Here is a 56,601-nt window from a genome sequence, read left to right as displayed (position 1 = left end):
CCGAGCACCTGCTTTGCCGAGGAAGACGGCGCCATCGTCAACAGCAGCCGCTGGCTGCAATGGCACTGGAAGGGCGCCGACGCGCCGGGCGAAGCCAAGGCCGATACCGAGATCGTCGCGGAGTTGTTCATCAAGCTGCGCGAGCTCTACCAGGCCGAGGGCGGCGCCTTCCCCGATCCGCTGCTCAACCTGGCCTGGCCCTATCGCGACGCGAAGAATCCGCTGCCCGAGGAGCTGGCCAAGGAACTCAACGGCCGCGCGCTCGCCGACATCGTCGACCCGAAGGACGCGACCAAATTCCTCGCGAAGAAGGGCGAACAGCTGCCCGGCTTTGCCGTGCTGCAGGACGACGGCAGCACCATGAGCGCCTGCTGGATCTTCGCCGGCTCATGGACGCAGGCCGGCAACCAGATGGCCCGCCGCGACAACACCGACGCCGGCCTTGGCAACACGCCGGGCTGGGCCTGGGCCTGGCCGGCCAACCGCCGCATCCTCTACAACCGCGCCTCGGCCGACCCGGCCGGCAAGCCCTGGGATCCCAAGCGCAAGCTCATCAGCTGGAACGGCGACAAGTGGGTCGGCGCCGACGTGCCCGACTTCAAGGTCGACAGCCCGCCGTCGGCCGGCATGAACCCGTTCATCATGAATCACGAGGGCGTGGGCCGACTGTTCGCCATCGACCGCTGCGCCGACGGTCCCTTCCCCGAGCATTACGAGCCGATGGAATCGCCGATCGGCACCAATCCGCTCCATCCCAAGGTGGTCAGCAGCCCGGCGGTGCGCATCTTCAAGGGCGACCGCGAGCGGCTCGGCAAGATGGACGAGTTCCCCTATGTGGGCACGACCTATCGCCTGACCGAGCACTTTTTGTTCTGGACCAAGAACGCCAAGCTCAACGCCATCGCCCAGCCCGAGCAGTTCGTGGAAATCGGCGAGGCGCTGGCGAAGGAGAAGGGCATCGTCCAGGGCGACACGGTAAAGCTGGATTCGAAACGCGGCTTCATCAAGGCCAAGGCCGTCGTCACCAAGCGCATCAAGCCGCTGACGGTGGACGGCCGCACGGTGCACCAGATCGGCATTCCGCTGCACTGGGGCTTCGAGGGCCAGACGCGCACCGGCTATCTCGCCAACACGCTCGCGCCCTTCGTGGGCGACTGCAACACGCAGACGCCCGAGTACAAGGCTTTCCTCGTCAACATCGCCAAGGTCTGAGGCTCGCGACATGGCTCTGCAATCGCTCGACATTCTCAAGCGCTCGGCCACGCCGACCGCCACACCGCAAGTGCGCCAGACCACCGAGGTGGCCAAGCTCATCGACGTGACGACCTGCATCGGCTGCAAGGCCTGCCAGGTCGCCTGCTCGGAGTGGAACGACATCCGCGAGGAGCCGGGCCACAACATCGGCGTGTACGACAACCCGACCGACCTGACGGCCAAGGCCTGGACCGTCATGCGCTTCAACGAGCACGAGGACGAGAGCGGCAAGCTCGAATGGCTGATCCGCAAGGACGGCTGCATGCATTGCAGCGACCCGGGCTGCCTCAAGGCCTGCCCGTCGCCGGGCGCGATCATCCAGTACGCCAACGGCATCGTCGACTTCCACGAAGAGAACTGCATCGGCTGCGGCTACTGCATCTCGGGCTGCCCGTTCAACGTGCCGCGCATCAACCAGAAGGACAACAAGGCCTACAAGTGCTCGCTGTGCTCGGACCGCGTGAGCGTCGGGCTGGAGCCGGCCTGCGTGAAGACCTGCCCGACCGGCGCGATCCAGTTCGGCTCCAAGGAAGACATGAAGGAAGTGGCCGCCGAACGCATCGTCGATCTGAAGACGCGCGGCTACGACCAGGCCGGCCTCTACGACCCGGCCGGCGTGGGCGGCACGCATGTGATGTACGTGCTGCATCACGCCGACCGGCCCGAGCTCTACAACAACCTGCCCAAGGATCCGCAGATCAGCACCACGGTCAGCTTCTGGAAGGGGCTGCTCAAGCCGCTGGCGTCGGTGGGCATCGCGGCGGCCGGATTGTTCGGCTTCTTCCACTACATCACCGTGGGGCCGAACCGCGCCGATGACGAAGACCCGATCGACAGCATCGACGAGCCCGACCTGAGCAAGGTCGTGCTGCGCGTGAGCGGCCAGAACAACCAGCAGCCGGGAGACCAGGCATGAGCAAGGAAAAGCTGATCCAGCGCTACAGCGCGCCGGAACGCATCAATCACTGGATCGTGGCGATCTGCTTCGTGCTGCTGGCGGTGTCGGGGCTGGCGTTCTTCTATCCGGCGTTCTTCTGGCTCACGGGCGTGTTCGGCACGCCGCAGCTCGCGCGCATCGTCCATCCCTTCGTGGGCGTGGTGATGTTTGCGGGCTTCGTGCGGCAGTTCTTCCGCTACTACCACCACAACTTCCTCACCCAGGCCGATGTGGAATGGATGAAGTCGGTCGGCACCGTGCTCAAGGGCCATGAGGTCGGCGACACCGGCAAGTACAACGGCGGCCAGAAGGGCATGTTCTGGCACATGAGCCTGTGCATGGGCCTGCTGCTGCTGACGGGCATCGTGATCTGGCGCGAGTACTTCTCGATCCACTTTCCCATTCCCGTCATCCGCGCGGCGCTGCTGCTGCATTCGATGAGCGCGCTGGCGCTGATCGCCGGGATCATCGTGCATGTGTATGCGGCGCTGTGGGTCAAGGGCACGATCCGCGCGATGGTGGAGGGCGTGGTCACGCATGGCTGGGCGCGCAAGCATCATCCGCGCTGGTATCGCGAGGTGACCGGCGCGCCTTCGGCCGGCAGCGAGCGCAGCGGGCATTGAGCCGCGCGAGCACAAAAGCCGCGCCGCAAATGCCGCTTATGGCGCACGAGCCGGGCTTTCGCGCCGCCCGCGTGCTGCGCATCGGCCGCGACGGCAGCGCGTCGGCCGACGACCGGCTGGCCGAGGAAGTGCCGGTGGCGCTGGTCTACAACGGCGTCTCGCATGCGGTGATGCTGGCCACGCCGACCGACCTGGAGGACTTCGCGCTCGGCTTCAGTCTGGTCGAGGGCATCCTGCGCTCGCCGGGCGAGCTTTACGGGCTCGACATCGCGCCCGGCTGCGACGGCATCGCGCTCCAGCTCGACATCGCCTCGGCGCGCTTCATGGCGCTGAAGGAGCGCCGCCGCAGTCTGGCCGGCAAGACCGGCTGCGGCCTGTGCGGCGTCGACAGCCTGGAAGCGGTCGATCTTGGCCTCGCGCCGGTCACGCGTGGCGCACCGGTGCGGCGCTCGGCGATCGAGGCGGCACTCGCAGCGCTGCCGGCGCAGCAGCCGCTGTTTGCCGCGACCGGCGCTGTACATGCCGCCGCCCGCGTGCGCGCCGACGGCAGTCTGGCCGCGGTGCGCGAGGACGTGGGCCGGCACAACGCGCTCGACAAGCTGGTCGGCCATTGCGCGCGCCGCAGCGACCTCGACCCGGCCAGCGGCTTTGTGCTGGTGTCGAGCCGCGCCAGCTACGAGATGGTGCAGAAGACCGCCGCCGCCGGCATCGGCTGCCTGGTCGCGCTGTCGGCGCCGACCGCGCGCGCCCAGGCGCTGGCCGAACGCCTGGGCGTGACGCTGGTCGGCTTTGCGCGCCCGGGCCGGCTGGTGGTGGCCAGCCATGCCGCCGGGCTGCTGGCAGACTGAGCGCTCCGTTTTTCACCGCCCACCGCATCCCGAAGGTTGTTCCGCATGAGCTTCAAGCCCCTCCGTTTCCTGCGCGATGCACTCGCCCCGGCCCAGCCCGAGCCGGCCGCCGATGCCATCACGCCGCCGGTGTTCGACCTGCCCGGCAGCGACTGGCGCCCCGAGCCGGCGGCGCGCGTGCGGGCGCCGTCGGCCACGCTGTTCGCGCGCCGCGCCGCGCGCCTGCGCGCGCTGGCCGAGGGCCATGCGCTGGCCGACTTTCTCGGCTTTGCGGCCGCCGTCGCCGACCAGCAGCAGCGCCTGCTCGACAGCGACGATCCGCAGTGCGCGCTGGGCGGGCTGCGCGCCAATTTCAACGCCATCGTCGCGGCGCTGCGGCCGCGCTTCACGCCGGCCATCGCGGCCGCCGTGGCTGCGCTTGAGGCGCGTGACGACGTGAGCCTGGGGCTGCTCGGCGCCAATCTGGCCGGCGGCCGCCTGCCCGAGGCCGGCGCCGGCTTTGCCGCGCTGCCGCTGCTGGGCGCGGCCTTGCAGGTGGGCGCGACGCGCGCGGCGCTGCTCAACGCGGCGCTGGTCGAGCTGCCCGAGCATGAGGTGCTGGCCTGCCCGGTCTGCGGCGGCGCGCCGGTGGCCTCGGTGCTGCGGCGCGGCGAATCGGGCCACGGCGAGCGCCATGCGGTGTGCGGCGTGTGCGCGAGCGAATGGCATGTCGGCCGCATCCGCTGCCTGGCCTGCGGCGACAACGCCGGCATCAGCTATCTGGCGGCGGTGCCGGCCGACGGCGCGACCGAAGGCGCCGGCTTCAAGCGCCCGGCGGTCGAGCTGGAATGCTGCGACGCCTGCCATGCGGCGACCAAGATCGTCTCGCTGGAGCGCGATCCGGCGGTGGAGCCGGTGGCCGATGACCTGGCCACGCTGCCGCTCGACTGGCTGGCGGCCGAGGATGGGTGGCTGCGCTATGGCTTCAATCTTTTCTTCCTCGCGCCGGAGGCGGAGGTGATCGAGGGGGATGACGATTTTGCGGAGGAGGATGGGCGGGCGTAGGCGAGTCGCACTCGGCGTTCGACCGGGTTGGCGATGCACCGCAGACAAATTCGTCCACTGACAGTCGCCATCGGCAGTGACTAGCCTCGCGAGGTCCATCGACCGAGCGAGTCTCCATGTCCGCGCCCAATGCAGGCAGTACCTACCGTTTTCTGGTTTCCGGCCGCAGTTCCGATGTCGCATCGGCCGCCGCACCGGAGGGCTACATCCTTGCCGAGGGCGTCGATGTCATCGACAAGGGCGGCCGCTCCGAGCCGCCGTCGCAACTGACGCTTGAAGCCCAGGACGGTGTGCATGTCGTCGAGGTCGTCATCGACGGTGGCCCGACCCTCTATCTCAGTCCCGGCAATGCCTGCGCGCTGTTCAAGGCCCAGGCGGGCACGACTACCCGCGCGGCACCCGTTGGCGCCGCGACCGATCCCGATGCGGTCGTGGTGCCGACTCAGCTGGCCTGGGCTGGTCAGCAGGCGGCCGCCGGGGCGTCGCGCGGCACGCCAGCCAGCGTCGGACTGCTCGCCGTGCGTCTGCTGGGGCGGCAGGACGACGACGACACCGATCCCGCTGTCGATCTTGGCGATCTGCTGCGCCGTCCGCTCGCACGCCTCGGCGCCCTGCTGATCGCCGAGCGGATCGACCGCATGGCCGGCAACGGCGTGTTCCGACTCGATCCGACCCGCATCGAGTCGCTGGCAGGGCGGCCGCCGACCCCGATTTCCACGGCCGACAAGCCGGTGCTCGTGTTCATTCACGGCACGTTCAGCACGACCGCGCGCGGCTTCGGCGATCTGTGGCGCGACTGGCCCGACCTGCTGGCGCGGCTGTTCAAGCAATACGAGCGGGAGGTCTATGCGCTCGACCATCCGACGCTGAGATGCAGCCCGATCGAGAACGCGCTCACCCTGGTGCAGGCCTTGCCGGAGCAGGGCGCGCGCCTGCATCTGCTGACGCATTCGCGTGGCGGGCTGGTGGCCGAGGTGCTGGTGCGCATCTGTGGCGTGGTGGGGCCGCGCGGCCTTGCCGGCGGTGACGATGCGAGCGCCCGCCAGCGCGCGCTCGACGATGCAGCAGACTTGCTGAAGGCGTTTTCCGCTGGCGACGCGTCCTGGCTTGCGTCGGTCACCGGTGTCGTCGAGGCCGCCTCCAGCTCCTTTGCCAAGCGCTTTGCCGAGCTGGTCGAGCTGATCGTCCGCAAGCGCCCCACGGTCGAGCGCGTGGTGCGCGTCGCCTGTCCCGCACGCGGGACGCTGCTCGCTTCGGGCCGGCTCGACGCCTATCTGTCGGTGTTTGCCTGGCTGCTCGGACGGCATGCCGGATCGGTACCGGCCGAGCTGGTGAGCTTTGCCGCCGCCATCGCGCGCGAACGCCAGCGCCCCGAGGTGCTGCCCGGGCTGTGGGCGCAGATTCCGGGCAGCGGTCTGGTCGAGTGGCTCGCTTCGGTGCCGCCGCAGGAACGTGGCCTGCCCGGCCAGCTGCGCGTGGTGGCCGGCTATGTCGAGGGCGATTCGGTGCTGTCGTGGGTCAAGACGCTGCTCGGCGACGTCTACTACCGGACTCCCAGCGATCTGGTGGTGAATACCGATGCCATGTACGGCGGAACCCGGCGCGCCGGTGACGCGAGCTTCTTCCTGGACCACGGCGGCAAGGTCGATCACGGCAGCTATTTCTCCAACGAGTCGACGGCGCAGGCCATCGCCAGCGCACTCATCGACGAAACGCCGGCGGGCTTTCGTCCGATCGGTCCGCTGTCGTGGAGCGGCTCAGCCTTCGACGGCGTGCGTGGCGAGCGACGCGGCGCGCCAGCCGAGGACGATCCCGCGCGGCCGGCCGTGTTCGTGCTGCCGGGCATCGTCGGCAGCAACCTGCGGCAGGGCGATCGCCGGCTGTGGCTCGGCACCGGTTTCCTCAACCAGCTCGATGCGCTCGCCTGGCGCAGGGACGGCGCCGACGGCATCGTCGAGGACGGGCCGCTCGGCACGCACTTCGACCGGCTGATCGCCTTCCTGCGCGCGAGTCACGCGGTCGTGCCCTTCGGCTTCGACTGGCGCGTGCCGATGCGCCAGGAAGCGGAGCGTCTCGCCCGGGCCGTCGATGCCGCGCTCGACCGCCGGCTCGCCTCCGGTCAGCCGGTGCGCATCGTGGCCCATTCGATGGGCGGACTGCTGGTGCGCACGATGCAGCTGGTGGCGCCGCGCACCTGGCGCCGGCTCATGGACCATCCGCAGGCCCGGCTGCTGATGCTGGGCACGCCCAACGGCGGCTCATGGGCGCCGATGCAGGTGCTCAGCGGCGACGACAGCTTCGGCAACACGCTGGTCGGGCTGGGCGCGCCGTTCCGGCAGCGCCAGGGCCGCGAAGTGATGGCAGGGCTGCCGGGCTTTCTCCAGCTCCAGGCCGGGCTGCTCGATCCCGTGCTCGACCTCGGGCGCGAAGCCGGCTGGCGCGCGCTGGCCGAGGAAGACCGGCGCCGGACCGACAGCTACAGCTACTGGCATGACGAAGCCAACAAGCGCGGCTATTACGCCTGGGGCATTCCGCGGCAGGAGGTGCTGGATCTGGCGGTGAGCCTGCGGCGCGATCTCGACAACCAGCTGCCCGAGCTCGCCCGCGATGCCCGCAAGATGCTGCTGGTCCTCGGGCGGGCCCAGTACACGCCGGTCGGCATCCTCAAGCGCGAGACCGGCATCGAGTACGACGACGTGCTCTACGGCGGAGACGGTCGCGTCTCCGACGGCAACGCCATGCTGCCCGGCGTGCGCACCTGGGAGACCGATGCCGCGCATTCCGACTTGTCGCGTCACGACGCGGCGTTCTCCGACTACGTGTCGCTGCTCACGACCCCGCTCGATGCGCTCGACGACTTCCGCCCGAAGCGCATCAAGCCATTCGTGCCGGCGGCCGCGCGCGGCGGCTCGGCCGTTCCGCCGCTGCGGCGGTCGCGCCCCATCCGCGATGCGGCCAGCGCGGCCGAACCGCCGGTTTCCTTCGAGGCGATGTTCGACGGCAATCCGCCGGTCGACGGCGGGCCGGCGAAGACGCCGCTGCGGGTTCGTGTGCTGAACGACGACCTCAAGTTCACCGGCGATCCCTTGCTGATCGGTCATTACCAGGCGTTTGCGCTGACCGGCACCGAGCAGGCGATGGACGAGCTGCTGGGCGGAAGCCTGTCGGCCGCGCTGCGTGCCGGCCTGTATCCGAACGAGGTCGGCGCGACCCAGGTGTTCCGCAACTGTCTCGGCGATCCGCACGATGCGGCGACCATGCCGCGCCCGCGTGCGCTGATCGTGGTCGGGCTCGGCGCGGAAGGGCAGCTGACCTTGTCCGATCTGACGCAAGCCGTGACCCAGGCGGCACTGGCCCAGGCCCAGCAGGAGCGCGAGACGCTGTTTCATGCGGTCTGGAAGGACGTCGCAGATCGTGACGAGGCTGGCCGTCAGGTGGCGGCGCACAGCTTCGAGCTGGCGGCCACGCTCATCGGCAGCGGCGGTCTGGGGGTTGCCGCCTACGGCTCGGCGCAGGCGGTGGCGCGCGGTGTGCAGGCGGCCAACCAGCGCCTGCGCGAGATCAAGTGGCCGCTGGTCGCCCGGCTCACGGTGGTGGAGCTGTACGCCGACCGCGCGACCGAGGCGCTGCTCGCGCTGCAAGACCTCGCGCGCGTCGAGGACGGCGACTTCGATGTCGACAAGCGCCTGACCTTCGGGCGCGCGCCGCTCGCGCGCATGCCGGGCGCCAGCTATCGCGGCAGCAACTACGACTTCATCGCCGCGCGCCCGGTCGAAGGCGCCCGCTCGCCGGGCGGCCGGCTGGCCCGCATCGAGTACATCGTGGACAGCCGGCGCGCCCGTACCGAGGTACGCGGTGTGTCGGCCCAGGTTCAGCTGGTCGAGCAGATCGTGCGCGAGGGTGTGACGCAACGCGGCGCGACCGCCAGCACCACCGATGTCGGCCGGACCCTGTTCCGGCTGCTGGTACCGCAGGAGTTGGAGTCGTTCTTCGTCAACTCGCAGGGCGTGGTGCTGGAGGTCGATCCCGAGCTGGCGCACTTCCCGTGGGAGCTGCTCGATGCCCGTCCCGACGGCGTGCTGGCGCCGGAGGTCGATGTGCCGTGGGCCGTGCGCACGCCCTTCATCCGCAAGCTCAGGCTCAAGGACTATCGCGAGCAGCCGCGCGAGGCGTTTGCCGATGCCCCTATGCTCGTCATCGGCGAACCGGCTACCGGCGGCGATCCGTTTGGCCGCAACTACGCCAGCCTGCCCTGGGCCCGCCGCGAAGCCGAGGAAGTGAGTGCGCTGTTCAAGGGCGCAAAGCTGCTCGTCGATGCCGACGCCCGGGCCGTCGTGATGAACCTGCTCGCACCGGGCATCGACTGGCGCATGGTCCATGTGAGCGGGCATGGCGATGCGGGCAGCGCGGTCACCGATTACGAAACCGCCGGCGTGGTGCTGACCGGTGGCGTGCGGCTTGGCGCCAGCGAGATCAAGGCGATGCGCCGGGTGCCCGAACTGGTGTTCATCAACTGCTGCCACACCGGCGCGATGAGCGGCGAGCCCGGTCGGTTCGCGGCCAGCGTGGCGGCGCAGCTCATCGCCATCGGCGTGCGCTGCGTGATCGCGGCCGCCTGGGAAGTGTCGGACGACGGTGCGCGGCGCTTTGCCGGCGAGTTCTATGGCGCCCTGCTGGCCGGTCAGGACTTCCAGCAGGCGGTTGCGGCCGCCCGGCGTGCCACCTGGGGTGCCGCGCCTCAGGACAACACCTGGGCCGCCTACCAGTGCTATGGCGACCCGGGCTGGCGCCTCAATCCGCCGGCATCGACCGAGCAGCGCTACCGCGGTTCGACGCGCATCGTCTCGCCGGCGGGCCTGGTGTTCGAGCTCGACCAGATCGCTCACTACGCCAGGTTCGGCGGCTTCACCCGGGCCTCGCTCAGGACGGCGCTCGATGAGCTGGAAGCCGAGCATGCACAGGCCTGGCCCGGCAGCGGCCAGGTCGCCCATGCCTTTGGCGCAGCCTGGGCCGCGCTTGGCAACAAGCCCGAGGCGCTGCGCTGGTACCGGCATGCGCTTCAGACCGAGGACGGCCTGGCGCCGCTGCGCGCGGTCGAGCAGCTCGGCAATCTGGAAGCGCGTGACGCCCATGCCGCGGCAGCTGGCCGGAACGGCGATGCGGCGGCGGCGCGCACCCGCATCAGGCAAGCGATCGAGATGCTCGACCGGCTGGTGAGCTTTGGTGTCACCAGCGAGCGCGCAAGCCTCCAGGGCTCGGCATGGAAGCGGCTCGCGCAGTTGAGCGAGGCCGAGGAACGCAGCGACGCAGCGGCCCGCTCGCTGACGCACTACGAGCAGGCCGCCGAACTGGCGGCCCGACGCGCGCCGGAGGAGCGCTTCTATCCGCTGATCGCGCTGGTGGGGGCGCGACTGGTCGGTGCTGCATCGGTACCGACGTCGCCGCCCGCGCCGTCGTCACCGCCCGGCGGGTCCGCGTCGGGTGCGCCGATCGACGTGGCGCAGGCGTTGGCGCAATTGCGCGAAGCGCTCGACGACAAGATGCGCATCGATCCGGATTTCTGGGGCGCGGTCGGGCAGATCGAGGTCGAGCTGCTTGCGGCGGTGTGGAACGGCGAGCTGGCGCAGGCGGAGCCGAAGCTCGTCGACAGCTTTGCGCGATTGAAGCAGCGCGTGACCGCGCCCGGTTCCTGGGGCTCGGTCGCGGAGCAGGCCGACTATGTGCTGGGCGAGTGCTATCGGAGCGACCGCATCGTCGACGAGGCAGACGCGCGGAATGCCGCCGCTGCATTGCGGTTGCGGGAGCGCTTGCGCGGGTTTGCCAGGGATTGAGCGGCGGGCGGGTGCTGCCGTCGACACGGGGCTGGCCGGTCGTCGGCGGTGCGGATTGGAATCGCGTGTTCCTGCCTGACGAGCGGCCACCGCCATGTTCGCGGCGCAGCTAGCATTGCGCCCCCGTCACTTCCGGCCCACTCATGCCCCGCCAACCCCGCCCCCACTGGTTCCGCATGCTCTTCATGCTGCGCGGCTCGGTGCTGCCGCGCATTGCCTTCCAGCTCGTGCTCACCTTCGCGATGGGCTGCTGGGCCTGGTATGCGTCGCGGCTGCCGTGGCCGTGGAACCTGAGCTACACGCCGGCGCCGTTCGGCTTTCTCGGCGTGTCGCTGGCGGTGTTCCTGGGCTTTCGCAACAGCGCCAGCTACGACCGCTGGTGGGAGGCGCGAAAGCTCTGGGGGCTGGTCGTCATCCATGCGCGCAGCGTGGCGCGGCAGTCGGTCACGCTGCTCGATTCACCGGCGCGCGCCCAGCAGATCGTGCGGCTGCTGGCGGCCTTCGTGCATGCGCTGCGCTACCAGCTGCACGACTGCGATCCGCGCGCCGGCATCGCGCCCTGGCTCACGTCGGACGAGCTGGCCACGGTGATGGCCGCGCCCTGCCGGCCGCAGGCCGTCGTCACGCTGATCGCGCAGCAGCTGGCCGAGGCGCGCCGCGCCGGCGAGATCGATCCGATCCTGCTGCCCGCCATCGACAGCCAGCTCGCCGGGCTTGAATTTGCGCTCGCCAGCTGCCAGCGCATCGCGGGCACGCCGCTGCCCTTCATCTACTCGCTCATCATTCATCGCACGGTGCATCTGTATTGCATCGCGCTGCCGTTCGGGCTGGCGCAGACGGTGGGCGTGCTGACGCCGCTGGTCACCACCTTCGTCGCCTATCCCTTCTTTGCGCTGGAGGCGCTGGCGCAGGAGATCGAGGAGCCGTTCGGCACCTCGGGCAATGCGCTCGACATCGCGGGCATGTCGCAGGCGCTGGCCGAGGAGTTGCTGGCGAGCGTGCCGCCAGCCGAGCTGGCTGGCGCCTGACGCTGGCGTCGGCCACGCGGCTCGCGGCGCCAATGCAGCGCCGCCGCAGACCGCAAGCGCCGCTCAGTCGTCGAGCAGCCGCCCCTTCACGCGCCGGCCCTTCACGCTGCCGGCGAGCAGCTTGCTCAGCACGCTCTGGCCGATTGCGCGCTCGACCGCGATGTAGGTATTCCAGTCGGTCACGTTGATCTTGCCGATCTGCTTGCCGGCAAAGCCCATGTCCTTGGTCAGCGCGCCCAGCACGTCGCCGGGGCGCATCTTTTCCTTCTTGCCGCCGAGCAGTTGCACGGTCGTCATCGGCGGGCGCAGCCGCTCGCCGTCGGCCGGCTTGAGCGTGTCGAGCGACGCCCATTCCAGCTCGCGGCCCGACTCGCGCTCGATGGCGGTCGCGCGGTGCATCTCCTTGTGGCTCACCAGGCTGAAGGCATGGCCCTCGGCATCGGCGCGGCCGGTGCGGCCGATGCGGTGCACATGCACCTCGGGATCGGGCGTCACGTCGACATTGATGACCGCTTCGAGCTGGGCGATGTCGAGCCCGCGCGCCGCCACGTCGGTCGCCACCAGTACCGAGCAGCTGCGGTTGGCAAAGCGGATCAGCACCTGATCGCGCTCGCGCTGGTCGAGGTCGCCATGCAGTTCCAGCGCCGAATAGCCCTGCGCGCGCAGCACGTCGGTCAGGTCGCGGCACTGCTGCTTGGTGTTGCAGAACGCGATGGTGCTCACCGGCCGCCAGTGGTCGAGCAGCATCGACACGGCATGCAGCCGGCGGTCGTCCTCCACTTCATAGAACACCTGACGGATCTTGGTCGTGGCGTGCTGGCCGGCGACCACGATCTGCTCGGGATTGCGCATGAACTGCTGCGCCAGCTTCTTGATGCCGTCGGGATAGGTGGCCGAGAACAGCAGCGTCAGGCGCGCCGGCGGGCACAGCTTGGCCACGGCGGTGATGTCGTCGACGAAGCCCATGTCGAGCATGCGGTCGGCCTCGTCGAGCACCAGGGTGTTGATGCCGTCGAGCTTGAGCGTGCCGCGATCCAGGTGATCCATGATCCGGCCCGGCGTGCCGATGATGACGTGGGCGCCGTGCTCCAGGCTGCCGATCTGCGGCCCGATGGTGGTGCCGCCGCACAGCGTGAGCACCTTGATGTTGTCCTCGGCGCGGGCGAGGCGGCGCACTTCCTGCGCGACCTGATCGGCCAGTTCGCGCGTGGGGCAGAGCACCAGCGCCTGCGGCGCGAACCAGCGCTGGTTGAGCCGCGTGAGCAGCGGAATGGCGAAGGCGGCGGTCTTGCCGCTGCCGGTGCGGGCCTGGGCGATGAGATCGCGCCCGGCGAGCGCGAGCGGCAGGCTGGCGGCCTGGATCGGCGTCATCGCGTCGTAGCCGAGCGTGGCGAGGTTGGCGAGCACGGCCGGGGCGAGCGGCAGCGTGGCGAAGGATTGGGCTTGGGCTTCAGTCATGCGGCCGATTGTGCTTGATGGGGGCAGCGGCGCCGCGCGCGAGGGGATGGGCGGGCGGCGCCTGAGTGAGGCGACTGAAAACCGAGGGCCGCGCAGCGGCCCTGTCTGCCCATGAACATGAAGCGGTGGCGGGCGGGTGGCGGGTTCCGGTGCATTCGGACGCACCGAGCGCACGAGGTAGATGCCGGTGAACGCCGCAGGCGTTCAGGCATGCCTGTTTGAGGCCGCAGGCCGAGTTGGCATGCCGGCCGGCGGGCTACCGAAGGGAGCGAAGGGAATCCGCCGCGTTCAGCGGCGGATGCGTCCGTATGCACCGGAAGCCGCCACCCGCCCGCCACCGCCGCCGCCTCACCCAGCCAGCACCGGATAGTCGGTGTAGCCCTTGGCGCCGCTGCCGTAGAACGTCCCGAAGTCCTGCGCATTCAGCGCCGCGCCACGTTCCAGCCGCGTCACCAGGTCGGGCGTCGCGATGTAGTCCTTGCCGAAGGCCACCGCATCCGCCGTGCCGGCGTCGAGCAGCGCCTGCGCGCTTTCCTTCGTCAGCTTTTCGTTCGCCACGTAGATGCCCCCGAAAGCCTGCTTCAGCTGCGGGCCGAGGCTGTCGTCGCCCACGGCTTCGCGCGCGCAGATGAAGGCGATGCCGCGCTTGCCCAGCTCGCGCGCCACGTAGCCGAAGGTCTCGGCCGGGGCGCTGTCGCTCATGCTGTGCGCATCGCGACGCGGCGCCAGATGCATGCCCACGCGGCCGGCGCCCCACACGCCGATGCAGGCGTCGGTCACTTCGAGTATCAGGCGGGCGCGGTTCTGGAGGCTGCCGCCGTAGGCGTCGGTGCGGTGATTGGTGCCGTCCTGCAGGAACTGGTCGAGCAGATAGCCGTTGGCGCCGTGGATTTCCACGCCGTCGAAGCCGGCCAGCTTCGCGTTCTCGGCGCCCTTGCGATAGGCCTCGACGACGCCGGGAATCTCGGCCAGCTCCAGCGCGCGCGGCGTGACGAAGGGCTTCTCGGGGCGCACCAGGCTCACATGGCCGCCGGCGGCGATGGCGCTCGGTGCGACCGGCAGCCGACCGTCGAGATAGATCGGATCGCTGATGCGGCCCACATGCCAGAGCTGCGCAAAGATGCGGCCGCCGGCGTCGTGCACGGCCTTGGTCACCAGCTTCCAGCCTTCGACCTGGGCCTCGCTCCACAACCCCGGCGTGTCGGGATAGCCGACGCCGTCGGGCGTGACGGCGGTGGCTTCGGACAGGATGAGTCCGGCGCTCGCGCGCTGGGCGTAGTACTCGGCCATGAGGGCGTTGGGCACGCGGCCAACGCTGGCGCGGCAGCGCGTCAGCGGCGCCATGAAGATGCGGTTCGGCAGGTCGAGGTCACCGACGCGGATGGGTTCGAACAACGAGTGCATGGCTTCTCCTTGGAATGCCGCCGGGCGGGTGCGCGGGCGGGTGAATCGGGGTTTGATGCTGCGTGCTGCGTGCTGCGTGCTGCGTGCTGCGTGCTGCGTGCTGCGTGCTGCGTGCTGCGTCGTGGCGGAGGCGGAGGCGGTCTTGCGCTTCGAGCGCGCCGGCTCAGGCGTTGGCGGTGGCCGGCGCATGTGCCGGCAACTGCGGCGCCAGCCGCGATGCGCCGAGCGCGATCAGCGCCGCCACGGCCGCGACCACCGGCACCGCGTTCAGCCCGAGGCCAAGCGCAATCGTCTGCCCGCCGATCCAGGCGCCGATGGCGTTGCCGAGGTTGAACGCGCCGATGTTCAGCGTCGCCACCAGGTTGGGCGCGCGATGGCCGTGGTTCACCACATTGAGTTGCAGCGCCGGGCCGCTGGCAAAGCTGGCCGTCGCCCACAGGAACACCGTGATCTCGGCCAGCACGAAGGAATGCGCGGTCCAGGCGAATGCGGCCGCCACCAGCGCGGTCGCGCCGAAGGCCTGGGCCATCGCGCGCCGGATGCCGCGATCGGCCAGCCGGCCGCCGAGCAGATTGCCGACCGTGGCGCCGGCGCCGGCCACCAGCAGCGAGCCGGTCACGCCTTCCGGCGACAGCTGCGTGATGTCGAGCAGCAGCGGCGCGATGTAGGTGAACAGCGCAAACATCGACGTGCTCGCCAGCACCGACAGCCCGAGCGCGCAGGCGAGGCCCCGGTCGAGCAGCGCGCGCAGTTCATGGCCGATGCCGGCACTGCGCGGCGCGGGCTGACTCGGCAGCAGCGCGAGCAGCGAAACAAAGGCGATCACGCCCAGCCCGCTCACCGCCCAGAAGGTCATGCGCCAGCCCTGGGCCTGGCCGAGCGCCGTGCCGAGCGGCACGCCGACGATGTTGGAAATGGTCAGCCCGGCGAACACCAGCGCCACCGCCGACGCACGCCGCTCGGGCGCGGCCAGCGTGGCCGCCACCACCGAGCCGATGCCGAAGAAGGCGCCGTGGCACAGCGAGGTGACCACGCGCGCCGCCATCAGCAGCCAGTAGCTGTCGGCCAGCGCGCACATCACGTTGCCGGCGATGAAGATGGCCATCAGCAGCAGCAGCGTGGCCTTGCGCTGCAGGTTGAGCGTGGCGATGGCCATGAGCGGCGCGCCGAAGGCCACGCCGAGCGCATAGCCGCCCACCAGCCAGCCGGCCGTGGGGATGGACACGGCAAGGTCGCGCGCCACTTCGGGCAGCAGACCCATCACCACGAACTCGGTCGTGCCGATGGCGAAGGTGCTGATTGCAAGCGCTAGCAGGGCGAGAGGCATGGGCGGGGAGGAGAGTGATTGGCGCGGCCTCGTGCGGGCCGCTTCGCGCCGGAGTGAGGGTCAGAGATCGGACTTCATGGCTTGCAGAAAGGCGGCGATGGCCGCCTCGTCGCGCTTGTAGAGCACCCATTGGCCGGCGCGCTGCGAGGTGACGAGACCGGCGCGTTCGAGCACCGCCATGTGCGTCGACACGGTCGATTGCGACAGCCCGGCGCGCTCGTAGATGCGGCCGACGCAGACGCCTTCTTCCCAGGCGTGGTTCTGCTCGGTGAAGTGGGTTTGCGGGTCTTTCAGCCAGCCGAGGATTTCGCGGCGGATGGGGTTGGCGAGGGCCTTGAGGATTTCGTCGATGTCCATGGTGGGTGGGGCTTATCGGTTGATCGGGATATTGGCATATCGGGAAAAGACGATGCAAGTGGATTGCATCGGGATGTGTCGTGATGAGTCTTGCGGTGTCGCCGGCCGACGCTCATCCGTGAAAGTAAAAATGACGATTGAATTTGCTCACTACATGCGAATATCAGAAAAATTTTCAACGGAGACCGCCATGCTGCTCGAATTCCGGGTGCGCAATTTCGGCTCGATCCGCGATGAACAGTGCCTGAGCTTCGTCGCCTCGGCCGACCGCGAACTGGCCGCCAGCCATACCGGCGCCACCGGCCTCAAGTCGCCCGCGCAGGCGGTGCGCAGCGCCGTCATCTACGGCCCCAATGCCAGTGGCAAGACCACGCTGCTCAAGGCGCTCGACTACATGCGCGCCGTGGTGGCCGAATCGGCGACCGTCATCCAGCCGGGCCAGACCTACAACGTGCAGCCGTTCCGGCTCGATCCGGCCCGGGCCGCCGAGCCCACTGCCTTCGAGCTGAGCTTCGTTCACGCCGGCTTGCGGCACCAGTACGCCTTCGAGATGACCGCGCAGCGCATCGTCAGCGAGTCGCTGGTGGTTTGGCACAGCGCCAAGCCCACGCAATGGTTCAGCCGTCGTTTCGATGGCGAGCGCGATGTTTACGAGTTCAGCGCCTATCTCAAGGGCGCACGCAAGCTCTGGCAGGACAGCACGCGGGCCAATGCGCTTTTTCTGTCGATGGCCGCGCAGCTCAATGCCGACCAGATGGTTCCGGTGTATCGGGCCATCGTCGATTGCCTCGTCTACCTGCCGGCGCATGCGTCGCTCAATCACGAACTCACCACGCACCTGCTCGCCAGCGCAGCGGGGCGCCTGGCCGTGCGCGATTTCCTGTCGACTGCCGACATCAGCATTGCCGAGGTGAAAACCACCGCCATGCGAGGCGTCACCGACAACTTCGCTTTCGGCGCCGATGGCGTGGTGCACATGGGCAAGGAAGAGAGCGAAATCCTCGTCCCGCTGTTCGAGCACAGCACTTCCGCCGGCAAGGCCAGCTTCGAACTGCACGAGGAATCCGAAGGCACGCAGCGCCTCTACTGCCTTGTCGCGCCGGTGCTCGACGTGCTGCGCGATGGCCGCGCTCTCGTGGTGGACGAACTCGACAGCAGCCTGCACACGTTGCTGGTGCGCCGGCTGGTCGCCATGTTTCACGACCCGGCGCTCAATCCGCGCGGCGCCCAGCTGGTGTTCACCACGCACGACACCTCGCTGCTCGATCAGGGCCTGTTCCGGCGCGACCAGATCTGGTTTACCGAGAAGGACGCCGACCAGGCCACGCGGCTTTATCCGCTCAGCGACTTCAGTCCGCGCAAGCACGAGGCACTGGAACGCGGCTATCTGGCCGGGCGCTACGGCGCGGTGCCGGTGCTGCGCAGCCTGCCCGCCATCGCCCTGCCGCCCGGCCCGCGTGGCGCCACGCGCGGTGGTGCGCAGCGTTCGTCCACCGGCGCCTGAGCGCATGGGCCGCGACAACCAGCCGCGCCACCGTCAGGCAGCCAGAGCGTTGGGCCGCCAGAAGGCAACGCGGCAACCCGTCGAGCGTTTGCTGATCGTCTGCGAAGGCAAGAAGACCGAACCCAACTACATCGAAGAAATCCGGCAGGACTTGCGGTTGCCCACTGCCAACGTGCAGGTGCTGCACAGCGATTGGGGGACGTCGCCAATCCAGATCGTCGACTACGCCGAGCACCTGCTGCTGAATGGCGACGCGCGGCTTGGCCTGCGCCCGCGCGAATTCGACCGCGTGTGCTGCGTGTTCGACCGCGACGACCACGCCACCTACCATGCCGCCCTCGCCAAGGCGGCGGCGCTGGACGGCAGGCACCGCAACGACGAGAAGCGGCCCGTGCCCTTCGAGGCGATCGCCTCGGTGCCCTGCTTTGAACTCTGGCTGCTGCTGCACTTCGAGGATGTGAACGCGCCGCTGCACCGCGACGACGCGCTGCGCCGCCTGCAAGCTCACTTGCCCGGCTATGCGAAGGGGCAGGGCGGGCACTGGGCCGCCAGCAAGGCATTGCTCGATACCGCCACGCGCCGGGCTCAGGCGCGCGCCGCCGTCACCACCGCCCACGACGGGCAAGCCCCCTATACCGGCATGCACACGCTGGTACACCGGCTTGTGCATTTGAAGACTGAGCGTGTAGACGATTGACGATTGACGACTGAAGCCCCTCTGTTGGCAAACGGTGGGAGCGTTGTCGCGTTCGACTTGGCGTGATTCGTCATTGCGCCAAACAGGCGGGGCGTCGAGCCTTTGGCGTCAGGTTCAATTCGCGCCCGTCTCATGTCTTCCAAGCTTTCGGATTTGCTTGTCCCCTTTGCCCGTCGGCGCGAGGACGGGCGGGTCGTCGGTCCTCTCGATGTTCCCTCCGGCCGGGACGCAGACTGCATTTGCCTTGAGTGCCAAGGCTCCGTTCTGGCCAAGCACTCTCGTGGTGGCGGACGGCGCCCACATTTCGCGCATGACCAAGCTGTCGCCTGTGGGCGCGCAGGGGTTGAGTCAGCGCTGCATGCGGCGACCAAGGCTGCGCTGCTTGCGCTGGGCGAATTGCATGTGCCAGAACTCGCCGCAGAAATCTGGGACGGTGCGCTGCGACGCTGTCAGTCCGTCGTCCCCGCAGGTTTGACCCCGCTTGGAAATCCACGTCTGGAGCACGCCGTACTCGGTTATCGGGCGGACGTTCTCGCCACGGTGCAAGGAACAGAAACTGCGATTGAAGTGGTTGTCACTGCCGATGTGTCCGACGACAAGGCAATGGCCTTGCTCCAAGCGGGGTTTGCGTGCCTGGAAATCCGGGTAGACCGTGCCCGGGTCTGGCTGACGATGGCGGAATTGCAAGATGCCTTGCGAACAGGGGCTCTGCCAATGCGCTGGCTGGTCCATCCCGACCTTGCCCGGACTCAGTCGGAACTGCGGGCGGAGTGGAAGGCACAAAAACTTGCACGGCAGCAGGCGACCGCGAGGCAGCTCATGAGCCGACCTCAGGGGCGTCACATACCGGCATCGCATGGCCCGAGATATTTGGAAGTCGAGGTTGATCGTCGGCTGTATCGGGAGTGGCTGGCCAGCCGTTCGCCGAACCGGCTGGAATCCCAGGAAGAGCAGGACGAATTCGTGTGGCCCGATTCGTTTTCCCTGTCCGGTCCTTTGCTGAGCGAAGACTTCTGCCGGAGGGATATTCGCGAGCATTTGCGTGACTCACGATGGCATTGGTGTCTGCCGCTACCCGATCATCCCGAGATTTATGGCCGACTTGCATCGATTCCGGTGGTGGCGGCGCTGCCGTCAGGAACGCTTGCCCGGCTTGAGCGCTATCTCACTTCGGATGTCATGACGCGCTGGCCATGCCGGTGGTTTGCCGAAGGTTTCGAGACGCTGACCGGCATGGCCGAAAACACATGGCTGCGCAGTTTTTTCGAAGCTGGATTGGCGTATGCCGAAAGTTCGCCTTTGCGGCACCCGGACTGAGGCGGCCTCGGATCTGAGCCAAGCTGTCGACTTGTCGGCTCAGCCCTGAGCCGCCGCCAGCGTCTTGCGGAACCGCATCAGCGCGCCGGCAAAGAACACCGCGCCAATCGCGATCACCGCCGCAAAGCTCTTCCACACCACATCGAGCCCGCCGCCGCGAAACAGGATCGCCGCCGCGAAGTCGACGTAATGCCGCGTCGGCGACACCAGCATCGCGTTCTGGAGCCACGTCGGCATGCTGTCGAGCGGCGTCATCGCGCCCGACAGCAGGTTGAGCACGATGAAGGTCGGGAAGGCGAGCAGCCCGAACTGCGGCATCGAGCGCGCGACCGTGGCCAGGAAGATGCCGAGCGACGTCATGCTGAACATGTAGAGCGCCGTGCCCAGCATGAACAGCGGCACCGAGCCGGCGATGGGCACATCGAGCGCCCATTGCACCGCCAGCTTGAGCGACAGCGTGGACACCGCCACGATGACCAGCGCGCTCGACCAGACCTTGGCCAGCATGATTTCGCTCGGCCGCAGCGGCATGACCAGCAAGTGCTCCAGCGTGCCGTGCTCGCGCTCGCGCACCACCGCCGCGCCCGACAGGATGATCGCCAGCATCGTGATGTTGGAAATGATCTGCGAGATGCCCATGAACCACGCTTCCTCCAGATTGGGGTTGAAGCGCGAGCGCGTGACCAGCGCCACCGGCGTGCTGCTGGCGTGGCCGGTGAAGCTGGTCACCTCCTGGCTTGCAATGGTTTGCACATAGGCGCTGCCGCGTCCGGCCTGCGACATGGCGGTGGCGTCGATATGCAGTTGTAGCGTGGGCGCGCGGCCGGCTTCCACGTCGGCCTGGAAGCGCGGCGGGATGTCGAGCACGAAGGTGGTGCTGCTGGCGTCGAGCGCGCTGTCGATGTCGCGCGCACTGAGCGTGGTGGCGGGCAGAAAGTAGGGCGGCAGCAGCGCATCGGCAATGCGCGCCGAGAGCGGCGAGCGGTCTTCGTCGACCACCGCGATGGACGCGTCGCGCAACTCCATGCGCGCGCCCTTGGCCGGGCCGATCACGGCGTAGCTGAAGGCGTAGACGATGAGCCCGACCATCGCGGCGTCGCGCGCGAGGCTGATGATTTCCTTCCAGCCGAGCCAGAGGATGGCGCGCATGGTCACTTGTCCTGGGTGCGCAGCGCGAGCCGCGCGGCGGTGATGTAGGCCACGGCGGTCAGCGCCAGCATGGCCAGATCGAACATCAGCGCACCGGGCGGCAGCGCCTTGGTGAAGCTGCCCACGCTGATGTGCTGGAACCAGGTGCTGGGGAAGGCGCGGCCGATGAGCTTGCCGTCGAGCGACAGCGAGGCCACCGGCATCATGAAGCCGGAGAACTGCACGGTGGGCATGACGGCCAGGATGGCGGTGGCAAAGATGGCGGCGATCTGGCTGCCGACGAAGCAGCTGACGAACAGCCCGAAGGCGGTGCTCGCCGCCACATAGAGCAGGCCGCCGGCGGCAAAGGTGAGCGCATCGCCCTTGAACGGCACCTGAAACAGAAACAGCGCCAGCCCGGTCAGGCTCGCGAAATTGAGCAGCGCGAGCCCGATGTAGGGCAGCTGCTTGCCGAGCAGGAATTCGATGCCGGTGGTGGGCGTGACATAGAAGTTGATGATCGAGCCCAGCTCCTTTTCGCGCACCACGCCGAGCGCCGTCATCATCGGCGGGATGAGCATGAGCAGCAGCATGAGCACGCCCGGCACCATCGCGTAGACGCTGCGGAAGTCCTGGTTGTAGCGGTAGCGCTCCTCCACGGTGAAGGGCTGGGCGATGGACACGCCGTTGTCGGCGGCGATGCGCGCGATGAAGGCGTGATGCACGCCCTCGATGTAGCCGCGGCTGGTCTCGGCGCGAAAGGGCATCGAGCCGTCGATGCCGACCATCACCTCGGGCACGCGGCCCTGGCGCAGGTCGCGGCCAAAGCCGGGCGGAATCTCCACCGTGAACTTGACGTCGCCGCGCTTGAGCGCGGTGTCGAGCGCGGCCGGATCGGTGACCGCGCCCAGGTTGCGGAAGTAGCGCGAGCTGGCGAAGCCTTCGAGATAGAGCCGGCTTTCCGGCGAGCCGTCGCGGTCGAGCGCGAGATAGCTCAGCCCTTCCACGTCGAAGGTGATGCCGTAGCCGAACACGGTCATGAGCAGCAGCGGGCCGAGCAGCGCGAACACCAGGCGGATGGTGTCGCGGCGCAGCTCGGTGGCTTCGCGCCGGGCATAGGCCCAGAGCCGGCGCGGGCTGAAGGCGGCCGGGCGGGCGTGGACGGCGGGTGCGGGCGCGGCGGCGGGCGCCAGGTCGGGCGGCGCGGCCGAGTCGGCGAGTGCCGCCGCCACGGTCCTGCCGTCGGCCGGCATCGGCGGCGCCACCTCGGCGGCTTCAGCTGGCGCGGCCGGCGCCGGCGGGCTGCCCGCCGCCGCTTCCAGCGCGGCGATGAACGCGTCCTCCAGCGTGGCCTTGCCGCTCGCCTGCACGATCTCGGCCGGGCTGCCCTGCGTGAGCACGCGACCCGCATGCATCAGCGAGATGCGGTCGCAGCGCTCGGCCTCGTTCATGAAGTGGGTCGAGATGAAGATGGTCGTGCCCTTGTTGCGCGACAGGTCCACGAGCAGCGCCCAGAACTGGTCGCGCGCCACCGGGTCCACGCCCGACGTGGGCTCGTCCAGGATGAGCAGCTCGGGCTCGTGGATGACCGCGACCGCCAGCGACAGCCGCTGGCGCACGCCGAGCGGCAGGCTGTCGGCGACCTGATCCATCCAGGCATCCAGGCCAAAGGTCTCGGCCAGCTCGGCCAGACGCGGCGCGATGCGCGCGCGCGGCAGCTGGAACAGCCGCGCATGCAGCGCCAGGTTCTGCCGCACGCTCAGCTCGCTGTAGAGCGAGAAGGCCTGCGACATGAAACCCACGCGCTTGCGGGTCGCAAGGTCGTTGGCATCGACCTCCTTGCCGAAGAGTTTTGCGCTGCCTTCGGTCGCGGGCAGCAGGCCGGTGAGCATCTTCATCGTGGTGGTCTTGCCGCAGCCGTTGGAGCCGAGGAAGCCGAAGATCTCGCCGCGCGGAATGCGGAAGCTCACGCCGTCCACCGCCGTGAAATCGCCGAAGCGGCGCGTGAGGCCGGTGGCCTCGATGGCGATCTGCTCGGCGCCGTCGGCCACGCTGCGCGGCGGCACGGTGAACACGCCGCCCGTGCCGCGTCGCTCGGGCGGCAGCAGCTGGACGAAGGCCTGTTCGAGCGTGGTCGCGCCGGTACTCGCCTTGAGCGCGGCCGGCGTCTGCTGCGCCAGCACGCGGCCGCTGTCCATCGCGACCAGTTCGTCGAAGCGCTCGGCCTCGTCGAAATAGGCGGTGGCGACCAGCACGCTCATGCCCGGCCGGCGCGCGCGCATGCGCTCGATCAGCTCCCAGAACTGGCGCCGCGACAGCGGATCGACGCCGGTCGTGGGCTCGTCGAGGATGAGCAGATCGGGGTCGTGGATGAGCGCGCAGCACAGCGCCAGCTTCTGCTTCATGCCGCCCGAAAGCTTGCCGGCCGGCCGGTCGGGGAAGGGCGTGAGGCCGGTGGCGTCGAGCAGCTCGGCGATCTTGGCGTCGCGGCTCGCGGCATCGAGGCCGAACAGCCGGGCGAAGAAGTCGAGGTTCTCGCGCACCGACAGCGTCGGGTAGAGATTCTTGCCGAGTCCCTGCGGCATGTAGGCGATGCGCGGGCAGACGCTGGCGCGATGCTCGGCATCGGCAATGCTGCCGCCCAGCACCTCGACGCTGCCTTGCTGCAACTTGCGCGCGCCGGCCACCAGCGCCAGCAGCGTCGACTTGCCCACGCCGTCCGGCCCGATGAAGCCGACCGTGCGCCGCGCCGGAATCGCCAGATCGACGCCGGCAAGCGCCACGGTCTTGCCGTAGCGGTGTTCGGCGCCCGCGAGCCGCGCGACGCTGTCCTGCGGCGGAAGATTCATTCTGCGGGCAGCTTCACGGCGAGCTTGTCGGGCCAGGGCGTGGCTTCATCGACGCGCACATAGGCCAGCCCCGGCACGCCGGCCTTCACGCGGGTCTGGTACTTGCGCAGCAGCTCGGGCGCGATGGCCAGCTTGACGCGGAACACCAGCTTCTGGCGCTCCTGGCTGGTCTCGACCGTCTTGGGCGTGAACTGGGCCTCGGCCGCCACAAAGCTCACGCGCGCCGGCACCACGTACTCGGGCGCGGCATCAAAGATCAGCCGTGCCTCGGCGCCGATGGCCGCGCGTCCGGCCGAGCCCTCGGGCACGAACACCGTCATGTACACATCGGCCAGATCGAGCAGGCTCACCACCTTGCCGCCGGCCGCCAGCACCTCGCCCGGCTCGGCCAGCCGGTATTGCACGCGGCCGGCGCGCGGCGCCTTCAGCACCGTGTCGGCCAGATCGCTGCGCACCCGGTCGACCGCCGCCTGCGCCGCCTTGACGGCCGAGCCGGCGCCCACCGCCTGCGCCTTCGATGCCGCCACCGCCGCGCGCGCGGTGAGCATCGACGAGCGATCCACATCGAGCTTTTGCGGGCTGATGAAGCCGCGCGCCACCAAGTCTTCGGAGCGCGAGAAATTGTTCTGCGCCAGCGTCAGCTCGCCGTTGCGCTGATCGACCACCGCCTGCGCCGCCGCGACCGAGTCGCGCGCCTGCGCCACCTGGGCCTGGGCCTGCGCCAGCTGGGCATCGAGCGCGGCGGTGTCCATCTTCGCGATCACCTGCCCGGCCTCGACCAGATCGCCTTCGCGCACCAGCACCTCGGCCACGCGGCCGGCCAGCTTGGTCGCCACGTCGATCTGCACCGCCTCGACCCGACCGTTGGTCTGCACGATGCCGGCCGGCAGCGGCACCGGCCGCGAGCGCCACCAATACCAGCCGCCGCCCGCCGCCAGCGCCAGAAGAACGAGCAGTACCAGCGCGCGGCGCAGTACGGGATGGGAGGTTGTCATGGTGGTCGTCAGCGCCTTGTAGTCGGTGGAGAAATCATTGCGCGGCGCCGCGACTGTGGCCTTGCATCAGGTCAACGGCACGGTCGTGCACAGCTTGTTGCAGACTTCGGCGCAGTGCAGCAATCAGGCTGCAAGGTTTTGCTTTTGCCGTTGGAGCTTCGCGTGCTGGCCGCTTTTTTCGAACGTCTTGTCGATCCCTATCCCGCGCCCGAGCCGGTCACGCCGCCGCGCGGCCTGTTCCGCTTCCTCTGGGCCGGCACCGAGGGCATGCGGCCCTTCATCCTCGGCATGTCGGCGCTGACCGCCTTTGTGGGCGTGTTCGAGGCGGTGCTGTTCGCCATCATGGGCAAGCTCGTGGACTGGACCACCGACACCACGCCGGCCGCCTTTGTGGCCGCGCACGGCGCCACGCTGGCCTGGCTGGGCGCGCTGCTGCTGTTCAGCATCGGCGCGGTGGCGCTGCAATCGGCGTTCAAGCATCAGACGCTGGCCGGCAACTTTCCGATGCGGCTGCGCTGGAACTTTCACCGGCTGATGCTCGGCCAGAGCATGGGCTTCTATCAGGATGAATTTGCCGGCCGGGTCTCGGCCAAGGTGATGCAGACCGCGCTCGCGGTGCGCGAGGTGGTGTTCATCCTCACCGACATCCTGGTGTTCGCGGTCATCTACTTCGCCACCATTTCGGCGGTGGCGGCCGGCTTCGACTGGTGGCTGCTGCTGCCCTTTGCGCTGTGGGCGGCGGGCTATGTGGGCTCGATGTTCTTCTTCATCCCGCGACTCGCGCGCACGTCCGAGGCGCAGGCCGATGCACGCTCGCTCATGACCGGCCGCATCACCGACGCCTACACCAACATCGCCACGGTCAAGCTGTTCTCGCACGGCCGGCGCGAGGCGTCATATGCGCGCGGCGCGATGCGCGAATTCATGGCCACGGTGCATGGCCAGATGCGGCTCGTGACCGGCGTGGAGGTGGTGAACCATGCGCTCAGCGTGCTGCTGGTCGGTGGCACGGCGGGTCTGGCGCTGTGGCTGTGGAGCCGGGGCCAGATCGGCCCGGGCGCGCTGGCGGCGGCCACGGCGATGGCGCTGCGGCTCAACGGCATCTCGCACTGGGTGATGTGGGAAATGACCTCGCTGTTCGAGCAGATCGGCACGGTGCAGGACGGCATCGCCACGCTGGCGCGGCCGCATGCGGTCGTCGACCAGCCCGACGCAAAGCCGCTCAAGGTCACGCGCGGCGAGGTGCGCTTCGAGCGGGTGCGCTTTGGCTATGGCGGCGCGCGCCAGGTGATCGACGGGCTCGATCTGGCGATACGGCCGGGCGAGAAGATCGGGCTGGTCGGCCGCTCGGGCGCGGGCAAAAGCACCATCGTGAATCTGCTGCTGCGCTTCTACGACGCCGAGGGCGGCCGGGTGCTGATCGACGGCCAGGACGTGAGCGCGGTCACGCAGGAAAGCCTGCGCGCGCAGATCGGCATGGTCACGCAGGACACCTCGCTGCTGCACCGCTCGGTGCGCGACAACATCCTGTACGGCCGGCCCGACGCCGGCGACGCCGACATGCTGGCCGCCGCGCGCCGCGCCGAGGCCGACGAGTTCATCGCGCAACTGGCCGATGCCAAGGGCCGCAGCGGCTACGACGCGCATGTGGGCGAACGCGGCGTGAAGCTGTCGGGCGGCCAGCGCCAGCGCATCGCCATCGCCCGCGTGATGCTGAAGGACGCGCCGATATTGCTGCTCGACGAAGCCACCAGCGCGCTCGACAGCGAGGTGGAGGCGGCGATCCAGGCCAGTCTTTATTCGCTGATGGAGGGGAAGACGGTGGTGGCGATCGCGCACCGGCTATCGACGATTGCGGCGATGGATAGGCTGGTGGTGCTGGAGCACGGAAGGATTGTGGAGGAGGGGAGTCACTCGGAGCTGCTGGCCAAGGGTGGGTTGTATGCGCGGTTGTGGGCGCATCAGAGTGGGGGGTTTCTGGGGGAGGAGGTGGAGGCGGCTTGATTTCGCTCTGCGAATCAGTCGTCAGTTCTCAGTTCACTAACAACCTCAAGAAATGCCTTCACGTCGCTGTCGCTCCATTCCCATTCCGTTGAGTCAGGTTCGACCAGCGCGGTCCGAATTTCGAGTAGCCGCGTGGTCAGCAATAAGTAGTAGCCGTTGACTGGTTCCAACGGCCTCTTCTCCGCAAGCCCAGCGAGATAAAAGGAGTCGGCATGCGGGGCCGATAGGAAGCGTGCAACGTCGTCTCGCACTCGCACCTCCTTCGGCTTAATCAGGTAGAGCGCCGATAACCCGACAACGGAGGTTTCAGAAACACTCGGTGTCGCGCTGAGGTCCTCTAGGAGGGCGGGCATCAGTCGGCTGACAACGCTCTCCGCCAGCGTCTGCCGCCGATACACCGGCAGATTCAGCCGCACGCTCACATAACGGCTCAGGTTGAGAAAGCGCTTGAGTTCGCGCGGCGCGCGCAGCCGGTCTTCAACCATGAAGAGCGACTGCCAGACCTTCACCGCTTCGGCATAGCGGCGATCCGCCGCCGCGCGCGGTGACTCGTTCCAGATGCGCCAGCCGCGCCAGCCCGCAAGCGTGATCAGCACCGCGACCGGAAGCCACACCAGCGACGGACCGCTGTCGTCATCGACCGGCGCAGGCTCGCCCGACGCCGCCGGCACATCCCGCAGCGGGGCCGGCTCGCGCGGCTGGGTCGACACATTGGGCGCGCTGACCGACTTCCGGCCCGCTTCCAGGTGCAGCGCATAAGCCTCGTCCTTGCCGATCCAGTCGAGCGTTTCGCGCAGGAAGACGGTGGTCTGGGCTTCCCTCTCCGCAAACAGGCCGTGCTGGGATTGGTCGGCCGCAGCCGAGAGTCGGTCGAGCTGCTCGTCCACCTTCTTCAGTCGGCGCTCGGCCTCGCTGATGCGTGCGGCGTTGTTCTCCTTGGCCAAGGCGGCGAGTTCGCCGGCCAGCTTTGCGTCGCCTGGCTTGGGCGTGACTGGCGCCGGGCTGCGCTTGAGCCATTCGACATAGGCGATGAGCTTCGGCCGCTCGGTGCTTTCGTGTGCCATCAGCGTGTTGCGTGTTTCGGTCTGGCGGCTGGCTTCCTGCTTTTTCAGCTGGCCGAGCCAAGGGTCGGCGTTGATCCAGATCCAGCCGACAAGCCAGCCGACCACGGCGGCGCGAGCGACCCAGCGAAATCCGGCGAAACCAAGGTCAAGCCGATGCACCCATCGCTCGGCCCTTGCGCAGCGCTGCGCCTGCTGCCGCGCTCGAAGCCGCACATGCGCGTCGTGCAGGCCGTGGCTGGCTTCCTCCGCACCATCGTCCTCGTCGGAGCGCAGCAGCGCGGCGCCAGCCTCGGCCGACAGCGCCGGCACCGGAATCTCGATCTGCACCAGCTTGCGCAGATAGGCCTGGGCATAGGCGAGCTGGCGCGCGGCTGGCGTGCTGTCCGGCGCGGGCGGTGAGTCGGCGGCGGGCACTTCGCCGCGCCGCGCGCTTTCCAGCTCGGGCAGCAGCGTCGCGAGGTCGGTGAAGTGCTTGCCGAGCTGGGCCTCGACGATCTCGCGCGCGACGCCCAACACGACAAAGCAGTTGCCCGAAGTGACGAGGAAGTTCACCGCCTCCAGCACCTCGGCGCAGGTGTCGGGCGAGCAGCGGTCCAGGTCGTCGATGAAGACGGTGAGCGTGCCCGGGCGCAGCGCCTCGCACACGTCGGCAAAGTGCTCGCGGAAGCGGGCGCGGAAGGTGGTCTGCTCGTCGGCCACGCGGGTGCTGAAGTCCTTGCCGAGCGTGGCGAGCAGCACGCCCGGCCGGTCCGGAAAACTGCGCAGCAGGTAGAGCAGCAGATAGGCGACCGACACCACCACGACGAGGCAGGCGGCAAGCGGCCCCAGCACGCGCGACGGCTCGCTGCCGAGCAGGCCCAGGCTGGCCTTGAAGAAGCCGGCCCAGTTGCCGGCAAACAGCTGCTCGACCGCCGGATGGCTGGGCAGGGCTTGCGCCAGCGCGGTGACCTGGCCGGCCAGCCATTTGAAGCTGCCGGTGCGGTCGAGCACCGACCCGCCGATGACGGCCAGCGGCCCGAACAGCAGCACCAGGGCCATCAATGCGGGCAGGGCAGTGAGGAAGGGCGCGCGGCGCCAGCGCCGCACCACCAGCCAGAACCGGAAGCGCAGCCCGGCGAGGCTGAACCACGGCGGCGGCGCCTCGCGCTGTAGCACGCCGAGCAGGGCGGCGAGCGCGACCGCGTCCTTCTGGTGATGCCAGGCGTTGAACCAGACGGTGCGCCCGCCGAGCCGGTCGAGCCGCTGCCTGAGCATGGCCATCATCGAACTCTTGCCGCGACCCCAGGGCGCGGTGATTGCGATGGCGAGCGGCGGGCGGGTGGCGTCATGACGCAGAAAGCTCGCGAGCGCCTCGACGATGGGGGTGAAGCGCAGGCGGTCGTGGCGGCTGTCGTCGATGGGGCCGTCGGCGACGGGGTGGGCGAGGATGAGACCGGCGAGGTCGCGGCGCCAGCCGGCGGGCAGGGTGGCGCGGGCGAAGACCAGTAGCAGCGCGACGCTGGCGAGGTAGAACCAGGGGGCGGGGCTGCGGGAGTAGGTGGCGGCCTGGTGCCAGGTTTTGCCGCCGTTGGTGGTGGCGAGAATGGTGCTGTCGTCGCCGACGATCCAGCCGCGCAGGTTGTCGCTGGCGAAGGTCACGCTGGTGAGCCTGGCCGTTGTATCGCTGGTCTGGACGGCCCAGGAGCGTCCGCCGTTGTCGGTGGCGAGGACGGTTCCCGCATCGCTGACCGCCCACCCGCGCAAGCCGTCGCTGGCGAAGGTCACGCTGGTGAGCCAAGACTTTGAATTGTTGGTCTGTAGGGCCCAGGAGCGCCCGCCGTTGTCGGTGGCGAGGATGGTGCCGCCATCTCCCACGGACCAACCGCGCAGGCCGTCGCGGGCAAAGGTCACCCCGGTAAGCATGGACTTTGAATTGCTGGCCTGGCCAGTCCAGGCGAGTCCGCCGTTGTCAGTGGCGAGGATGTTCCCGTCGGAGCCGACGGCCCACCCGCGCAGGCCGTCGCTGGCGAAGGTCACGCTGGCGAGGACAGACTTTGAATTGTTTGTCTGGACAGCCCATGAGCGCCCGCCGTTGTCGGTGGCAAGGATGGCGCCGCTCATTCCGACGGCCCATCCGCGCAGGCCGTCGCTGGCGAAGGTCACGCTGTTGAGCCAAGACTTTGAATTGTTGGTCTGTAGGGCCCAGGAGCGTCCGCCGTTGTCGGTGGCGAGGACGGTGCCGTCGTTTCCGACGACCCATCCGCGCAAGCCGTCGCTGGCGAAAGTCACGCAGTTGAGCCAAGACCTTGAATCCCTGGCCTGGACAGCCCATGAGCGCCCGCCGTTGTCGGTGGCGAGGATGGTGCCGCCGTCTCCGACGGCCCATCCGCGCAAGCCGTCACTGGCGAAATGCACGCTTTTGAGATTGGGTACCTCCGACACTCCAGCAACATCCCGCAAGCTCGGCACCGGCCGCAAAAACCGATTCGTCTCGCGCGGCGCAAGCAGCCATTCAAGCGGCTGCTCCATCAACTCCGGCGCCGGCTCATACCGACTTCCCAGCGCCGCCTGCTTCTGCTGCGCAAACCAGTACAGCCCCACGATCAGCGCCAGCAGCAGCGCCGTCGCCGCCGCCAGCCAGCCCAGCCGTCGCGTCCGCTCGCGCCCGACACTTGCCGCCAAGTCCTGCGTCGCCATCCGTCATCCCGCGTTTGTCGTTGTGACCGGACGGTCGCCAAGCGCGGGCGCAAAGGCAAGCAGACAAATCCGGCCCGGCGCCGGATGTTGCGCGGCATCGTCAGCAGCCTGCTGGAGGAAGCGCCGATGTCGCTGCTGGCCGGCGTGGTCGAGCAGCTGCATGCCGAGACCGGGCTTGAGCGCGCGGCAGGCTGGCGCCGGCTGCGCGCGCTGGCGCATGAGCTGAAGACGACGCGCGAGGTATGGCAATGAGCGCGCCCTCATCAAACCCTTTGCTCAGCCCTTGAGCGCCGCCGCCACCGCCGCCTTCACCGTCACCGTCGCCTTCCCCGTCAGCGCCCCGATCCCCTTCCCGCCATCGAACAGCGCCCCCTTGGCCGCGCCCGCATCCGAATCCGCCAGCAGCGCGGCAAAGCCTTCCGGCAGCCCCACGCTCACCAGCACATCCTTGTAGGCCGCCTCGGGCAGGTTGTTGTAGACCACCGGCTTGCCCGCCTGCGCGGCAATCTCCGCCGCCAGTTCGGCCAGCGAGTAGGACTCGTCGCCAGCCAGCTCATGCACGCGCCCGGCCTGATCCTCGGCGCTGGTGAGCACGGCCGCAGCGGCCGCCGCGTAGTCCGCGCGGCTCGCGGCCGAGATGCGGCCTTCGCCCGCCGCGCCCAGCAGCGCGCCGTGTTCCAGCGCGGTCGGCAGCGCCAGCAGATAGTTCTCCACATACCAGCCATTGCGCAGCAGCACATGCGGCAGGCCCGAGGCCTTGAGCGCCTGCTCGGTCGCCACATGCTCGGCGGCGAGCGCGAGCGGCGAGGTGTCGGCATGCAGCAGGCTGGTGTAGGCCAGCAGCTTCACGCCGGCGGCCTTGGCGGCGTCGATCACGGCGGTGTGCTGGGCCGTGCGCTGGCCCACTTCGCTCGACGAGATGAGCAGCAGTTTGTCCACCCCGGCAAATGCGCCGGCGAGCGTCTCGGGCTTGGAGTAGTCGGCTTCGCGCACCGCGATGCCCTTGGCGGCCAGGTCGGCGGCCTTGGCCGGGTTGCGCACGGCGGCGACGATCTGGCTGGCGGGCACGCTGGCGAGCAGCGCGTCGATGACGAGGCGGCCGAGCTGGCCGGTGGCGCCGGTGATGGCAATCATGGGTGACTCCAGTGCTGTCGTTGAGGTGCCGCGCAGCTTAGACTTGGCACTAACGAAACGTAAGTACGCACAAAAAGGTAAGTGTCATGGCAACGGTCAAGAGCAGGCGCGCCAGGCCGGCGGCGGCAGTGAATCCGGCAGTGATGGCCGAGCCGCGCGTCGGCTTGTCCGAGGCGCTGCGGCGCGGCGAGCTGATGGCGGCGGCCTGTCCGTCGCGCGCGGTGCTCCAGCATGTGACGAGCCGCTGGGGCGTGCTGGTGCTGGTCGCGCTTGCACAGGGCGTGCATCGCTTCAGCGAGCTGCGGCGCAAGGTCGGCGGCGTGAGCGAAAAGATGCTGGCGCAGACGCTGCAAGGGCTGGAGGGCGACGGCTTCGTCGAGCGCACCGCCTATCCCGAGGTGCCGCCGCGCGTCGAATACCGGCTCACGCCGCTGGGCGAGGAGGTGGCGGCGCGGGTCGGCGCGCTGGCCGACTGGATCGAGCTGAATCTGGGCCGGGTGATGGCGGCGCGCGCCGGCCAGTGAGGCGCCGCCGGCCGTGCCTTACCGATGGATATGCACCCCGTTGGGCTGGGTGCTGCACAGCGTCACCAGATGGATGTCGGCATAGCGGTAGCCGGCCACCGCCGCCGGCAGCAGCGCGGCGAACAGCAGGCTGCTGAGCGCCGCCGTCGCCAGCACGCCATGCCGGCCGCGCACCTGCATCCGCTCGGCGATCGGGTTGCGGTTCCAGGTCAGCGCGAACAGCGCCGCCAGAAACAGCGCATGGCCGACGAAGTCCATCCAGCCGAACAGCAGGATCGCCGCCGACATCAGGCAGAACAGCAGCGCCGAGCCGGCCTTGCCCGACAGCCGGCCGAACAGCACCAGATAGGCGAGCGCGAATTCGACCATGCCGGCGCCGGCCATGTAGAACTCCAGATCGGTCATGCCAAAGCGCAGCACCGGGTAGTCGTGCAGCAGCTCGAAGCTCCAGTTCGGATAGCCGAACTTCTCGGCCGCGCCGACCATCAGCGTGAGCGCGGTGGCGATGCGCAGGATGGCCAGCGCGCGCACATGCAGCTCGGGCCGCAGCGACATCAGCAGCAGATAGGCGGCCGCGCCCAGGAAGGCCGGGTAGTCGAGCATGTGGAACAGGCCGAGGCATTCGATGCCCATGCCGTAGAGCAGCACGATGCCGGTGGCCGCGATCCAGCCGGTGGCCGGCAGCAGCGCGGTGGCCGCGATCAGGTATTGCAGATTGGCCACCCACCAGGCCGAGGTGGTCGATTCGGGCGTGAGCAGCACGCTGTGCTCGCTGCCCAGGATGGCGAAGAACACCGCCACCAGCACGCGCAGGAACAGATAGGTGCGGCCCTCGAAGCTGCGGTCGACGCGGGCCAGCCGCTGCGCGATGCCGGTGTTGCGGCCGACCAGATACGAGTCGAGCAGCGACGCGGCGAACAGCACCGCGATCGCGGCGGCAAAGATCCAGGCGAAGGGCGTGAGCGCCACGACCTCGTCGAGGCCGCGCGGCGGAATCATCAGGTTGATCTTGCTGTTGAACCACTTGATGTGGGCCGAGGCCGGGGCGGCGTACATCAGCAGCAGGCAGGGGAGGAGGGCGGCGCGGCGGAGGATTGGGCTGGGCATGGAGGCGGCGGTCGGTGGGAGGTGCCGAGCCGGGTTGAGGCCCGGGGCGCGTCATGCGCTCTGGGCTCGGCCGAGCAAATCTGCCGAGCGTAGCGGGCGCTTGCAAGGGACTGCCGCCGCACGGCGCCGCCAACCCTGGCGAGCGGAGGGATTTGCGCACAGGCGGCGGCGTTCAGCCGCCGGGCGCGTCTGCCGCAGCCAGCGCCACCGCATCGGCCACGCTGAAGGTCATGCGCGCCTGCCGGCCCACGCCGTCGGGGTCGCAGCGCGCCAGCAGTTCGCGCACGCGGTCCTTGGCGCGCGCCAGCAGCAGGGTCTGGCCGTTGCGCTCCAGCCGGCGCGACAGCTCCATCAGGCACTCCACCGCGGTGCTGTCGAGGTCGGAGCTTTCTTCCAGGCTGAGCACCACGGCGCGCAGGCCGCGGCGTTGGCCGGCGCGCTCGATCACCTCATGCACCACGCGCTCGGCGCTGGCAAAGAACAGCGGCTCCTCGGGCCGCAGCACGATCAGGCCGGGCAGCGCCAGCGCATCGGGATGGGCATCGGTCACCACGAAATTGCGCGTGCTGCCGAGCCGCCCCAGCTCATGCACCACCGGCTGGCTGAAGCGCCGCAGCGCCGCCACCAGCGACAGCCCGACCGCCGCGAGCATGCCGTGCAGCACGCCAAAGCCCAGCACCGCCGCGACCGCGCCGAGCAGCAGCACCCGGTCGCGCCGCATGCGCCACACCGCCAGCAGCGGCGCCGGCGACAGCGAGTGCCAGAGCGCCGCGATCACCGCCACCGCCAGCACCGGGCGCGGCAGCAGCGCCAGCGCCGGCAGGCCAAACGCCAGCACCGCGCCGATGGCCGCAAACGCCATCAGTCCGGCGCGCCGGCTTTGCGCGCCGGCCGCCGCATTGGCCTGACTGGCCGAAAACCCCGCGCCCACCGGCAGCCCCTGCAACAGCGCCGACGCCAGATTGCACAGGCCCAGCGCGCGCAGCTCGCGGTCGGCGTCGATGCTGTCGCCATGCGCCAGCGCCAGCCCGCGGATGCTGCCCCACGATTCGGCGAACACCAGCACCACCACGCCGAAGGCCAGCTCGGCCGCGCGCAGCCACTGGTCGAGCGGCAGCAGCGGCAAGGCGGGCGCAAACGCCGGCGCGGCGATGCGGCCGACCGTGGCCACGCCGCGCGCCTCCAGCCCGAGCGCCTGCGACGCCGCGACCGCCGCCAGCATCGCGATGAGAAAGCCCGGCAGCGCCGGCCAGCGCCGCAGCAGCGCAATCAGCGCGCCGGTGGCCAGCGCCACCAGCAGGCTGGCGCGATGCCAGTCGGCGGCATGGCGCGCGGTGTAGATCAGCACATGCAGCGGATCGGCGCCGGCGTCGTGCGGCAGTGGCAGGCCGAGCGCATCGGGCAGCTGGCGCAGCACGATCGACAGCGCCAGCGCAAAGCCGAAGCCGCGCAGCACCGGCCGCGACACCAGCCCCGACAGCTGGCCTTGCCGCGCCACGCCCAGCAGCGCCAGCGCCGCACCGGCCAGCAGCACCAGCGCTGCAAGGGCTTGCAGAAACGCGCCCGGATCGGCACCGGTGGCCGGCAGCGCCAGCACCGCCGCCGCCGCCAGCGTGGCGGTGGACGAGGTCGGCGACACCACGGCAAACCGGCTGCCGCCGAGCAGGCCGTAGACCAGCAGCCCGGCCAGCGCGGCCGCGAGCGCATGGCCGGCCGGCACGCGCGCCAGCCCGGCATAGGCGACGGCTTCCGGAATCAGCAGGCCGGCCACGCAGAGGCCGGCGGCGGCATCGCGCCAGCCGGGCACGGCGGTTTGCGCTGCGTCAGGCATGCAGGCTGCCGTCGGCACAGGCGGCGTCGAAGGCGGCCGAATCGGCGCGCGTCCGGGCCGCCAGCGCTTCGGTGGCGGCCAGCAGCTCGGGCGGCCAGTGCGGGTCGCCGGCCCAGGCGATCAGCGCATCGGCATTGGCCGAGCCCTGCCGGCCGCTGCTGCGCAATTGCGCCCAGGCCAGCAGCCGGCCCAGCGTCTCGATGGTGGCGCGCAGCTCGGCCAGCGACTGCGCCTTGCGCTCCAGCGTCACGCGGTCTTCCGACGGTTGCAGGCCGCGCAGCACGAAGGGCTGGCCGCCAAAGTCCACCGCGTGCAGGAAGGCCATCGACGCCGCCTGCATGCGCCGTTGCAGCAGCACGATGCGGTCGGCGTCGCTCACCCACGCGGGCTGCGCGAGCGCCACCTTGGGCGCCAGCGTGGACGGCAGCGCGCGCTTGAGGTCGAGCAGGTAATGGCCTTCGAGGCCGTCGCCCTTGCCGCGCACCAGCAGCACATAGCGCTCCACGCCCAGGCTGCCGGTGCCGGCGATGCGGCGCGCCACGTCGATGAGCTTGTAGAAGCGCGGCTCGGGCTGGCTGGCGGCGAAGCGGTCGAGGAAGGCGGCCACGGCGCCGCGCTGCTCCGGACTGGCCGGCAGCGCCTTGCCGTTGTCGGTGCGCAGGCGCAGATGCCCGTCGCGCGTCTCGGTGCGCTTGCCGATGTAGTCGGCGCGCTTGCGGTTGCGCAGGTCGGCGAGCAGGTCGCCGATCTGGCCGTCGGCGGTGTCGCGGTCGATCCAGCCGGCCTTGCCGTCGGCCAGCGCGGCGCGGTAGGCGGCGAGCTGGGCGCGGCAGAGCACATCGGTCTCGGCGGCGGAAATGCCGAGGCCAGAGGCACCGACGCGCAGGCTGGTCAGTAGCCGCGCCAGATCCCAGCTGGCGGGCGCGAGCGCGGCTTCGTCGAAGTCGTTGATGTCGAACTGCACCTGGCGGCTGTCGGCCTTGTAGCTGCCGAAGTTCTCCAGATGCAGGTCGCCGCAGGCCCAGGCGGCGGGGGCGCTGGCAAACACGCCGCCCTGCGGCATGCGGTCGTGGAACAGGTGGCAGCTGCCGCGCAGGAACACGAAGGGGTCGCCGCGCATCTTTGCGTACTTGAGCGCGAGGCGTTCGGGATCGCGGCCGGCGTTGTAGTCGGCGATGGCGCGGACGATGTCCATGGAGGCTTTCGGAGGCGTGGGCAGAAGTCCCCCGATTGTGCTGCGCCCGGCCCGCGCCGGCGCCGGTTACGGCAGCGCGAACACCACGATCGCCGACGTGCCCGTGCCGCCGAAGAAGCCCGACACCACGCCACTCGTGGTGGCCACGTACTGCTTGCCGCCGAGCGCATAGCTGATGACGCCGCCGCCCACCGAGCCGCCGGTGTTGAACGAGTAGAGCGTCTTGCCGCTGGCCGCGTCGAGCGCGAGGAAGTTGTTGTCGAGGTCGCCGGTGAACAGCACGCCGCCGCTGGTGGCGGTGATCGCGGCCACGAGCGGCGTGGACCATTGCCGTTTCCACTTCACCTTGCCGGTGGTCGCGTCGAGCGCCTGGATCCAGCCCTTCTTCCTGTCCTCGGGGTCGGGCGACACGGCGCCGCCGTAGTAGTGCGAGTTGTCCACGAAGGCCGGCGGCGTGGCGCTGCGCGTGAAGGTGCCGCACCAGTCGATGCTGGACACGTAGAGCGCGCGCGCCTGCGGGCTGTAGGCCGGACCGTTCCATTCCAGCCCGCCGAGCAGGCCGGGGCAGGAATGCACGCCCTCGGGCGTGGGCGAGGCGTCGAAGTCGGTGCGGCTGGTGATCTCGGCCTGCCAGAGCTGCTCGTGGCTGTTGCGGTCGAGCACGCGCAGCAGCCCGTCCTTGCCGCCGATGGCGATCAGGTCGCGCGGCTTGCCGCCGCCGCTGGCCACGCTGAACAGCGGGCTGGTCTGGCTCAGGTCGCGGTCGTGCTCGTCGGCCGGGCCGAACTGGCGATACCAGAGCAGCTTGCCGGTGTCGATGTCGAGCGCGACGGCCGAGTTGGTGTACAGGTTCGCGCCCACGCGGGCGTCGCGGTAGAAGTCGGGCGCCGGGTTGCCGACCGGCACCCAGAGCACGCCCTTGGCGGCGTCGAGCGTGAACGGCGTCCACAGGCTGCCGCCGCCGTGCTGGCGCGCCTGGGCGCTGGGCCAGCTGTCGGCGCCGGGCTCGTTGTCGTCGGGGATCACGTTGAAGCGCCAGCGCGGTTCGCCGGTTTTCAGGTCGAAGGCGCCGACCCAGTTCTTGGCGCCCCAGTCTGCGCCGGCGGGCCCGTAGACGATGCTGTCGCCGTAGATGAGCGGCGGCATGCTCAGGTACTGGCTGTTCTTCGCGTCGGCGATCTTGCGGCTCCAGATTTCGGAGCCGTCGGCCATGTTGAGTTCGAGCAGATAGCCGTCGGGCGTGCCGCGCACCAGCCGGCCGTCCTTGATGGCGACGCCGCGGTTGCTCTTCGACAGCGCGGCGTCCTTCATGGCCCAGCGATGGGTCCAGCGCGGCCGGCAGGTCGCGGCGTCGATGGCGACCGTGCTCTCGTCGATGGTGAAGTACATGACGCCGTCGAACACGAGCGGATTGGTCTGCGTGGAGCCGGCCGTGTTGGAGCGGTAGATGCAGGTCGCGCGCAGCTGGCCCGCGTTGGCCGGCGTGATCTGCCTGAGGTCGACGTAATGCTGGCCCGACCAGTCCTTGCTGGCGTAGAGCCAGTTGGCGCGGTCGGCGGCGGCGTTCATCAGCTGGGCCTGCGTGGGGCCGCCGGCGATGGGCGTGGGCGCCCTGGGCGGCGCGGCGCTGGCGGCATCGGGCGCGCCGAGCGTCTTGAGATAGGCGACCACGTCGGCGCGCGCCTTGGGATCGGCGACGGCCACGGCCATCGCGGTGCCGGGCAGCTTGGCGGTCGACGAGGCGATGAAGGATTCGATCTCCGCCTCGTTCCACGTCAGGCCCGAGTGCGCCATCGCGTCGGTGTACTTGTAGTCGCGCAGGCTGCCGGCGTGCCGGCCGACCACGCCCGCGAGCGACGGGCCAAAGCCGTTCTTGCCCGGCATGACGGTGTGGCAGGACGCGCACTGGTTCTGGAACACGGTCTTGCCGGCGTCGGCATTGCCGCCGGCCTTGTCGGCCGCGACGGCGTTGGGCGTGCCCGCTTCGGGCGTGCCGTCGGCATGGGCCGGGGCGAGGGCAAGCAGCAGCGGCGCCGCCAGTGCAACGAGGAGCAGCGGGCGCGTGCCGGGAGGAAGGCGGGTCATGGATCGGGCTCCGATGCCCGGCGCCATGCCGGAGAAGGAGCGGGCGCCGGAAACAAGGCTCGCCGGCGCGGCGCCGGACGGGGCGCGCGCAACCGGTGCGGCCCCTGTGGCCGCTGGCCAATGGAGCCGCAGTCTTCGCCGTGAAGGTCGCGGCCGCCGTCGGCGAATCGAAGCGTTACGCGGCGGGCAAGGGTGTTGCGACCGGCGGTCGCCGCAAACCGTCACGCGCCTGTCAGCCCCGCTTCACGCACACGTCACCCCGCGCGCCGACGATCCGGGCGATTCGGGCCATGGCGCCTGCGGAGGGGCGATGTCCAACGACAGCAACGCAATCGAAGTGACGGGCTTGAGCAAGCGCTTCGGCGGCCAGCCGGCGCTGCGCGGTGTGTCGCTGAGCGTGCGGCGCGGCGAGATGGTCGCGCTGCTCGGCGCCTCGGGCTCGGGCAAGAGCACGCTGCTGCGTCATCTCAACGGGCTGCATCGCGCCGATGCGGGCAGCCAGTCGGTGGTGCGGCTGTTTGGCCGCGAAGTGCAGTCCGGCGGCCGGCTCGCGCGCGATGTGCGGGCCCAGCGCGCCGACGTGGCCTGCGTGTTCCAGCAGTTCAATCTGGTCGAGCGGCTGCCGGTGCTGACCAATGTGCTGGTCGGCGCGCTGCACCGGCTGCCGTTGTGGCGCGGCCTACTCGGGCGGTTTCCGTTGGCGGAGCGCGAACGCGCGCTCGATGCGCTGCGCCGGGTCGGCATCGAAGGCTGCGCCTGGCAGCGCGCCTCGACGCTGTCGGGCGGCCAGCAGCAGCGCGCCGCCATCTCGCGCGCGCTGGTGCAGGGCGCGCGCCTGATCCTGGCCGATGAGCCGATCGCCTCGCTCGACCCCGAATCCTCGCGCCGCGTGATGGCGCTGCTGGCCGAACTCAACCGCGAGCTGGGCGTGACCGTGCTGGTGTCGCTGCATCAGGTCGATTACGCATTTGCCTTCTGCCCGCGCACGGTCGCGCTGCGCGCCGGCGCGGTGGTGTTCGACGGCCCGACGCAAGACCTCACGCCGGCGCGGCTGCGCGACCTGTACGGCACCCAGACCGACGAGCTGCTGGCCGCGCCGGCCGCCGCCCGGCCCGAGTCCGCTCCCGATTTCTTCGCGCTGCCGCAACCGGCCTGACGCGCCTCTCCTCCCGCCTCAAGGAAATCCGCCATGAACCGTCGCCAGGCCATCGCGCGTCTTGCGCTTGCCGCCGCCGCCACGCTGCCGCTCGCCAACGCCGCCCAAGCGCAGAGCAACGAGATCGCCTTCGGCTTCATCTCGACCGAGTCGTCGTCCAACCTCAAGAGCGCCTGGCAGCCGGTGCTCGACGATCTGGCCCGCGCCACCGGTCTGACGGTCAAGCCCTTCTTCGCGACCGACTACGCCGGCGTGATCGAGGCCATGCGCTTCAACAAGGTGCAGGTCGGCTGGTTTGGCAACAAGTCGGCCATCGAGGCGGTGGACCGGGCCCAGGGCGAGGTGTTTGCCAAGGTGGTCGGCAAGGACGGCAACGAGGGCTATTACTCGCTGCTCATCGTGCAGAAGGACAGCCCGCTCAAGTCGCTCGACGATGTGGTCAAGCAGCGCGCCGGCCTCACGCTCGGCTATGGCGATCCCAACTCCACGAGCGGCACGGTGATCCCGGGCTATTTCGCGTTCGGCATGGCCGGCGTCGATCCGCTCAAGGACTTCAAGCGCACGGTGCGCGCCAATCACGAGACCAATCTGCTGGCGGTGGTCAACAGGCAAGTGGACGTGGCCACCAACAACACCGAGAACTGGGACCGCTTCGCGCTCACGCATCCGGAGCAGATGAAGTCGGTGCGCGAGATCTGGCGCTCGCCGATGATCCCGAGCGATCCGCTGGTCTGGCGCCGCGACCTGGACGACGCCACCAAGAAGAAGCTGCGCGACTTCTTCCTGGCCTACGGCAAGCAGCCGCGCGAGGCCGAGAACCTGGCCGCCGTGGGCTATAGCGGCTTCCGCGCGTCGAGCGATCTGCAACTGGTCGCGATCCGCCAGATTGAGCTGGCGAAGAAGCGCAGCACGGTCGAGCAGGACGCGGCGCTTTCCGCCGACGAGCGCGCCAGGCAGCTGCGCGACATCGACGCCAAGCTGGCCGAGCTGAACAAGCAGATCGCGTCGAAGTAAGGCGGCGGCATGCATCCCTTGCCCGAAAGCGGCGCGGGCGTGGCGGCGCTGGCGGCGCGCCCGCCCGGCCCGCCGCGCGCCAGCGGCCTCGCGCTGTTCGGCTGGGGCCTGCTGCTGGCGCTGCTCGCGCTGTCGTGGAAGGGCGCCGACATGCGCCCGGCCGACCTGTTCCGCGACGCCGGCAACATGGCCGAGTACGCGCGCGGCTTCTTCCCGCCCGATTTCGGCGACTGGCGCGGCGACCTCGCCGAGCTGCTGGTCACCTTCCAGATCGCGCTCTGGGGCACGGCGCTGGCCATCGTCGGCGCAGTGCCGCTCGGGCTGCTGGCGGCCGAGAACATCGCGCCGTGGTGGCTGCATCAGCCGGTGCGCCGCGTGCTCGACGCCTGCCGCTCGATCAACGAGATGGTGTTCGCGCTGCTGTTCGTGGTGGCCGTGGGGCTGGGGCCGTTTGCCGGCGTGCTGGCGCTGTGGGTCCACACCACCGGCGTGCTGGCCAAGCTGTTCAGCGAGGCGGTCGAGGCCATCGATCCGCAGCCGGTCGAGGGCATTCGCGCCACCGGCGCGCATCCGCTGGCCGAGATCGTCTACGGCGTGATTCCGCAGGTGCTGCCGCTGTGGCTGTCGTATGCGCTCTACCGCTTCGAGTCGAATGTGCGTTCGGCGTCGGTGGTGGGCATGGTCGGCGCGGGCGGCATCGGCATGGTGCTGTGGGAGCTGATCCGCGGCTTTGAATACGCGCGCACGGCCGCCGTGCTGCTGCTGCTGGTGCTGAGCGTGTCGGTCATCGACCTGGGCTCGGCCTGGCTGCGCAAGCGCCTGGTCTGACGCACCTCCCCAACCAAAAAGAAGCCCGCCATGACCATCGACCTGAATCCCGCCCTGCTCGACGCGCGCCAGATGCAGACCGTCGGCCGCATCGCCGTGCTGTTTGCCGGCCACGGCCATCGCCCCTACGAAGGCGCGCGGCGCGAGAGCGTGACCGCGCTCGAACATGCGCTGCAATGCGCCGATCTGGCCGAGCGCGCCCGGGCCACGCCGGCGCTGATCGTGGCGGCGCTGCTGCACGACATCGGCCATTTTCATGCGACCGAGGACGACGCCACCGACGACGCGCACGAGCTGCGCGCGATGGCGCTGCTCGGCGATGCCTTCGGCTCCGACGTGCTGGCGCCGATCCGGCTGCATGTGGATGCCAAGCGCTATCTGGTGGCGGCGCATGCCGACTACGCGGCCATGCTGTCGCCGGCGTCGCTGCATTCGCTGGAGTTGCAGGGCGGGCCGATGACGCGCGCCGAGGTCGCCGCCTTCGATGCGCTGCCGTTCTCGGCCGATGCGCTGCGGCTGCGCTGCTGGGACGATCTGGCCAAGCTTCCGGGCCAGCCGACGCCGCCGCTCGATCACTTTCTGGCGATGATTCCGGGCGTGATGATGGGCTGAGGCTCAGGCCACGCGCCGCCCCGCGACCCAGGTCTCGACCGCGACCGGCAGCCCGCCCACCTCGCGCACGCGGACCAGATCGGCGCGCAGCCCCGGCGCCAGCGCGCCGCGATCCGGCAGCCGGCAGGCCAGCGCCGGCGCCCGCGTCACGCAGCGCACCGCCGCCGGCAGCGCCAGGCCGGCATCGCCGACCAGCCGCCACGCCGCCTGCAACAGGCTGCCCGGCACATAGTCCGACGACAGCGCATCGAGCACGCCGGCGCGCGCAAGCTCGGCCGCCGCGACATTGCCCGAGTGCGAGCCGCCGCGCACGACATTGGGCGCGCCGGCCACCGTCGCCATGCCCAGGCCGTGGGCGCGCTGCGCCGCCGCCAGCGTGGTCGGGAATTCGCTCATGCCGGCGCCGAGGGCATGCGCCTCGTCGACATGCGCCACGGTCGTGTCGTCGTGCGTGGCGAGCGCCACGTCGTGCTCGCGCGCGAAGTCGGCAAACCAGGTGCGGTTGGGCGCGGCATGCAGCCGCTGGCGCTCGGGCGCGATGGCCACTTCCTCGGCAAACCGGGCGTCGGTCCAGCCCTTCTTGCCGGTGTAGTAGACGCGGGCATGCTCGATCTCGGTCCACTGGCGCTGGCCCGGCGTGTGGTCCATCAGCGAGATGAGGCGCAGCCGGCGGTGATGCGCAAACGGCGCGAACAGCTCGCGCGCATTGCTGGCCGGCAGCTCGCAGCGCACATGGATGTGATGGTCGGCGCGCAGGGCGCCGGCGGCGTCGAGCGCATCGAGCACCGCGAGCAGCGCGCTCTGGTCATGGGCGCGAAAGCCGTCGCCATACGGATCGCCGACGCCGATCGCGTCGAGCACGGTGGTGATGCCGGCGGCGGCAATCTCGGCGTCGTGCGATTGCATCGCGCTCTGCATCGGGAACAGCACCTTGGGCCGCGGCATCACATGGCGTTCGAGATTGTCGGTATGCACCTCGACCAGGCCGGGCAGCAGCAGGTCGCCGCCCAGGTCGAGCGCGCCGGGCAGGCCGCTGCGGCCTTCGCAGACGGCGGCGATGCGGCCGTCGCGCAGCAGCAGATGGCCGTCGACGATTTCGTCGGCGAGAACGAGGCGGGCGTGGTCGAGGAGCAGCTCGGTCATGGCGGGTCCGGGGCGGGTCAGGGCAGGGCGTCGAAGTCGAGTTCGCGGCTGGCGACGGCGCGCCGCACTTCCTCGTCGTGAAAGATACCGAGCACGGCGGCGCCGGCGGCACAGGCTTCGCGGATCAGCTCGATGACGACGCGGCGGTTGGCGGCGTCGAGCGAGGCGGTCGGCTCGTCGAGCAGCAGCAGCCGCGCCGGCTGGACAAAGCCGCGCGCGATGTTCACCCGCTGCTGCTCGCCGCCCGAGAAGGTGGCCGGCGGCAGCTGCCACAGGCTGGCCGGCAGATTGAGCCGGGCGAGCAGGCTGGCAGCGCGCTCGCGGGCCTGGGCGAGGCGGGCGGCGTGCAGATCGGCGGCGCGGGCGCTGCCAGCGTCGGCTGCCGTGTCGGCATCGAGCGCTTCGAGCGCGCGCTCGGCCACCACGTCGAGCGCGGGCAGGCGCGGCAGCGCGCGCAGGAACTGGCTCACATAGCCGATCTCGCGCCGGCGCAGCGCAATCGTTTCGCGCGGCGTGGCACTCAGCAGCTCGGTGCTGCTGCCGTCGGCGTGATGCAGCACCGCGCTGCCGGCGTCGGCGCCATAGCTGCCGTGCAGGCATTTCATGAGCGTGGACTTGCCGCGCCCCGAGGCGCCGACCAGCGCCAGGCATTCGCCGGCATGCAGGTCGAAGGAGATGGCGTCGAGCACCGGCAGCGTGATGCCGCCGCGCAGATGCAGGGTGAAGGTCTTGGCCAGGCCGCGCACGCTCAGCACCGGCGCGGCCGGCTCGTTGGCGGCGGGCAGCGGCGCGCCCAGGTGGCGCGGCTGGCCGTCGGCGGGATGCAGCAGCGCATTCATGGCGTCACCACCGAGGCGACCAGCAATTGCGTGTAGGGATGGCGCGGATCGTCGAGCACGCGGTCGGTCAGCCCCTGCTCGACGATGCGGCCGGCCTGCATCACCACCGTGCGATGCGCGAGCAGCCGCGCCACGCCCAGATCGTGGGTCACGATCAGCGCCGACAGCCGCAGCCGCGCCACCAGCACGCGGATGAGATCGAGCAGCCGCGCCTGCACCGACACGTCGAGGCCGGAGGTCGGCTCGTCCATCAGCACCAGCCGCGGATGCGTGACCAGATTGCGCGCGATCTGCAAGCGCTGGCGCATGCCGCCCGAGAAGGCGCGCGGGCTGTCGTCGATGCGCGCCGGATCGAGTTCGACCCGCTGCATCCAGTCGGCGCCGGCGGCGCGCAGCGTGTCGTAGCGGCGCTCGCCAAGCGCCATCAGCCGCTCGCCGATGTTGGCGCCGGCGCTGGTGTTCATGCGCAGGCCGTCGGCCGGGTTCTGCTCGACAAAGCCCCATTCGGTGCGCGCCAGCCGGCGCCGTTCGGCCTCGGGCAGCGCATGCAGATCGGCGCCGCGATAGTCCACGCGCCCGGTGCGCGGCGCGAGCCGGCCGGCCAGCAGATTGAGCAGCGTGCTCTTGCCCGAGCCCGATTCGCCGACGATGGCGACCACCTCGCCGGCATGCAGGTCGAGGTCGATGTCGCGCAGCGCCCAGGCACCGGCAGCGCCCGGATGCGCAAAGCCGAGCGCGCGGGCGCTGAGCAGCGGCGTGTCGTGAAGATTCATTCGCCGTGCTCCTCTCGCCGTTCGCGGCAGAAGTCGGTATCGGAGCAGCTCCACAGGCTGCCGCCGTCGTCGAGCGGCACTTCATCGAGCCAGGTGTCGGTGCTGCCGCAGAACTCGCAGGCATGGCCCTGCGGCTCGACGCGGAACGGGTGATCGTCGAAGTCGAGACTGCGCACGTCGGTATAGGGCGGCACCGCGTAGAGCCGCTTCTCGCGCCCGGCGCCGAACAGTTGCAGCGCCGGCATGCGATGCAGCTTGGGATTGTCGAAGCTCGGGATCGGCGACGGCGCCATCACATGCCGGCCATTCACCAGCACCGGATGGTCGTAGCTCGCATCGATGCGGCCCCACTGCGCGATGTCCTCGTAGAGCTTGACGTTCATCAGCCCGTACTCGGCAAACGCATGCAGCCGCGTGGCCTCGGCGCGGCGCGGCTCCAGCTTGTAGAGCGGCTCGGGCTGCGGCACCTGATAGACCAGCACCTGGGCCTCGGTCAGCGGCGCCTCGGGGATGCGATGGCGGGTCTGGATCAGCGTGGCCTCGCGCGTGCGCTCGGTCGTCGCCACGCCGGTCACGCGCGCGAAAAAGCGGCGGATGTTGACCGCGTTGGTCGTGTCGTCCGAGCCCTGGTCGATGACCTTGAGCACATCGTCGCGGCCGATGACGGCGGCCGTGAGCTGGATGCCGCCGGTGCCCCAGCCGTAGGCCAGCGGCATTTCGCGCGAGCCGAACGGCACCTGATGGCCGGGCACGGCCACCGCCTTGAGCAGGGCGCGGCGGATCATCCGCTTGGTGTTTTCGTCGAGGTAGCCGAAGTTGTAGCCGGCCGCCGGCAGGGTGAAGTCGAGCTGCGGTGCGTTCATGCGGCGGCTCCCTGCGCGGCGCCGCGCAGCTCGCGCAGCAGCTTCAGCTCCGACTCGAAGGTGACGTAGTGCGGCAGCTTGAGGTGCTGGACGAAGCCGGACGCCTCGACGTTGTCGCTGTGGGCCAGCGCGAATTCCTGCTGCTGGGCCGGGCTGGTCAGTTCGTCGCCGAACTCGTCGGCGCGCAGCACGCGGTCGGCCAGCGCCATCGCCATCGCCTTGCGTTCGCCGGCGCCAAACACCAGCCCGTAGCCGCGCGTGAATTGCGGCGGCGTGGCGGCGCTGCCGACGAATTGCGTGAGCATCTGGCACTCGGTCACGTCGACCTCGCCGAGCTCGATGGCAAAGCCCAACTCGTCGGGCTGGAACTCGACCGTCACCGCGCCGGCGCGCAGCTCGCCGGCAAACGGATGGGTGAAGGCATAGCCGCGCTGCGATGAATAGCCGAGGCCGAGCACCCAGCCCTCGTCGGCGCGCGCGAGCATTTGCAGGCGCGCGGCGCGGTTCATGGGATAGGCCGGCGGGTCGCGCGTGATGTCGGGCGGCTCGGGATCGCCGGGCGAGGGCAGGCAGGGCTCGATCAGCTGCTCGGCGACCAGGCGGGCCAGCGCCGGCGGCGCGGTGTCGGCATCGACCTGGGCATCGTTGCAGGCGCCGGTAGCGGCCGGGCCAGCGACCGGCGTGCCGGCGGGCGGCGGCGCCAGCGGCGTGGCGAGCAATTCGCCTTCGGCCGCCTCGGCGCCGGCCAGCGCAAAGTCGAGCAGGCGCTGGGTGTAGTCGAAGCTGGCGCCGAGCAGCTGGCCGCCCGGCAAGTCCTTGAACACCGAGGACACGCGGCGCCGCAGCCGCATGCGCGCGGTGTCGAGCGGCTCGGCATGGCCAAAGCGCGGCAGCGTGGTGCGGAAGGCGCGCAGCAGGAACACCGCCTCGATCGCATCGCCGCGCGCCTGCTTGAGCGCGAGCGCAGCCAGCTCGGGATCGTGCAGCGCGGCTTCGGCCATGACGCGATCGACCAGCAGCCCGAGCTGCTCGCGGATCTGCGCCACCTCGATGGCGCGCAGCGCCGGATCGCCGCGCCGGGCCTCGGCCAGCAGCCGCTCGGCGGCAGCGATGGCGGCCGCGCCGCCCTTGACCGCGATGTACATGCTCAGTCCTCCAGCGCAATGCGGGTCGAGCGCGGAACGGCGGCGAGCCGCGTGCCGCACATCAGCAGCAGATCGGCGCCGCGCGGATAGCCGGCCTGGTCGGCGATGCGCGCCAGCCAGAACTCGCGCGGCAGGCCGGCGACGGCAAGCCGCTGCTCATCGGCAATGCCCGGGCCGGTCAGGCGCAGGCCGAGGGCGCCCGGCGCGGCGTCGAGCGCCGGCACTTCGACCACCAGCGTGGCGCTGTCCTGCGGCGCGGCGTCGCTGCCGGCGGAGAGCGTTTGCCAGAGCGCGGCATCGACCGCGTCGGCCGGCGCGAATGCGAAATCGGCGCCGCCGGCATCGGCCGCGATCCGCGCGCCGGTGTGAAAGCGGCACCAGTCGGCGGCGTCGGCCAGCGCGGGCGCAAGCCAGAGCCGGGTCTGGCCATCGAGCAGGGTGAGCGCGGTGGCGGCCAGCGCCGGGCCCGCGCCCGCCGGCCGGCCGAGCCGGCGCTCGACCGTTGCCGGCAGCGTCTGCACCCGGCCCGGCCGCGCCGTCGCATCGAGCAGGCGGCGGAACACGGCCTGCGCGTCATGCACCGGATCGGCAAAGCCGGGCGCGAGCCGGGCCAGATCGAGCGTGGCGGCGTTCATCGCGCGACCTCGGCCTGCAGTTCGTGGAAGCGCACCCGGCTTGGCGCCAGCCGGGCCTGCTCGGCGGCGCGCGCGGCGGCCAGATCGGCGCGCAGCGGCTCGACCGTGCTGGCCATCAGAGCACCGTGCAGCGCCGGCTGCTGGAGCAGGGCGTCGAGCGCGGCAATCCATTCGGCGCGCTGCTCGTCGCGGCCCAGCACATGGCCCAGGCCCACGGTGACGGCGCCGCCATGCTCGCAGCGCAGCGCGCAGCGGGTGACGCTGGCTTCGCCCAGGTTGAAGCGGTCGCCGCTGTTGCCGATGCGTCCGCGCAGCATCACCAGCCCGATCTCGGGCCGGCGCAGCCATGCAAACGCATGACCGGCGACGGCGGCCGGCGCCAGCCGCGCGAGGCTGGCGCGCGGCGCCTGCGCCAGCACGGCGAGCCAGTCGCGGCGGGCCTGCTGGGTGGCATTGGCGGGCGGCGGGCGGGTGGCGGCAGCGTCGCTGCGGGCTTGGTCGGGCGGTGGCATGGCGGCGCGGGCTCCGGGCAGGGCGGCGTCGGCGCGGGCCGCAGCGGGTCGCGCATCACGCCGATGTCATCTAGATGACTATACTTTGCACCAAGTATCGGCCGTCGGCCGTGACAACTTGTTGACCATGCCCAGAACCACGCTCGCGCCCGCTTCGTCCACCGTGCCGCCGGCCGCGCCGGTCGAGACGCCGGCCGCGCCGCGCCGCTGGGAGGCCATTGCCGCCGCGCTGCGCGACGACATCGCCGCCGGCCGCTTTGCCCCCGGCGCGCGCCTGCCCAACGAAAGCGCGCTGGCCGAGCGCTTCGGCGTCAACCGCCACACGCTGCGCCAGGCCATGCAGGCGCTCGCGCGCGAGGGCTTCGTCAAGGTGCTGCACGGCAGCGGCACCTATGTGCGCGAGCTGGTGCTCGACTACGCGCTGCGCCGCCGCACCCGGCTGACCGACAGCCTCGCCGGCATCGGCGAACGGGCCCGGCGCGAGCTGCTCGACTGCGCCATCGAGCCGGCCGGCGACTGGGCCCGGGCGCTCGGCGTGGGCGCGCGCACCACGGTGGAGATATTGCGCACCCGTGCCTCGGTGCGCGGCCGGCCGATCGGCATCAGTACCGCCGCGTTTCCCTGCCCGCGTCTGGCCGGCATGGCCGAGGCATTCGCCGCCGCCGGCAGCATCACCGGCGCGCTGGCCCGGCTTGGCGTGGCCGACTACACGCGCCAGCGCAGCAGCATCGCCTGCCGCCTGCCCACGCAGGCCGAGGCCGATGCGCTCGCGCGCCCGGCGGCCCAGCCGGTACTGGTGGTCAGCTACACCAATGTCGATGCGGCCGGCGTGGCGGTGGAGGCCGGCATCACGCTGTTCGCCGCCGATGCGGTCCAGCTCACCGTCGAGGCCGACGCGCCCGACGCCGACGCCGCATGAGCGCGCCGCCGCTGCGCCATGCGCTGTATTTCGCGCCGGCCGAGGCGCATCCGCTCTGGCGCGCCGGCTGCGACTGGCTCGGGCGCGACTGCGCCGCCGAGGCTGCCGCCGGCGCGCTTGCGGATGCCGCCACCGCGCCCGCCGCCCCGCCGCCGCATGCGCGCGATCCCTGGCGCTACGGCTTCCACGCCACGCTCAAGCCGCCGTTCGCGCTGCGCGCCGACCACAGCCCGGCCGAGCTGCTGCAAGCCGTGCGCGCACTCGCCGCGCGCCATGCGCCGTTCGCGCTGCCGCCGCTCGCGGTCGCCGAGCTGGATGGCTTTCTCGCGCTGCGCCCCCAGCCCGGCACCCGCTGCGCCGAGCTGCATGCGCTGGCCGACGACTGCGTGCGCGCGCTCGACGGATTTCGCGCCGCGCCCGGCGCCGGCGAGCTGGCACGCCGCCTGCGTCAGCCGCTCGATGATGAACAGCGCCAACTGCTCGACCGCTGGGGCTATCCGCATGTGCTCGGGCGCTGGCGTTTCCACCTCACGCTCACCGACCGCCTGCCGGCCGACGATCCCCACACGCGCCAGCGCCTGCTGGCCGCCGCGCAGGCGCATTTCGCGGCCGCGCTCGCCGTCCCGCTCGCCTGCGATGCGGTCTGCGTCTTTGTCGAGCCGGCGCCGGGCGCGCCGTTCCGGCTCGCGCAGCGCATCGCGCTCGGCTGAAGTCGCAGCCAATTCGCGCCACCGGGCACACATCCGGTCGCAACTTCGGGTAACACGTCGCGGCAAGCCTGTTACCCTGCACCATCGCATTGCGACATCGACCGCTTCACTCCCCCACTGTGGAGCCCGGCTTCCGCGTCGAAGCCGCGAGTCGAACCCGGCATTCGCAAGCCAGCCGCCCGCCGCAATGGCAGGCCCGGCCGGCAAGCAAACCCTCTTCCCTTCATGTCTCCCTCGCACCCAAACGGCGCGAACCGGCCCGCGCGCGGCATCACCGCGCCGGCCGCAGGGCATGGATGGCACCGGTGGCCAGCGGGTAGCCACCTTTTCGCTTGAGTCGCCAAAGCGGCGACAGAATTGTTCTCAGTGACTTCGCAACATCATCAGTTTTCCATCGGCCCGTTCTCGCTGCGCTCGCTGTCCCAGCGCATGGAAGACGGCCGCTATCGCGCCAGCGTCGCCATCCGCAGCGGCCAGGGCAGCGCCACCACCGGCCGTCTCATCCGCTTCGACGAACGCTTCGACTCCGACCATGCCGCGCACGACTATGCGCGCGACCAGGGCCTCGACTGGGCCCGCGCCGGCTGCCGTCCCGACGCCTTCAGCTGCTAAGGAAGCCGATGGTCAATCTGCGCTACACGGTCGATCTCGACTACGACGTGCTCGCCCCGGGCGCCGACTTCATCCTCGGCATCCATGCCGCGCGCACGCCGCGTCAGCGCCTGAGCGACGAATCGCTCGTCATCAGCCAGCCGGTCTCGCCGCGCGTGCATGAGCATCCGCTGACCCGCACCCGGGTGATGCAGCTGCATGCCGATGCCGGCCAGCTGTCGATCCGCTATGCCGCCACGGTGGCGATCGCGCATCACGTCGAGTCGCCCGAGCGGCTGTCCGAGGTGCCGATCGATGCGCTGCCGGCCAATGTGCTCACCTATCTGTACCCGAGCCGCTATTGCGAATCGGATGTGCTGCATCAGCTCGGCGTGCAGGAATTCGGCACGCTGCCGCGTGGCTATGGCCGTGTGGCCGCGATCCGCGACTGGGTCACCAAGCGCGTGACCTTCCGCTCGGCCAGCTCGCTCAGCACCACCACCGCCTGCGACACGGCACGCACCCGCGTGGGCGTGTGCCGCGATTTCGCGCATCTGATGATTGCGCTGTGCCGCGCGGTCAACATCCCGGCGCGGTTTGCGACCGGGCTCGACTACGGCGCCGATCCGGTGCTCGGCCCGCCCGACTTCCACGCCTATGTGGAGGTCTATCTGAGCCATCGCTGGTATCTGTTCGATCCGTCGGGCACGGCGATGCCGATGGGCTTTGTGCGCATCGCCACCGGCCGCGATGCCGCCGATGCGGCATTCGCCACCATCTTCGGCGCGATCCGCTCGGGCCCGCCGGTGGTGCGCATCCGCGCGGTGGCCGGCGACGACGGCGATGCCATCGTGCCGCTGCCGAGCGATCGGGCGCTGTCGACCGACGACGGCGGCGGTCTGGCGTTCGCGCAGGCCTGAGGCGGCGCCGGGTTCGGCCCGGCGAATCCCTGAATCCATTCGGTTGTCGCTGCATCTGAAGGGCCGGCTAGACTCGCCGCCCATGACAGATCACGTTCCGCCCGTTGTGCGCAGCGCCATCATGGCCGCTGTACATCCGCAGAATTCCGGGCCGGAACTTGCTGTGCGAAAACGCCTTCATGCACTTGGCTACCGTTATCGCCTGCACGCTGCCAAATTGCCCGGTCGACCCGACATCGTTTTTCCCGGTCGCAAGAAAGTCGTTTTTGTTCATGGGTGTTTCTGGCATCGACATGAAAATTGCCGATTCGCGACGATGCCCAAGACACGAACGCAATTCTGGCGCGACAAGTTCGCTCGCAATTTGGCGCGTGACGAGCGCGACATTGCAGACCTTGAAGCTGCCGGATGGAAGTGCCACATCGTGTGGCAATGTGAATTGAAAGATATCGAACGAGCGATCGGCGATGTCGTGAGGTTTTTGGAGGAGCAATGACGGCGACAGCAGTTCAACGACCGATCGCGATCGATCTTTTTGCCGGTGCAGGTGGACTCAGTCTCGGAATGGAGCAGGCGGGTTTCGATATCGCCGCAGCGGTCGAGATCGACCCGATTCATTGCGGGGTTCATCATTACAATTTCCCGCATGCAGCCACGATTTGCCAAAGCGTGGTCGAATTGACCGGCGAAAGTATTCGAGCGCTGGCGCAACTGGGCGAACGAGATATCGATCTTGTGTGCGGCGGTGCACCCTGTCAGGGGTTTTCGACGATCGGCAAGCGGGCATTGGACGATGAGCGCAACAAGCTCGTCTATCACTACTGCCGCATCGTTGGCGAGCTTCGTCCGAAATACGCAGTGTTCGAGAATGTGCGCGGGCTGACATTCGGTGCGCACAAGAAATTTCTTTCTGAAATCATCGAGGCGCTGGAAAGTCACGGTTATCGGGTCATTCAACCGTATCGGGTCTTGAACGCTGCGGACTACGGCACTCCGCAAGATCGCAAGCGGCTTTTTCTTGTGGCCGCTCGCGCAGATCAGGCATTGCCTGAGTATCCGGAGCCCTCCGGGCGGACGACGGTCGGCGAGGCGATTCTCGACTTGCCCAATGCCGACGATTTCGCTGAATTGAGCTATCGCGACTGGGTAAAGATAAAAAAGAAGTCAGGCTCGACCTATGCCGGAAAATTGCAGGGCACCGAAACGGACGACAGCGATTTTTCCTATCCGCGCCAATGGGATCGGACGCTCCTCACATCCAGCATGCGCACCGAGCACACCGAACTGTCGCGCCAGAGATTTTCGGCGACTCAGCCCGGCAAAGTCGAAGCGATCAGCCGGTTTCTGAAACTCGATCCGAATGGGCTGTGCAACACGCTGCGTGCGGGCACCGACTCCGCGAGAGGCGCATTCACGTCGCCGCGTCCGATTCATCCGATTTACGACCGAGTCATCACCGTGCGGGAAGCCGCTCGGCTGCATTCATATCCCGACTGGTTTCGTTTTCATTCCACAAAATGGCATGGCTTCAGGCAAATCGGTAATTCCGTCCCGCCACTTTTGGCGCGAGCGGTGGGGCGTGAAGTGATGAAAACCTTGGGAATTGTACCGATCAAGCCCGAGCGGATGCTTCCTTTGGGGGAAGAAACGCTGCTGAATCTCAGCATGGTCGAAGCCGTTGCAAAGTTCGGGCTTGAAAAAAGTCCGATCGCCAATCGCATTCGACGCGATGCGGTGCAGGACGAACGGAACTCCACGCAAATATCTATGGATTATGGTTACTAAAAGCAAACCCATCGGTGTTTACGGGAAAATCATCGAAATGATTTTCCATCGGCATTATCGAGATGGGCTTCAATCGTTCGAGTTCGATCGGTCGGAGTTTACAAGCGCAGCGATTGAGCTTGGATATCCACCGCCAGCCAATCTTGGCGATGTGCTTTATACATTCCGTTTCCGGAGGGCGTTTCCAAAATCCATTTTGGCGACGGCGACCGAAGGCAAGGAGTGGATCATCGAGCTGCACGGACAATCTACCTATCGGTTCAGGCTCGACAAAATCAGCAGGATCGTCCCGCAAATGGGGCTTGTGGCGATCGATATTCCCGACGCCACTCCTGAAATCGTATTGCGATATACGCAGTCGGATGAACAGGCGCTATTGGCCAAGCTCCGGTACAACCGCTTGATCGATATCTTTCTTTCGGTCGCGACCTACAGTTTGCAGAATCATCTCAGAACGACGATTCTTGCCGACGGCGGTCGGGCGCAAATCGAAATCGATGAGTTGTATGTGGGTGTGGATACGGAAGGGAGTCACTATGTGATTCCGGTGCAGGCCAAGGGCGGCAAGGATCAGATCGGTGTGGTGCAGACAATGCAGGATTTGGTCTTTTGCCAGCAGAAATTCCCCGATCTCAAGTGCCGCCTGATTTCAGCGCAGTTTCTCCCGAAAGAAGTGATCGCACTTTTTGAATTGGTCGTTCAAGAAGGCGAGCTTCGGATCAAAAGCGAAAAGCACTATCGCCTGGTGGCCTGTACCTCATACGAACCCGGCAGTGGGCGATTGCCGGCAAATTGACCCGCTGGCTCGCGGTGCCGACCGTTATCGGTCGCCTGCCAGCCGATGCTCCAGAAAAAACCGCAGCATCTCCTTCGACGCATCGGGTCCGGCGGCGCTGGCATAGCTGCCGCGCGCATCGCCGCCCAGCCACGCATGGCCTTCGCCATGCACCAGCCAGTGCTCGGTCACCACGCGGCCGGCGCCATCGCGCCACAGGCGCCGCGTGATGTCGCGATGGCCGGCGCTGCCCAGCACCCGCTCGGGCGCGAGGCCACCGGCGCTGGCCGCCGCCACCCGCTCACCGTTGATCGGGCTCACCGTCGAGTCCTGATCGCCGTGGAAGACGATGGTCGGCGGCGCGTGCTGCGGCCGTGCATGCACCGGCGCGCCGCCGCTCATCGCGGCAAAGGCCGAGCCGGCATCGCTGGCCGCGCCCACCGGCAGACCCGAATGCACGCCGACCGCCGCAAACAGCTCGGGATAGGCCGCGCCGCAGATCGCCGCCATCGCGCCGCCGGCCGACAGCCCGGCCACGTACACGCGCGCCGGATCGATGCCGTGCTCCTTCATCACCGCGCGCGTCATGCCGGCGATGACCGCCGGCTCGCCCGCGCCGCGCTGCTGATGCGCCGGCACAAACCAGTTCCAGCAGCGCGTGCCGTTGGCCTTGCGCGACTGGCGCGGATACAGCACGAACACATCGCCGGCCAGCGCCAGCTGATTCATGCGGGTGCCGGTCGCGAAGTCGTCGGCGTCCTGGGTGCAGCCGTGCAGCATCACTACCAGCGGCAGCGCGCGACCCTGGCCGGCGCCGGGCGGAATGAACAGCTTGTATTCGCGCGAGCCGTTGGCATCGCCATAGCCGCCGTCGATGAAGCGGCCGGCGGCGGCGGCCGGCTGGGCGTCGGCTGCGCCGGTCGCGCCGGCCGTGCCCACGCGGGCCGCGGCGCCGCCCACCTCGCGCGCCTGCACGTCGACGGTGCGGTCGTCATGGCCGGACATGCCGGGCAGATGCGCCGCGAGCGCCGACTTGATCGCTTCGGTGGCGGCCTGGAGATTGCCGGCCTGGGTCAGCCGCGTGGCTTCGGACATCAGCTTGTTGAGCAGCGAGTTCATGGAATGCCTTGGAGAGAGGTTCAGCGGATGCGCGCGGCGAGGGCGGCCTTGACCGCCGGACTCGCATGCAGCGCACCCAGGACCACCACCGAATCGATGGTGGCGAGCGCCAGTTCGGGCGTGACATCGGGCGCGATGGTCGCCAGCCCGAGCACGCGGATTTGCAGCGTCTGCCCGGCCGCCTGCACCGCCGCCAGATCGGCCGCGGAGAAGTGATGGATGCCGAGCACCAGCGTGCGCCGCGCCACCGACTGCCGGACCGCCTCGGCATGCGTGGCGAGCTGGTTGCGGATGGCGGTGCGGATGAGATCGGTGCGGTTGGCATAAAAGCCGTCCTGCACCAGCAGATCGATCTGGCCCAGATCGACGTAGCCGAGGTTGATGGTGATTTTTTCGTCCAGCGGCTTGCTGGCCGGGACGAGGGCGGATTTGGTCTTGGGTGGCATGGACGGACCTTAAACCATCCAAGTGGATGGTGCTTGGCTGGATTTGTAAGCGATGCTGTGGCGCAGCAAAAACCTGACCGATCGGTGGCTTGCGCCCTGGCGGGTACGCGACGGCAGTGCTGTCATGCCGGTCCGGCGCACTGCGCCCGACAACCATCAGATCCGGAGACCGCATGAAATTTCATCCCGCACACGCCCTGCGCGCACTCGGCCTGGCCGCCGCACTCGCACTGCCGGCGCTCGGCGCCGCACAGGCCGCCGAGCCGCCCGCCGCCGTCTACGCCTACTCGACCATCGACGCGCTGCTGGCCGGCGCCTACGACGGCGACCTGACCATCGCCGAGCTGCTGCGCCACGGCGATTTCGGCATCGGCACCTTCAACCGGCTCGACGGCGAACTGGTGCTGCTCGACGGCCGCGCCTATCACGTCCATGCCGACGACAGCGTGGAACTGGCGCCCGCCAGCGACCGCACGCCGCTGGCCTATGTGCTGCCGTTCCGGCCCGCGGCCAGCTTGGCGCTCGACAACATCGCCAGCCTGCGCGACCTGGAAGCGCTGCTCGACGCGCGGCTCGGCAATCTCAACCTGTTCCACGCGGTGCGCATCGACGGCGCCTTTGTCGACGTGAGCACCCGCGCCATCGCGCCGCAGACCCGGCCCTACAAGCCGCTCGCCGAGATCGTGCCGACGCAGTCGGTGTTCCGGTTTGCCGCCACCGACGGCGTGATGGTCGGCATCCGCAGCCCGGGCTTTACCAAGGGCGTGAGCGTGCCGGGCTGGCACTGGCATTACCTGACCGCCGACCGCAAGCGCGGCGGCCATGTGCTCACGCTCGGCGTGGCCAAGGCGGTGGCCCAGCTGGCGCCGGTCGACCGGCTGGAAGTGCAGCTGCCCGCGACCGAGGACTTTGCCCGCGCCGACCAGACGCGCGACCGCAAGGACGAGCTGAAGAAGGTCGAAGGCGCGCGCTGACCCCATGGACGCCATCGACCTGTACTGCGAGCGCACCGACGCCGGGCTTTGGGCCGAGCCGCTCAACGCGGCGTCGAACCTGGCGTTCTTCATCGCCGCGTTTGCCGTGTGGCGGCTGCTGCGGCGCGAGCGCGCGACCGGCCTGGGGCCGTGGCTGCTGCTGGCGCTGCTGGTGGCGATCGGCGCCGGCAGCACGGCTTTCCACCTGTTTGCCAACCGCATGACGCTGCTGGCCGACGTGATTCCGATCTCGCTGTTCCAGCTGGTGTTTGTGCTGGCCTATGCGCGCGAGGCGATGCGGCTGACGGCGGTGCGCACGGCGGGGTTGGTGGCGGTGTTTCTGGCGGCGTCGGTGGGCTGCGAGGCGCTGCCGGCGGGCTGGCTGAATGGCTCGCTTGGGTATGCGCCGACGCTGGCGTTTGTGCTGGGGCTGGGGGCGTGGCACTGGCGTGCGCAGCGGCGCGAGCGCGGTGTGCTGCTGGCGGCGGGGGCGGTGTTTGCGCTGTCGCTGGTGCTGCGCTCGGTGGATCTGGCGGTGTGCGCGGCGTTTCCGTGGGGCAGCCACTTTGCGTGGCATGGGTTGAATGGGGTGGTGCTGGGGTTGGCGATGCGGGGGTATGT

48 protein-coding genes (1 of these 48 only partly in view) are annotated in these 56,601 nt (G+C 69.5%); 26 read left to right on the top strand and 22 right to left on the bottom strand.

The features are described 5' to 3' along the window. The 7 genes from fdnG to B9P64_RS15090 all read left to right on the top strand — a co-directional run. A protein-coding gene (gene fdnG / locus B9P64_RS15120; protein ID WP_085316920.1) for a formate dehydrogenase-N subunit alpha crosses the window boundary here: on the top strand, positions 1-1,212 show its 3' portion. It extends 1,842 nt beyond the left edge of the window; 1,212 of the gene's 3,054 nt are visible here — the last part of the coding sequence; the start codon falls outside the window, past its left edge; the stop codon is at positions 1,210-1,212. A 10-nt stretch (positions 1,213-1,222) separates the two neighbouring features. Further along, positions 1,223-2,170 carry a formate dehydrogenase subunit beta gene (gene fdxH / locus B9P64_RS15115; protein ID WP_085316916.1) on the top strand — a complete coding sequence of 316 codons (948 nt, stop codon included), beginning with the start codon at positions 1,223-1,225 and terminating at the stop codon, positions 2,168-2,170. Continuing rightward, positions 2,167-2,814 carry a formate dehydrogenase subunit gamma gene (locus tag B9P64_RS15110; RefSeq protein ID WP_085316915.1) on the top strand — a complete coding sequence of 216 codons (648 nt, stop codon included), beginning with the start codon at positions 2,167-2,169 and terminating at the stop codon, positions 2,812-2,814. The genes fdxH and B9P64_RS15110 overlap by 4 nt, the downstream gene beginning before the upstream one ends. A gap of 38 nt (positions 2,815-2,852) precedes the next feature. Next, positions 2,853-3,662 carry a formate dehydrogenase accessory sulfurtransferase FdhD gene (gene fdhD / locus B9P64_RS15105; protein ID WP_235840015.1) on the top strand — a complete coding sequence of 270 codons (810 nt, stop codon included), beginning with the start codon at positions 2,853-2,855 and terminating at the stop codon, positions 3,660-3,662. A 45-nt stretch (positions 3,663-3,707) separates the two neighbouring features. Continuing rightward, positions 3,708-4,706: a formate dehydrogenase accessory protein FdhE domain-containing protein gene (fdhE, locus tag B9P64_RS15100; RefSeq protein WP_085316913.1), complete on the top strand. Its 999-nt coding sequence runs from the start codon at positions 3,708-3,710 to the stop codon at positions 4,704-4,706. Positions 4,707-4,822: 116 nt separating this feature from the next. Further along, a complete protein-coding gene (locus tag B9P64_RS15095) occupies positions 4,823-10,537 on the top strand; it encodes a CHAT domain-containing protein (protein WP_085316912.1) in 5,715 nt (1,904 codons plus the stop codon). A gap of 143 nt (positions 10,538-10,680) precedes the next feature. Beyond that, a complete protein-coding gene (locus tag B9P64_RS15090; RefSeq protein WP_085316911.1) occupies positions 10,681-11,565 on the top strand; it encodes a bestrophin family protein in 885 nt (294 codons plus the stop codon). Positions 11,566-11,628: 63 nt separating this feature from the next. On the opposite strand, the gene dbpA is transcribed toward B9P64_RS15090, so the two are convergent. The 4 genes from dbpA to B9P64_RS15070 form a co-directional block, all read right to left on the bottom strand. Then, positions 11,629-13,023 carry an ATP-dependent RNA helicase DbpA gene (gene dbpA, locus B9P64_RS15085; protein ID WP_085316910.1) on the bottom strand — a complete coding sequence of 465 codons (1,395 nt, stop codon included), beginning with the start codon at positions 13,021-13,023 and terminating at the stop codon, positions 11,629-11,631. 348 nt (positions 13,024-13,371) lie between these two features. Then, entirely contained in the window at positions 13,372-14,427 is a 1,056-nt protein-coding gene (locus B9P64_RS15080; protein WP_085316909.1) for an alkene reductase, read from the bottom strand. Between the two features lie 163 nt (positions 14,428-14,590). Continuing rightward, positions 14,591-15,754, bottom strand: a complete 1,164-nt coding sequence (locus B9P64_RS15075) for an MFS transporter (RefSeq protein WP_085316689.1) — start codon at positions 15,752-15,754, stop codon at positions 14,591-14,593. Between the two features lie 60 nt (positions 15,755-15,814). Continuing rightward, the gene (locus tag B9P64_RS15070; protein WP_085316688.1) at positions 15,815-16,111 is read right to left on the bottom strand and encodes an ArsR/SmtB family transcription factor; all 297 of its coding nucleotides are present in this window, start codon (positions 16,109-16,111) and stop codon (positions 15,815-15,817) included. Between the two features lie 190 nt (positions 16,112-16,301). Here B9P64_RS15070 and B9P64_RS15065 point away from each other — a divergent pair, with 190 nt between their 5' ends. The 3 genes from B9P64_RS15065 to B9P64_RS24490 all read left to right on the top strand — a co-directional run bounded on the left by B9P64_RS15065 (position 16,302) and on the right by B9P64_RS24490 (position 19,629). Then, entirely contained in the window at positions 16,302-17,615 is a 1,314-nt protein-coding gene (locus tag B9P64_RS15065) for an AAA family ATPase (RefSeq protein ID WP_085316687.1), read from the top strand. Positions 17,616-17,619: 4 nt separating this feature from the next. Next, positions 17,620-18,312 carry an RloB family protein gene (locus B9P64_RS15060; RefSeq protein ID WP_085316686.1) on the top strand — a complete coding sequence of 231 codons (693 nt, stop codon included), beginning with the start codon at positions 17,620-17,622 and terminating at the stop codon, positions 18,310-18,312. 132 nt (positions 18,313-18,444) lie between these two features. After that, entirely contained in the window at positions 18,445-19,629 is a 1,185-nt protein-coding gene (locus tag B9P64_RS24490) for a competence protein CoiA family protein (RefSeq protein ID WP_139826311.1), read from the top strand. A gap of 39 nt (positions 19,630-19,668) precedes the next feature. Here the strand turns inward: B9P64_RS24490 and B9P64_RS15050 are convergent, their stop codons facing one another. From B9P64_RS15050 to B9P64_RS15040, 3 genes are read right to left on the bottom strand one after another with little or no spacing between them, the layout of a single operon-like run. Further along, positions 19,669-20,778: an ABC transporter permease gene (locus B9P64_RS15050; RefSeq protein ID WP_085316694.1), complete on the bottom strand. Its 1,110-nt coding sequence runs from the start codon at positions 20,776-20,778 to the stop codon at positions 19,669-19,671. A gap of 2 nt (positions 20,779-20,780) precedes the next feature. After that, entirely contained in the window at positions 20,781-23,606 is a 2,826-nt protein-coding gene (rbbA, locus tag B9P64_RS15045; RefSeq protein ID WP_085316684.1) for a ribosome-associated ATPase/putative transporter RbbA, read from the bottom strand. Beyond that, positions 23,603-24,601: an HlyD family secretion protein gene (locus tag B9P64_RS15040; RefSeq protein ID WP_085316693.1), complete on the bottom strand. Its 999-nt coding sequence runs from the start codon at positions 24,599-24,601 to the stop codon at positions 23,603-23,605. Before B9P64_RS15040 ends, rbbA begins: the two co-directional genes overlap by 4 nt. A 165-nt stretch (positions 24,602-24,766) precedes the next feature. Between B9P64_RS15040 and B9P64_RS15035 the strand changes: the two genes are divergently transcribed. Continuing rightward, on the top strand, positions 24,767-26,605 hold the full coding sequence (locus B9P64_RS15035) for an ABC transporter ATP-binding protein (RefSeq protein ID WP_235840001.1): 1,839 nt from the start codon (positions 24,767-24,769) through the stop codon (positions 26,603-26,605). A 14-nt stretch (positions 26,606-26,619) separates the two neighbouring features. On the opposite strand, the gene B9P64_RS15030 is transcribed toward B9P64_RS15035, so the two are convergent. Continuing rightward, positions 26,620-30,345: a YCF48-related protein gene (locus B9P64_RS15030; protein WP_085316683.1), complete on the bottom strand. Its 3,726-nt coding sequence runs from the start codon at positions 30,343-30,345 to the stop codon at positions 26,620-26,622. An 87-nt stretch (positions 30,346-30,432) separates the two neighbouring features. On the opposite strand from B9P64_RS15030, the gene B9P64_RS27030 reads away from it, so the two are divergent. Continuing rightward, on the top strand, positions 30,433-30,597 hold the full coding sequence (locus tag B9P64_RS27030) for a hypothetical protein (protein ID WP_217808688.1): 165 nt from the start codon (positions 30,433-30,435) through the stop codon (positions 30,595-30,597). 24 nt (positions 30,598-30,621) lie between these two features. On the opposite strand, the gene B9P64_RS15025 is transcribed toward B9P64_RS27030, so the two are convergent. Beyond that, entirely contained in the window at positions 30,622-31,479 is an 858-nt protein-coding gene (locus tag B9P64_RS15025; RefSeq protein WP_085316682.1) for an SDR family oxidoreductase, read from the bottom strand. A 143-nt stretch (positions 31,480-31,622) separates the two neighbouring features. Here B9P64_RS15025 and B9P64_RS15020 point away from each other — a divergent pair, with 143 nt between their 5' ends. After that, the gene (locus tag B9P64_RS15020) at positions 31,623-32,003 is read left to right on the top strand and encodes a winged helix-turn-helix transcriptional regulator (RefSeq protein WP_139826312.1); all 381 of its coding nucleotides are present in this window, start codon (positions 31,623-31,625) and stop codon (positions 32,001-32,003) included. A gap of 18 nt (positions 32,004-32,021) precedes the next feature. On the opposite strand, the gene B9P64_RS15015 is transcribed toward B9P64_RS15020, so the two are convergent. From B9P64_RS15015 to B9P64_RS15000, 4 genes are all read right to left on the bottom strand, one after another. Continuing rightward, positions 32,022-33,110, bottom strand: a complete 1,089-nt coding sequence (locus tag B9P64_RS15015; protein WP_139826309.1) for a hypothetical protein — start codon at positions 33,108-33,110, stop codon at positions 32,022-32,024. Positions 33,111-33,282: 172 nt separating this feature from the next. Further along, positions 33,283-34,941 carry a SulP family inorganic anion transporter gene (locus B9P64_RS15010; RefSeq protein WP_085316679.1) on the bottom strand — a complete coding sequence of 553 codons (1,659 nt, stop codon included), beginning with the start codon at positions 34,939-34,941 and terminating at the stop codon, positions 33,283-33,285. After that, complete coding sequence (locus B9P64_RS15005; protein ID WP_085316678.1) at positions 34,934-36,136, bottom strand: DUF2252 domain-containing protein; 1,203 nt, start codon at positions 36,134-36,136, stop codon at positions 34,934-34,936. Before B9P64_RS15005 ends, B9P64_RS15010 begins: the two co-directional genes overlap by 8 nt. A 66-nt stretch (positions 36,137-36,202) precedes the next feature. Continuing rightward, positions 36,203-38,221, bottom strand: a complete 2,019-nt coding sequence (locus B9P64_RS15000; RefSeq protein ID WP_176256828.1) for an outer membrane protein assembly factor BamB family protein — start codon at positions 38,219-38,221, stop codon at positions 36,203-36,205. Positions 38,222-38,531: 310 nt separating this feature from the next. Between B9P64_RS15000 and phnC the strand changes: the two genes are divergently transcribed. Genes phnC through B9P64_RS14980 form a run of 4 tightly spaced genes read left to right on the top strand, consistent with a single transcriptional unit; the run spans position 38,532 to position 41,831 of the window. Continuing rightward, positions 38,532-39,377 carry a phosphonate ABC transporter ATP-binding protein gene (gene phnC, locus B9P64_RS14995; protein WP_085316676.1) on the top strand — a complete coding sequence of 282 codons (846 nt, stop codon included), beginning with the start codon at positions 38,532-38,534 and terminating at the stop codon, positions 39,375-39,377. Between the two features lie 33 nt (positions 39,378-39,410). Beyond that, complete coding sequence (gene phnD, locus B9P64_RS14990) at positions 39,411-40,391, top strand: phosphonate ABC transporter substrate-binding protein (RefSeq protein WP_085316675.1); 981 nt, start codon at positions 39,411-39,413, stop codon at positions 40,389-40,391. Between the two features lie 9 nt (positions 40,392-40,400). After that, positions 40,401-41,219 (top strand): phosphonate ABC transporter, permease protein PhnE, encoded by an 819-nt coding sequence (phnE, locus tag B9P64_RS14985; RefSeq protein ID WP_085316674.1) that lies wholly within the window; start codon positions 40,401-40,403, stop codon positions 41,217-41,219. A 30-nt stretch (positions 41,220-41,249) separates the two neighbouring features. Further along, positions 41,250-41,831 (top strand): HD domain-containing protein, encoded by a 582-nt coding sequence (locus B9P64_RS14980; RefSeq protein ID WP_235840000.1) that lies wholly within the window; start codon positions 41,250-41,252, stop codon positions 41,829-41,831. Positions 41,832-41,834: 3 nt separating this feature from the next. Here B9P64_RS14980 and B9P64_RS14975 read toward each other — a convergent pair whose 3' ends face one another. Genes B9P64_RS14975 through phnG form a run of 7 tightly spaced genes read right to left on the bottom strand, consistent with a single transcriptional unit; the run spans position 41,835 to position 47,741 of the window. Continuing rightward, positions 41,835-42,974, bottom strand: coding sequence for an alpha-D-ribose 1-methylphosphonate 5-triphosphate diphosphatase (locus B9P64_RS14975; protein ID WP_085316673.1), 1,140 nt, complete (start codon positions 42,972-42,974; stop codon positions 41,835-41,837). A gap of 17 nt (positions 42,975-42,991) precedes the next feature. Next, a complete protein-coding gene (locus tag B9P64_RS14970) occupies positions 42,992-43,813 on the bottom strand; it encodes a phosphonate C-P lyase system protein PhnL (RefSeq protein ID WP_085316672.1) in 822 nt (273 codons plus the stop codon). Further along, positions 43,810-44,586: a phosphonate C-P lyase system protein PhnK gene (phnK, locus tag B9P64_RS14965; RefSeq protein ID WP_085316671.1), complete on the bottom strand. Its 777-nt coding sequence runs from the start codon at positions 44,584-44,586 to the stop codon at positions 43,810-43,812. Before phnK ends, B9P64_RS14970 begins: the two co-directional genes overlap by 4 nt. Further along, positions 44,583-45,449, bottom strand: coding sequence for an alpha-D-ribose 1-methylphosphonate 5-phosphate C-P-lyase PhnJ (locus tag B9P64_RS14960; protein WP_085316670.1), 867 nt, complete (start codon positions 45,447-45,449; stop codon positions 44,583-44,585). Before B9P64_RS14960 ends, phnK begins: the two co-directional genes overlap by 4 nt. Next, the gene (locus tag B9P64_RS14955) at positions 45,446-46,594 is read right to left on the bottom strand and encodes a carbon-phosphorus lyase complex subunit PhnI (RefSeq protein WP_085316669.1); all 1,149 of its coding nucleotides are present in this window, start codon (positions 46,592-46,594) and stop codon (positions 45,446-45,448) included. The genes B9P64_RS14960 and B9P64_RS14955 overlap by 4 nt, the downstream gene beginning before the upstream one ends. A 2-nt stretch (positions 46,595-46,596) precedes the next feature. Further along, positions 46,597-47,229 (bottom strand): phosphonate C-P lyase system protein PhnH, encoded by a 633-nt coding sequence (phnH, locus tag B9P64_RS14950; protein ID WP_085316668.1) that lies wholly within the window; start codon positions 47,227-47,229, stop codon positions 46,597-46,599. Further along, positions 47,226-47,741: a phosphonate C-P lyase system protein PhnG gene (gene phnG, locus B9P64_RS14945; RefSeq protein ID WP_085316667.1), complete on the bottom strand. Its 516-nt coding sequence runs from the start codon at positions 47,739-47,741 to the stop codon at positions 47,226-47,228. The genes phnH and phnG overlap by 4 nt, the downstream gene beginning before the upstream one ends. Before the next feature lie 127 nt (positions 47,742-47,868). Between phnG and phnF the strand changes: the two genes are divergently transcribed. The 7 genes from phnF to B9P64_RS14910 all read left to right on the top strand — a co-directional run bounded on the left by phnF (position 47,869) and on the right by B9P64_RS14910 (position 53,462). After that, on the top strand, positions 47,869-48,660 hold the full coding sequence (phnF, locus tag B9P64_RS14940) for a phosphonate metabolism transcriptional regulator PhnF (protein ID WP_176256827.1): 792 nt from the start codon (positions 47,869-47,871) through the stop codon (positions 48,658-48,660). Continuing rightward, positions 48,657-49,370: a DUF1045 domain-containing protein gene (locus tag B9P64_RS14935; protein WP_085316665.1), complete on the top strand. Its 714-nt coding sequence runs from the start codon at positions 48,657-48,659 to the stop codon at positions 49,368-49,370. Before phnF ends, B9P64_RS14935 begins: the two co-directional genes overlap by 4 nt. Positions 49,371-49,736: 366 nt before the next feature. Then, positions 49,737-49,982, top strand: a complete 246-nt coding sequence (locus B9P64_RS14930) for a hypothetical protein (protein ID WP_085316664.1) — start codon at positions 49,737-49,739, stop codon at positions 49,980-49,982. A gap of 8 nt (positions 49,983-49,990) precedes the next feature. After that, positions 49,991-50,881, top strand: coding sequence for a transglutaminase-like domain-containing protein (locus B9P64_RS14925; RefSeq protein ID WP_085316663.1), 891 nt, complete (start codon positions 49,991-49,993; stop codon positions 50,879-50,881). Positions 50,882-50,963: 82 nt separating this feature from the next. Next, on the top strand, positions 50,964-51,377 hold the full coding sequence (locus tag B9P64_RS14920; RefSeq protein WP_085316690.1) for a very short patch repair endonuclease: 414 nt from the start codon (positions 50,964-50,966) through the stop codon (positions 51,375-51,377). Continuing rightward, positions 51,374-52,666: a DNA cytosine methyltransferase gene (locus B9P64_RS14915; protein ID WP_085316662.1), complete on the top strand. Its 1,293-nt coding sequence runs from the start codon at positions 51,374-51,376 to the stop codon at positions 52,664-52,666. The genes B9P64_RS14920 and B9P64_RS14915 overlap by 4 nt, the downstream gene beginning before the upstream one ends. Further along, a complete protein-coding gene (locus tag B9P64_RS14910; protein WP_085316661.1) occupies positions 52,656-53,462 on the top strand; it encodes an endonuclease in 807 nt (268 codons plus the stop codon). Before B9P64_RS14915 ends, B9P64_RS14910 begins: the two co-directional genes overlap by 11 nt. A 24-nt stretch (positions 53,463-53,486) precedes the next feature. Here B9P64_RS14910 and B9P64_RS14905 read toward each other — a convergent pair whose 3' ends face one another. After that, on the bottom strand, positions 53,487-54,560 hold the full coding sequence (locus B9P64_RS14905; RefSeq protein WP_085316660.1) for an extracellular catalytic domain type 1 short-chain-length polyhydroxyalkanoate depolymerase: 1,074 nt from the start codon (positions 54,558-54,560) through the stop codon (positions 53,487-53,489). A 20-nt stretch (positions 54,561-54,580) separates the two neighbouring features. After that, complete coding sequence (locus B9P64_RS14900) at positions 54,581-55,006, bottom strand: CopG family transcriptional regulator (RefSeq protein WP_085316659.1); 426 nt, start codon at positions 55,004-55,006, stop codon at positions 54,581-54,583. A 173-nt stretch (positions 55,007-55,179) separates the two neighbouring features. Between B9P64_RS14900 and budA the strand changes: the two genes are divergently transcribed. After that, positions 55,180-55,980, top strand: a complete 801-nt coding sequence (budA, locus tag B9P64_RS14895) for an acetolactate decarboxylase (protein ID WP_085316658.1) — start codon at positions 55,180-55,182, stop codon at positions 55,978-55,980. Positions 55,981-55,984: 4 nt separating this feature from the next. Then, positions 55,985-56,601, top strand: a 617-nt coding sequence (locus B9P64_RS14890; RefSeq protein WP_085316657.1) for a hypothetical protein, incomplete at its 3' end; no start/stop codon positions are given.

This window comes from Derxia lacustris (assembly GCF_002105195.1).
Classification (GTDB): Bacteria; Pseudomonadota; Gammaproteobacteria; order Burkholderiales; family Burkholderiaceae_E; genus Derxia; species Derxia lacustris.
Note: the sequence above shows the minus strand (reverse complement) of the source record. Positions and strands in the feature narration are given on the sequence as shown.

Bases quoted from the DNA above. Each gene is read 5' to 3' on its own strand.
- fdhD (WP_235840015.1), top strand. From the start codon at position 2,853: ATGGCGCACGAGCCGGGCTTTCGCGCCGCCCGCGTGCTGCGCATCGGC.
- B9P64_RS15015 (WP_139826309.1), bottom strand. From the start codon at position 33,110: ATGCCCAGCCCAATCCTCCGCCGCGCCGCCCTCCTCCCCTGCCTGCTG.
- dbpA (WP_085316910.1), bottom strand. From the start codon at position 13,023: ATGACTGAAGCCCAAGCCCAATCCTTCGCCACGCTGCCGCTCGCCCCG.
- B9P64_RS15020 (WP_139826312.1), top strand. From the start codon at position 31,623: ATGGCCGAGCCGCGCGTCGGCTTGTCCGAGGCGCTGCGGCGCGGCGAG.
- B9P64_RS15075 (WP_085316689.1), bottom strand. From the start codon at position 15,754: ATGCCTCTCGCCCTGCTAGCGCTTGCAATCAGCACCTTCGCCATCGGC.
- fdxH (WP_085316916.1), top strand. From the start codon at position 1,223: ATGGCTCTGCAATCGCTCGACATTCTCAAGCGCTCGGCCACGCCGACC.
- B9P64_RS14925 (WP_085316663.1), top strand. From the start codon at position 49,991: ATGGTCAATCTGCGCTACACGGTCGATCTCGACTACGACGTGCTCGCC.
- phnH (WP_085316668.1), bottom strand. From the start codon at position 47,229: ATGAACGCCGCCACGCTCGATCTGGCCCGGCTCGCGCCCGGCTTTGCC.
- B9P64_RS15005 (WP_085316678.1), bottom strand. From the start codon at position 36,136: ATGGACATCGTCCGCGCCATCGCCGACTACAACGCCGGCCGCGATCCC.
- B9P64_RS15090 (WP_085316911.1), top strand. From the start codon at position 10,681: ATGCCCCGCCAACCCCGCCCCCACTGGTTCCGCATGCTCTTCATGCTG.
- rbbA (WP_085316684.1), bottom strand. From the start codon at position 23,606: ATGAATCTTCCGCCGCAGGACAGCGTCGCGCGGCTCGCGGGCGCCGAA.
- phnF (WP_176256827.1), top strand. From the start codon at position 47,869: ATGCCCAGAACCACGCTCGCGCCCGCTTCGTCCACCGTGCCGCCGGCC.
- B9P64_RS14910 (WP_085316661.1), top strand. From the start codon at position 52,656: ATGGTTACTAAAAGCAAACCCATCGGTGTTTACGGGAAAATCATCGAA.
- B9P64_RS15065 (WP_085316687.1), top strand. From the start codon at position 16,302: ATGCTGCTCGAATTCCGGGTGCGCAATTTCGGCTCGATCCGCGATGAA.
- budA (WP_085316658.1), top strand. From the start codon at position 55,180: ATGAAATTTCATCCCGCACACGCCCTGCGCGCACTCGGCCTGGCCGCC.
- B9P64_RS14915 (WP_085316662.1), top strand. From the start codon at position 51,374: ATGACGGCGACAGCAGTTCAACGACCGATCGCGATCGATCTTTTTGCC.
- B9P64_RS14980 (WP_235840000.1), top strand. From the start codon at position 41,250: ATGACCATCGACCTGAATCCCGCCCTGCTCGACGCGCGCCAGATGCAG.
- phnG (WP_085316667.1), bottom strand. From the start codon at position 47,741: ATGCCACCGCCCGACCAAGCCCGCAGCGACGCTGCCGCCACCCGCCCG.
- B9P64_RS14970 (WP_085316672.1), bottom strand. From the start codon at position 43,813: ATGAATGCGCTGCTGCATCCCGCCGACGGCCAGCCGCGCCACCTGGGC.
- phnC (WP_085316676.1), top strand. From the start codon at position 38,532: ATGTCCAACGACAGCAACGCAATCGAAGTGACGGGCTTGAGCAAGCGC.
- B9P64_RS15095 (WP_085316912.1), top strand. From the start codon at position 4,823: ATGTCCGCGCCCAATGCAGGCAGTACCTACCGTTTTCTGGTTTCCGGC.
- phnK (WP_085316671.1), bottom strand. From the start codon at position 44,586: ATGAATCTTCACGACACGCCGCTGCTCAGCGCCCGCGCGCTCGGCTTT.
- B9P64_RS15080 (WP_085316909.1), bottom strand. From the start codon at position 14,427: ATGCACTCGTTGTTCGAACCCATCCGCGTCGGTGACCTCGACCTGCCG.
- B9P64_RS14955 (WP_085316669.1), bottom strand. From the start codon at position 46,594: ATGTACATCGCGGTCAAGGGCGGCGCGGCCGCCATCGCTGCCGCCGAG.
- B9P64_RS14920 (WP_085316690.1), top strand. From the start codon at position 50,964: ATGACAGATCACGTTCCGCCCGTTGTGCGCAGCGCCATCATGGCCGCT.
- phnE (WP_085316674.1), top strand. From the start codon at position 40,401: ATGCATCCCTTGCCCGAAAGCGGCGCGGGCGTGGCGGCGCTGGCGGCG.
- B9P64_RS14960 (WP_085316670.1), bottom strand. From the start codon at position 45,449: ATGAACGCACCGCAGCTCGACTTCACCCTGCCGGCGGCCGGCTACAAC.
- B9P64_RS15110 (WP_085316915.1), top strand. From the start codon at position 2,167: ATGAGCAAGGAAAAGCTGATCCAGCGCTACAGCGCGCCGGAACGCATC.
- B9P64_RS15070 (WP_085316688.1), bottom strand. From the start codon at position 16,111: ATGGACATCGACGAAATCCTCAAGGCCCTCGCCAACCCCATCCGCCGC.
- B9P64_RS15060 (WP_085316686.1), top strand. From the start codon at position 17,620: ATGGGCCGCGACAACCAGCCGCGCCACCGTCAGGCAGCCAGAGCGTTG.
- B9P64_RS14905 (WP_085316660.1), bottom strand. From the start codon at position 54,560: ATGAACTCGCTGCTCAACAAGCTGATGTCCGAAGCCACGCGGCTGACC.
- B9P64_RS14900 (WP_085316659.1), bottom strand. From the start codon at position 55,006: ATGCCACCCAAGACCAAATCCGCCCTCGTCCCGGCCAGCAAGCCGCTG.
- B9P64_RS15025 (WP_085316682.1), bottom strand. From the start codon at position 31,479: ATGATTGCCATCACCGGCGCCACCGGCCAGCTCGGCCGCCTCGTCATC.
- B9P64_RS24490 (WP_139826311.1), top strand. From the start codon at position 18,445: ATGTCTTCCAAGCTTTCGGATTTGCTTGTCCCCTTTGCCCGTCGGCGC.
- B9P64_RS15040 (WP_085316693.1), bottom strand. From the start codon at position 24,601: ATGACAACCTCCCATCCCGTACTGCGCCGCGCGCTGGTACTGCTCGTT.
- B9P64_RS15000 (WP_176256828.1), bottom strand. From the start codon at position 38,221: ATGACCCGCCTTCCTCCCGGCACGCGCCCGCTGCTCCTCGTTGCACTG.
- fdhE (WP_085316913.1), top strand. From the start codon at position 3,708: ATGAGCTTCAAGCCCCTCCGTTTCCTGCGCGATGCACTCGCCCCGGCC.
- B9P64_RS14975 (WP_085316673.1), bottom strand. From the start codon at position 42,974: ATGACCGAGCTGCTCCTCGACCACGCCCGCCTCGTTCTCGCCGACGAA.
- B9P64_RS15050 (WP_085316694.1), bottom strand. From the start codon at position 20,778: ATGCGCGCCATCCTCTGGCTCGGCTGGAAGGAAATCATCAGCCTCGCG.
- B9P64_RS15030 (WP_085316683.1), bottom strand. From the start codon at position 30,345: ATGGCGACGCAGGACTTGGCGGCAAGTGTCGGGCGCGAGCGGACGCGA.
- B9P64_RS14935 (WP_085316665.1), top strand. From the start codon at position 48,657: ATGAGCGCGCCGCCGCTGCGCCATGCGCTGTATTTCGCGCCGGCCGAG.
- phnD (WP_085316675.1), top strand. From the start codon at position 39,411: ATGAACCGTCGCCAGGCCATCGCGCGTCTTGCGCTTGCCGCCGCCGCC.
- B9P64_RS15010 (WP_085316679.1), bottom strand. From the start codon at position 34,941: ATGCCTGACGCAGCGCAAACCGCCGTGCCCGGCTGGCGCGATGCCGCC.